Consider the following 57,671-nt stretch of genomic DNA (forward strand, 5'->3'; position numbering starts at 1 on the left):
TAGTTTCAATGGCTTGGGCTTTGTTGTTGCCCTCTTTGCCGGCCTGATCCGGCGTGGCTGTGCCGCTCTGCTGTGCCAATACCGGGTTGTGAGTACCTGCCAGCAACATAAAAATACAAAGGGCTAACGGCTGGACTTTAAATGACGGTCTAAATGACTGATTTAATGCTTGTTGCTGAGGGTTGTTTGACGCTGCGCGGCTGGATTTGTTTGTTATAAACATCACTCTCTCCGATTTTTTTAATTGTTATACCTGCAGGGCCGGATCCTGAAACTGGTTCTGATGTTTTGCTGCTGTTCAGAGAGGGTCCTGGTCGCCTTGATAGTAACAATGCAACAGGCTAAAGAAAGCCAACTGGACAATTTTGCACACTTTTCGGTTTGAACCTTGGCGGCTGAAAAAGCAAGCTAGCCCTATGTTCCACAGCAAGAGCAGCACCCGCTGAAGCCTGATGCTTAAAACAAAAAACGTGCAAATTTCAGCCATTTTATTGTTTTTATTCAATATAAATGCAGCATCTGCCACAACGGCCGCCAGCTGTGATGCCTGTCATGCCACTGCTGCTCGCCAGGCAACCAAAGCGCCCCAACTGGCAGGACAATCAGCGTCCTACCTGCAAAAGCAGCTTGTTCAGTTTCAGCACGGCGAGCGGGGCGCAGCAGCAGGAGATGTGGCTGGTCAACAAATGGCGGCCATGGCAAAAACCCTCACTGCAGCCCAGATAGAGGAACTCAGCCAATTTTACAGCAGCCAAAAAGCTGACAGCGCCAGCACAAACAACGGCACATCAACCAGGCTGGATGCCAACCAACTTGATCAGGGCCGGCGTTTATATATCGGCTCTTGTGGTGCCTGTCATGGTGCCAAAGCTGAAGGCAATACGGCTTTAAATGCACCGGCTTTGTTTTTGCTCGATAACAGCTATCTGCAATTGCAGTTAACCCATTTTCGCGACGGTGTACGAGGCACCACTAAAACAGACAAACCGGGCCGGCAAATGGCGTTAATGAGCCGCCAGCTTAGCGACGCTGAAATTCAGGCTGTTGCTGCTTATATCAGTGTTGGGGCGCAATAATGCTGCCGCTGCTGTTGGCACTGGCGGTGACCGGGCAAAACACCACAGCCATAGAACTAAAAAACAGCTGCCCACCCAGCTTTGAGCTCAGCAATAACAACACCTGTCTGTTGGTCAGCCGTTATGATTTGTACGATTCGCTGCACGATAAAGGCGTAGGCGGCACCCAAACTTCTTTGCCCAAAGCCCGGGATGGTTTTAGCCCACAACAAATTGATTTGGGCCGTTATCTGTTTTTTGACCCATTGCTGTCCGGCAATCACCGCCAGGCTTGTGCCAGCTGTCATCAACCCGATAAAGGTTTTACCGATGGCAAAGCCTTAAGCACTGGCACGCACGGCGATGTCGGTAACCGCAGTGCGCCCAGTTTGTGGAATGTGACGTTTTTAAAAAAACTGTTTTGGGATGCCCGCGCCGACTCACTGGAGCAACAAGCCTTAATTCCACTTTTTGCTGCCCATGAAATGGCCAATAGCGCCGAGCAGTTATTGGCCGATTTATCGACCAATAAAATTTATCCGGCCTTGTTTAAACAGGCGTTTCCACAAGCAGCGCAACTGGAGTTATCGCAGGTAGCCACTGCACTTGCGGCTTTTCAGAGTTCGCTTATTTCACTGAACAGCAGATATGACCAATATGCCCATGGGTATCATGAGGCGCTGGATACTGACGAAATCAAAGGGCTGAACGTGTTCCGCTCTTTTGTCGCGCGCTGCGCCGAATGCCACACACCACCGCTTTTTACCAATCAACAGATTGCCGTGATAGGCACACCAGAACCAGACGGTATGCCCTTTGATCAAGGCGCCGGCAACAGCAGCGATAAAAAGAAATTACGCGGAGCCTTTAAAGTGCCAAGTCTGCGTAATATCGCCAAAACCGCGCCTTATATGCATTCCGGCCGTTTTGCCACGTTAGAAGAAGCGGCTGAGTTTTACACCAAGGGCCGGGGCCATGCAGTGCAGGAACAAAAACTGCTGCTGCACTGGCATATCTGGGAGCCCAAATTAACGCCGGAAGAAATCAGCCAGATCAGCAAGTTTTTACACACTTTAACCGACGAGAGCCTGATGCCTGAGCTGCCCACAGCGCTGCCATCCGGCTTACCACTGCCGGCGGAGCTGCAACACAACACAACAACAGCAGCGGCCGAAGCAACCCCATCCATTGCACCCTCCAGCGAACAAGGGACACAACCATGAAAAAAACCACCATCACATTGGTGTTATTGCTGCCCGCGGCATTTTTTGCCGGCCAGTTTTTCAGCAAAAATACCCCGGTAGCGCCAACCTATGCGCCTGAAGTCAGCTACAACGCCGGCAGCGCAGCCAAAAGCAGCAATGCCAAAAAATCGGTGATTAACCCGGCGCCCACCGGCACTATCCATCAGGTCAAAGACGGCCAGCTGATTATGGACGCGGTCAAAGCTGCCCAGCCCGGTGATGTGATTCAGGTATGGCCCGGCACTTATACCGAAACTGTCTATATCGACAAAAATAATATCCGCTTAAGCGGTGTGATAGTGGAAGGCAAAAGACCCAAACTTTTTGGTGACGGCCATTTAAACGACGCCATTTTGTATTCGGGCAACAACGTGGTGGTGGAAAATTTCCTGATCACCAAATACAAAGGCAATGGCATTATGGGCCAGGCCGGTAACAACTTTGAGATCCGCAATAACATTATTGAAGACACAGGCGTATACGGCATTTTCCCGCAACTGGGCGAAAACGGCATTGTGGAGCATAACGTGGTGTCGGGTATTGAAGACGCTGCCATTTATATTGGCATGAGTGATTATATTCACGTCGCCAACAACGAAGTGTTTGACAGTGTGGCCGGTATTGAAATTGAAAACAGCCGTCACGCCGTGGTGGAAAACAACTTTGTGCACAACAACACCGGCGGCATTCTGGCTTTTGTCACACCGGGTTTACCGATTAAAGACACTGTCGATGTCATTATCCGCAACAACTGGATAAGCCACAACAACACCAAAAACTTTGGCGCTGTCGGCAGCATGGTGGCTGGCATTCCGGCCGGCACCGGCATTCTGATTATGGCGGCCGACAAAGTGGTGATTGAAGACAACCTGATTTTGAATAACAAAACCGCCGGCATTATTATCACTGACCATCAGAATGCACCAAACACCACTTTGGATCCAGAATCAGACCCCACACCAGATGAAATCATGGTGCTGAATAATCTGATGTATAACAACGGCTTTGATACCATTCCTGAAGCCAAAGTACTGATGACCACTGAGCTCAAACAAGGCAATCCGGACATAGTGCGGGTGGGTAACAGCAACAACAGCTGCATTAATAATGCCCAGCAATATGTCACAGTGGGCGTCAGCAGCTGGCCGGCCTGTAGTTTCAGCAACACAGACTCAGTAGTGAGTTATTTGCTGGACACGCCAGCGGCACCCCGTTCAGTGGCTGCTGCCGATAAAGGCAAATATGCTTATTTAGGGATTTGTACCGGTTGCCACGCTTACACCGGCCGGCTGATTGGCCCACCTGTGCAGGTGATTCAATCTTTGTATATGGACGACCCGCAGGCGCTGGCTGATTACATCGCCAACCCGGTGAAAAAACGCGAAGATTATCCGCTGATGCCAAAACAGGATTACCTGGATGCCGAAACCCGGCTGGCGGTGGCTGAATATTTGTTGTCGGTGCAAAAATAAATAAAAAACAGTGGGTTGCCTGCAAAAATGCAACCCACTGTTCGTTTTACCTGAAAGATTACTCCCCGACTTATTTGCCAGATGAGTTCGCCAGCTTTTGCAGATTTTCGTTAATTTTAAAGCTGTATCAACAGCTCAGACCCAATGCAGGACGCGATAGCCCCCAGCAAAATGCTAAACCCTTAAACCGCCCCCCTCCGGGTTTTCCTGGGCTGAACAGCGACAAAGCTGAATAAAAACAACTACTTCCACTTTATTGCAACAATGGCAAGATGAACTTTGGCCAACACGGAACTGCAGCGACACCAGGCATAACCCCGGTTTATTCAGCGAAGGCTGGTCGTTCAGCACAGTGAATAACAGCAACAAGGCCTGCACACAAACTTGCCGGGCTGGCAAAAGCGTGAAATATTAAGTCTTTATATCTGCCTTTTGCCGGGCTTCTCCGGGCTCCCTGTTGATAAGGAAAATTACATGGCACATCAATGGCGTTTTTTCCGCTCCGGCGGTTTTGATCAGGTCAAACTGGATAAAATTGCCGACTGGCAGCAGTTAGACCAACTGGATCCAAAACTCTGGGCTGCACTCAGTTGTCCGGTACAGGGGCTGGAGTTTGACCATCGCACCCTGAGTTATCTGGATACAGACCACGACGGCCGGGTGCGGATTGATGAAGTGAAAGCAGCCGTGAACTGGGCTTTGTCGGTATTGCAGCAGCAGGACGTATTGCTGACAGGGGAAGCACTGCCGCTGAGTGCCATCAACAGCAGCCATGAAGAAGGGCAAAAGTTATTGGCTTCTGCCAAACGGATGCTGCAAAACCTCGGCAAAGCTGATGCCGGCAGCCTGACAGTGGCCGACACCGCCGATATGGCACTGATATTTCCGGCCAATCAACTGAACGGCGATGGTGTAATCACCGCAGAACTGGCTCAGGAGCCGGAAGTACAACAACTGATCAACACACTGCTGGGTCTGGAAATCTCGACCATGGATCGCAGCGGTGTGCCGGGCATTGATAAAACACAACTGGAACAATTTGTCGCCGATGGCCGTTTGTATACACAATGGCTGCAACAAGGCCAGAACATCAGCACTATTTTTGCCGAAAATACTGAGCCGCTGTATCAGCTGGTGCAAAAACTCGACGCCAAAATCACCGACTATTTTACCCGTTGCCAGCTGGCTGCTTACGACGAAAGCGCTGCAGTGCCGCTCAATGGTGCCGCTGAAGACTATGCCGCACTGTCACGACAACTATTGTCAGAAGCCAGCTCAGACACCAATTATCTGCCTTTGGCTCATGTGAGTGCAAAGGGCCTGTTGTCACTGCATCAGGGCGTGCATCCGCACTGGGCTGCCGACCTTGCCCATCTGGCAACCCTGGCACAGCCGCTGTGGTGCAATACAGATCAAATTAAGCTGGCACAATGGCAACAATTAAAAACTGCACTGGCCACTTATAACGAATGGAAAGCACAACAACCCAATAGCAATGCCGCCACACTGGACGCTGACCAGCTGGCCGCTTGCCTGAATGAACAAACGTTAACAGCCGCTTATGCGCTGATGGACGCGGATTTAGCGCAGCAGGCCGAAGCTGAGTCTGTGCTGGATGTCGACAAACTGGTGCGTTATCAGCGTTATTTACGCGATTTATTGCGTAACTTTGTCAATTTCGAGAATTTTTACAGCCTGGAACAACCGGCTATTTTCCAGAATGGCCGTTTGTATATTGATGGTCGCAGCTGTGATTTATGCCTGAATGTGAACGATGCCGGCAAACATGGCAAAATTGCCGGTTTAAGCGGCACTTATCTGTTGTATATCGACTGTGTGCGCAGTGCCACCGGCGAAAAACGCTCAGTGGTCGCCGCCATGACGGCTGGCGATGCCGGTAATTTAATGGTCGGCCGTAACGGTGTGTTTTACGACAGAGCAGGCCGGGACTGGGACGCCACTGTCACTCAGATTGTCAGCAATCCTATCAGTATCCGCGAAGCCTTTTTTACCCCTTACCAGCGCATTGGCCGGATGATTTCTGATCAGGTACAGAAATTTGCCGCCGCCAAAGACAAAGAAATTGAAGCCAAAAGTGCTGCCAGCGTCGGCGACGCCGCCAAAGTAGCCGAAGCACCGGCGCCAGCCAAACCGGCCGCACCTTTTGATGTGGCCAAATTTGCCGGTATTTTCGCCGCCATAGGTTTAGCCATTGGTGCTATAGGCACAGCGCTGGCCGCTGTGGTGACTGGTTTCCTTGGTTTATTGTGGTGGCAAATGCCTTTGGCAATTCTTGGTATAGTGTTGTTTATCTCAGGCCCATCGATGCTGCTGGCCTGGTTTAAATTACGCGCCCGTAATCTAGCACCGCTGCTGGACGCCAATGGCTGGGCGGTGAATACCAATGCCAAACTCAGCATTAAATTTGGTACCCGCTTAACGGCACTGGCAGCTATTCCGGCCGGCGCCAGCCGCTCGCTGATTGACCCTTACGAGAAAAAAAGCAAAGCCGGTTTATGGCTGATTCTGCTGGTGGTTGTGGTGGCGAGCTGGGTATTGTGGCGCCAGGGCATTTTTGAATTTTTGCTGAAATAAGCCCAAAGCAGCACCGGCTGCTGCAGCTTAACCCGCGAAACGGCCAGGCAATAACAATTGCCTGGCCTGTTCTTTAAAAGCTTCACCAATTTTTATCACCCGCTGATTACTGAGCCTCAGCTGCTGGCTGTCACGGCTGACCACATGCGCCGCAGCCACCAGAAACGACTTATGCACCTGCACAAAAGCTGTGACAGGTAACTGCTGGCAAAGCTGCTTTAAAGTGCTGCTGACCAGCGTCATCTGCTCACCCTGCCAGACTTTGACGTAGTTACCATAAGCTTCAAAACAACACACCGTATCCAGCTGAAAACGGCGCAATTCTCTGTCTACTTTTAATACAATAAAATCAGTAGTTTGCGCTAAGTGATTGCCGCTATTGTTGTGTGTGTTCACAAGGGGGAGTTCTGGTGCAGAGCGCACCATATGGTTACGCCGGACTTTCTCCAGCGCCTGAGCCAAACGTTCTGCGCTGATCGGCTTTAACAGATAATCGGTTACATCCAGTGCAAAACCTTCCAGCGCATAGTCGGCATAAGCGCTGGTAATAATCACCTGCGGCGGTTTGGCCAGCAATTTCAGCATCTCAAGGCCGGTGAGCACCGGCAGCTGAATATCCAGCAACATCAGGTCAATCTGCTGCTGCGCCAGCACCGCCAGCGCTTCTGCCGCATGATAACTTTGCGCCACCACCTGCATATCAGGGTGCGCCGCCAGATGATGCAATAACACCTGATGGGCTAAAGGTTCATCATCAACCAGCAGCAATTTCAGCATCTGTGGCTCCTGTGGAAAATTCCAGTGGCAACTCTAATTCTGCCAGCCAGCTTAACTGCTTTGTGCTGTGATGTTGAGCGGCGCTACTCAGATAAAAATTGTCACCATAATAAAGTTGCAGCCGCCGGCGTAAATTCTCCAGCCCAAGGCCGGTGGTTGTGTTGCTGCCCACAGCGCCGGCATGACCGCCTTTGTGTTCGTAACTATTAACGCAACTAAAATACAGCCGCTGTTGTTTTATACTGACGATGATTTCCACCTGGCAAGCGTCAGCAGAGGGCTCCACCCCATGTTTATAAGCGTTTTCCACCAGCATAATTAACAATAACGGCGGTAACTGGTGCTGGCTGGCGTTCTGTGGCAATTGCAGCTTTAAGCTGGTTTTATTGCTGACCCTGAGTTGCTGCAGCGTCAGATAATGCTGCAGATAATCCAGCTCCTGTTGCAAAGTCACCAGGTTTTGCTGGCCCTGATACACCACATATCTTAATAAATCAGCCAGTTGCAGTATCAGTTTCGGTGCATCATCCGATTTGATTAAACAAAGGGCATACAGATTATTTAAGGTATTAAATAAAAAATGCGGATTAATCTGCTGTTGCAGCAGCTGCAATTCGGTTTGAATTTTTTGATGCTGAATTTGCGCTAAGTTGGTTTCCTGCTGCTGCCGGTCAAAAGCCAAAATCAGTGGCGTGGTAAATAACCACTGCAATAACATAAAGTTAAAGTTGTACCAGTCAAAAGGGTTATGGCTGCCAGCTGGTACTGCCGGCACAGCAACCTGATTCATCGGCAGTTGTAATAACAGTAGCGCCAACGGCACATAACTCAGCAGCATCAACACCAGGCTCAGCATCACAAAAGGCAACAAGCCGTGCCGTGCCAGAATACGCCGTACCAGCCAATAGCGGTTAAACCAATAACAACCATACATCAGCGCGGCTAACACACTGAATTGCCATAAATAATAAAGCGTAAGCAGCGGGTTTTGCAGGATGCGCTGCCAATCAAACTGCACCGGTATTGGCTGCTGCGCCAAACCAGGCGCATGCGACACCAATAACAAAGCCCAGCCGACAGTCCAGCACAGCAATAACAGCGCCAGCACCCCGTCCAGCGACCAAAGCCATTGCCAGCGCCTGGCATGTTGCAACTTGTGCTGATAACAAAAATGCAGCCAGTACAGCAAACTGAAGCCAAAGGCCAATACCCGCTGTTCCAGGCTAAGGATGTTAAGTGCAGCAGGATAGCCCAACATCACAACCAGCCAAAACAACAGCAGCAGTGTCATTTTGAAGGTTAAGCTTGCCGGTTGCGGCTGCCCCCCCTGTTGTTGCCCCTCTATAAAACGGCGGGCAAAAAATTGCGCCGCCGCCTGAGCCAACAACAAAGGAAAAAACTGCAACAGCAACCAACCGGCTTGTGGCCATAACAACAACCAGTCCGTCTGTTCCAGCGTCATGGCGGGACGCAGTGCTGCCAATAACCAGGCCAGCAGCACCGGCAATAACGCAAATACATCTCCAGGCTTCAATGGTGCAAGTCGCTTCATTATTGGCATATTCAGGAACATCAATGCCGTTATGCTGCCTGTGTTCGATGGCCTTGTCATCTGTCGGCGGACAAAGACGGCTTTTGGCCTGACAAAACCGCGGCAGCAGCGTCGATTGCGGCCATCGGGCTGTTGGTCATTGAAACTGCACCTTTGGTCATTGCCCGCTTGAGCCCTTTATTGCGGGCGCCTTAGCCTTGAGCACAGAACCCGGCACCACAAGGCTCATTCCATGCTGCACATCGAACAACTCAATAAAACTTACCCGGACGGTACTATGGCGCTGCGGGGTTTAAACCTGCGCGCCGGCCGTGGCATTTTTGGTTTATTGGGTCCCAATGGTGCCGGTAAATCCAGTTTGCTGCGCACCATTGCCACTTTGCAGCAGCCCGACAGCGGCCAAATTCACTTTAACGCTCTGGATGTGCTGCAACAGCCACAACAATTGCGCTGCCAGTTAGGCTATTTGCCACAGGAATTTGGCGTTTATCCCCATCTGTCCTGCCTTGTTTTGCTCGAACATATTGCAGTGCTCAAAGGTTTGACCGATAAAACCACCAGGCAACAACAAATCACCGAATTGCTGGAGCTGACTAACTTAACCAAAGTGGCGCATAAAACAGTGGCGAATTTTTCCGGTGGTATGCGCCAGCGTTTTGGCATAGCGCAGGCACTGCTTGGCGACCCGAAGTTATTGATCCTCGATGAACCCAGCGCCGGCCTTGATCCGCTCGAGCGGCAACAACTGCATAATTTACTGGCACAAATCAGCAGCGACCGGCTGGTGTTGTTGTCGAGCCATATTGTCGACGATATAGAACAACTATGTGCCGAGGTGGCCATTATGCAACAGGGTCAAATCCTGTTGCAGGGTGACACCGACGCTTTAATAACACCGCTCTGGGGTAAAATCTGGTTGTATCAGGGCGAACTTCCCGCTTTATCTCCCAAAATACAGCTGTTGCAGCAAAGTTATCTACGTGGTGTACCACAACACAGAGTGTATGCCGACCTTTGCCCCGGCGATGGTTTTAGCGCCGCAACAGCCTCTTTGCAGGATCGTTACTTTCTAACCCTGGCCGTTGCGCCCACACAGGAGCAGCTTTGATGTTAACCCCCTTCGCTGCTGTTGATTCGAAACGGCAAAAAACTTCGCAAAACACCCTATATCAGCCGCAGTTATTGGCGCTGCTGGCCAACGAATGGCGCTTTTACCGGGCGCAACCCTGGTTCTGGCTGGTGTTGTTATTGGCTTTGGCTTTTGCAGTGTTGGCCACTATCGGCAACCCACCACAAAGCGCGCAGCCGGATAAAGAGTTGCTGATTAGCCACACAAAATTGCTGATGATGTTACAACCACTGTTGATTGGTGCCTTGGCACCTTTGGCTTTTTTACGCGACCAACAAGCTGGCATGGCCGAACTGACCGGCGTGACGCCAGTTAGCCAACAACAATGGTGTTTCAGCCGGGCTGGTGCTTTATTGCTGTTAGCGCTTGGTTTTCAGCTGCTGCTGTTAATTTTGGCGGCGACTGCTGTCTGGGGGGGGATCCAGCCGGCACAGAGCCATTTTAGCCTGGGCAGCCTGGCTGGCATTTCCATCCTGTTGTTTTTACTGCAACAAGTACCGGCGCTATTGTTGTTAGTGGCTTTGCAGCTCTGGTGCAGCCGTCACATCCCTCAAATTGCGTTGTTATATCTGCTAACCGCCTGCTGTTTTATTGCTTACATGCTGCTCGCTGCAGCTACCGGCTCCCCTGTCATGGCACAAAGTGGTGAAATAGCCCCCTGGTTGTCACAGCTGATGTTGTATCTGGACCCTTATGCCTTGACGCCCTGGCTGGTACAACTGCAAAACAGCGGTTCCATAACACCAGGCGCCACCCTGCTGTTAAACCGGGCTTTGATTGTCGCACTGAGTCTGTTGTTGTGCTGGCGTGCCCTGGCCGCTGTTCCATCCGCAAAAGGACCAAAATTAACAGCAGAACCCGCTGCAACCTTGTTGAACCAACAGGTAGCCAGCCACAGCAGGGGCTTTTTCAGTCGTATTCAACCTGACATCTCTGCTCTGCAGAGTTTTATCAGCCTTTGCAAACTGCAGGGGCTTCAGCTGTTACATCAGCGCAGCACAATATTGGCGTTGCTGGTGCTCTCTGGTTTGGTTTTTAGCGAAGTTTTTAACGGTTTGGGTTATGCCGAAGCACTGAGTCAGTTGCAACCAAACAGCCGTGATGCACTCAACAGAATCAACTGGGACCTGTTGCCAAGGTTTGGCCTGGTGTTGCTGGCACTCTGGGCCAGTCAGCTCAGCTGGCTGAACCGACAGCTGCGCTGTGACGGCCTGATTGCTGCCACCCCGGTTTCTGGTGCAATGCTGCTTTGCAGTCAGCTTGTGGTGTTATGGCTGATGACCCTGCTGTTGCTGCTGCTTGGTTTTGCTGCAGTGGCAGTTGCAGAACTCTGCCAGCAACTACAGATTCAGCCCTTCGAATACCTGCAACAGGGCTTTTTCACACTACTGCCGCTGCTGGTCTGGGCCATGTTATTACTGGCTTGTCATGCCTTATTACGCTCGGCGTTGCAGGCTAACCTGGTGGTATTTGCCCTGTTGTTATTGGCACTGTCACCACTGCCCGCCATGCTGGAACTTCAGCACCCGCTGTGGCGTATTGGCCAAAGCCAATTGCAAATGCCGGACGCGCTCTTGGCTTATCAGGCTTCAGCGGGCGCTGGTAGTTTTGGTGGTGGCTGGAGCCTGGGTGGTTTTTGGCCTTATTGGTTGTTCTGGGCTTTAGTTGCCCTGGTGTTCTGGCTGCTGGCACTGACTTGTTACCACCGCGGCACCGGGCACAGCAGGCCGCTGTTGCGCTTCGGCCATCCGGCATTTAGTGTTGCTGCTGTTGTGATGTTGTTAGCGCTGACGCAGGGGCTGCATCTCCATCAGCAGTTAAGCCAGGCCGGAGTGTTACAACACAGCACAGAGCGCGCGGCCGAACGCGCCGCTTACGAGCGGCAATATCAGCACTTTTTGCAGCAAAACCAGCCGCTGGTCAGCCAGGTGAAATTGCAGCTTGAACTGCTACCCTCGGCACAACAAGCCCGTATTGATGCCAGGCTCAGCCTGAAAAATGCCGGCACCAGCCCCATCAGCGAGTTGCTACTGACAATACCGGGTGGCCTGCGTGAACAGCGGGCCATTCAGCAGATCCGTCTGGCAGGAGCCAAAGTGCAGGCAAAGCCGGCCACGGGCCAGACTTTTGATGAAAAGCAGCCAAGCGCGCTGCAGCTGCCACATCTGCTGTATCATTTTGACCGGCCATTAGCGCCTGGTGCCACAGCCGAGCTGCAACTTCAGCTGCTGGTGCAACAACAGGCCATCAGCCCGGCGCCGGATCATCAGCTACTCAGGCCCGGTTTTAGTTATCTGCGTTTATTACAGCTGCTGCCCCAACCGGGTTTTATGCCACAGCTGCGGCTTAGAGACGAGCGGCTGCGTGCTGACTATGGTTTAGCGCCCTTACCTGCCAGCGAAATTCAGCCGTCGTTGCTGGCAGCACAGGCCACCCCCACCAGCGCCCGTTACCACTGGGCCATGCTGGACATGACCTTCAAAGTACCGCTGGGTTATCAGGCCATTGCCGCCGGCACTTTAAAGTGGCAGTGGCAGCAAGACAACAGCAGTTATTTTCATTACCAGACCAGCGCGCCGGTACACAATATGCCTGCGGTGCTGGTGGTGCCCTGGCAGCCACAACAGCAGCTATGGCAGGGCATACCACTGGAAATTTACAGCCCCTATTACAACGAAGCGACAACACTGACCATGCAGGCGATACAACAGACAATGCAGTGGTTCAATAGTCAGATTGGCCCATACCCAGGTGATGCACTAAGGCTGGTGATGATGCCGGACACAGGCCCAACCGGTTACGCTCTGCCTCAGCTGGTGCTGATCAATCATAGAGTTGGCCTGCGGGCACAAGCCGCAGCTGATGCCGGTTTTAGTCAGATCTACCGGCGTACCGTGCATGAAGTGGCCCATCAGTGGTTTGGCCATGGGGTCGGCAACGGTGTACCGGGGGATGGTGCTTTTCTGGTGGAGTCGCTGGCCAAATATGCCGAGCTGGTGCTGATAGAACAACATTTTGGCCAGCAAGCGATGCAGGCGCTGGTGGATTATGAACAACAGCGTTATCAAAACGCGCTGGCCGGTAGTGTGGCCGAAGCCAAAAGCCTGGTCGACGCTGACGAAAGTTATGATCAGTATTCCAGGGCCACCCTGGTGTTTGCCAGGTTGCGGGCGGAGCTTGGGGATCCGTTGATTTGTCAGGCGTTACGCCAGTTATGGCAACAACACCGTTACCCGGCAAAACCTGCCAGCGCCATGGATTTTGTCCGGCAGTTACAGGCGCTCAGTCCGGCTGACAAACAGCCGTTGATCCGCCAGTTATTGCTGGAAGCCAAAAGCCCGTTGGCGACAGTAAAGGGCGGTTAATGACAGAGCCTAAGGCTGGGTTTTTAATAACGCCAGTAAACGGGCACTTTCAATAATTTTGGCATTATTAAGCTGGCGATAATCAAAAAAGGGCGTGACTAACACCCGCTGTTTGATATCAATGGCAAATTCGTCGTTCAGCCAGTGTAGCTCTGCACCAAGACCTGCTGCCAGCAGCTGTTTGGCGTGGGTGCGGCCGGCAATCAGATGAATTTGTTGGGGTTTATCAGGCAACAGCTGTGGCGGGCTAAACAACAACGCGGTATTACTGTGCTGCTGCAACAAAAGCTCATCTCTGAACTGCTGCCAACTGTGCGCTGTTGCAGCATAAGGAAATAGATTTTTATCAAGGGCAAACAACAGCTTGGCGTACACATTAAAAATTTTACGCCAGCCGTTGCCACAGTGGCGGTAAATCAGGTCGATATCACCGGGCAGCAATGCCTGCACCGAGCCCAGCTGCTGATACTCAGGCATAGGCGGGCTATTGGCGACATAAACACAAAATTGTGCTGTGGCATCTCCTAAACCTGCGTTTTGCACTGCTGCACTCCCGGTATTGTTCAGGCCGTTACCGGCACTAAAAACAAAGGCCGGTTTCCCGGCCTGTTCAGCGCTGGCAGCCCAACATCATCTGCCCAGACCCGCTGTTATTTGCTTTCAGCTTTAATCATGTTGATTTTGCTGACCACATCTTTATCAAAAGACAATTCAATCGCTTTTGGCGCCTGTGGATACTGCGCTAACAAAGCCGGTAATGCCGGGTAAGTTTGCTGCAGTTTAGACAGGTCATAACTCCAGACTTCTTTTTGCTGTTTTAAGGTTTTGCTGACCGGCTCACCCAGCTTTTCCAGCACATAGCTGCTACTGGTTTTACCCTGAGTTAAACCTAATGCAGACTGCACTGCGCTGTCATAAGCGGCGTCTTTGGCGCTATCGGCACTTTGTTTCACCGAATCTGTCACGCTGCCTTTAACTGAATCTGTGGCTGCTTTTAACCAGTCGGCTTGTGCCGCAGTTGAAGCCAGTACCAGAGAGGTGATTAAAGCGAATTTAAATTTCATGATGGGTTCTTTCCTTTGCTCATCAACAACAAGCCGGCAGAGTGCATCCCTTGCCGGGCGGCGCGCATGATAAAGTAAAAAAGCGCGGAACAAAACCCAAAACTGCAACAAGCTGTTCACTTGTCGCCGTCACGGCCGTTATAAATGCGGCCACCGGAACTGGCATATAAATCCAGCACAGCTTTAGCCTCGCGCTGCATAAAACTGCGCACTACCTCGATGCCGGCGTTTTGCAGATATTGATAAGACTCGTTAAACACTGGCCCTTCATCAAAACCTATAGCCCGTGCGTCGGCCGCAGTACCGGCGCACACCAGCCGGTTCACACCGCTCCAGAGCACAGCGCCCAGACACATGGCACAGGGTTCACAAGAAGTAAAAAGTTCACGGCCGGCATCGGATGCCAGGGTAAAAGTGCCAAGCCGCTGTTCTGCCAGCATAATGGCCACTGTTTCACCATGTAAGGTGGAGTTATTCAGCGGTAACACGCGATTGACGCCAACTGCCAGTAACAGATGGCTGTTGCGGTCAAAAATGGCAGTACCAAAAGGGCCGCCGCTTTGCTTTAACACATTTTGCCGAGAAAGCTCTATCGCCAGCGCCATTTTGGCGTTGTCGTCGGGGTAGGGTTGTTGCCAGTTCACAACTTGTGCCACCCAGTCGGGCAGTTTCACCAGCGCCTGTTGCGCCGGCGCAGACCATGGCTGCATCTCAAAGCTCCTGTTATCAGCTTGCTGCAGTTAAATCTAGCGGCAAGGCTGCGGGCAAACAAGCACAGGCTCAGCGCTTTTTCAGCCAGAACAGCAAGATACAACAGCAATAGCAAAAAAACGGGGCCAACAGGCCCCGGATCATTCACCTTTATCAGCCATTGATGCTGATAAGGCGTTAGTTTTTATAAGGTCTAGCTTTTATAAGGCTCAGCTCTTATACGGCATTGGGCCCAGATAGTCTTTTTTACCTACATCCACACCGTTGTGGCGCAAAATGGCGTAAGCGGTAGTGATATGGAAATAAATATTTGGCACAGCGTGCTGCACCGCAAACTCAAAACCTGTCAGGTACTTACCTTCCCAACGTGGCTGGCTGATCTGACGTTCAGCCGCCTCAACAAAATCAGCTGGCGTAAAAGTTTTTAAATAAGCCAGAGTTTCAGCAATACGGGTTTTTAACTCAGGCAAAGTGCTTTCAGTGTCGGCATGTTTAGGCGCACTGTCGGCCACACCAGCTAAGCGAGCCACACCTAACTTGGCGGTATCACAGGCAATTTGCACCTGACGGATAAAATTAAACTGGTCCGGCGCTAAACGGGCGTTGAGTAACACCGCAACATCATATTTTTTCGCACTGGCCGCCTGTTCTGCTTTATCCAGAATGGCATCGAGGTTGTTCAGCATTTTGCTAAATTGCACTACGGTCAAATCATAAAGCATGGTGATTTCCTAATCGGCTTAAGGGCAAGCTCTGAGATGGGGTGGGTTGGTGCTGAATTCAACAGCAGGTTGGTTTTATCCGGGCGGATATGGGCGCTTTGTTGTTGCAGCAATGGATTTGCCAGATGCCTGCGGCATGGCGCGTATGCCGGGTTTCGCCCCGGCAGGCGGGTCTCTTTCTTTGTCAGCAATGAGAGAGACACAAAGACAAAATCGCAAAGCGATTTTGGACAGCTTTAGCTGGCCCCGAAGGGGTGAGAAACTTTGTTGCGAACAAATCACCCCGAGAACGTTCGAAAGCCCGTTGTTTAGACTCGCTTTTGAGGCGCCGCCTGCTTTTAAAACCACGGGGCGGCGGCGGCTACCGTCGCTCGCCTCAAACAGTTGTCGGCTTAAAACCTCAAAACCGGCCAAAACCACGGCTCACTTTACGGGGCCGAGAGCGCTGGAATGGTGATTTGTTTTTTCTAAGTACAAAACGCGCTTTAAAAGACCTGGCCCTGAAGCGGTTTCGCATGCTGCGGGTCTGTGATAAAGCGGGGGATTAGGGTGGTTTTAGCCGTACCTGGCTTTGAGCTGGGCCAGCGAGCCGATGACCAATTGCCCGAGGACTGTGATGTCTATGTCTGCGAGCCTCTTAATGTACAGACAAGACTTGCCCATCTTGTGCTTGCCAAGTCGTTTCAGCAACGCCTGTTGCTCAGCACCTTCAGCAACAAGATAGACAACCAACTCCTTACCCCGGATTGCAAAGCCGGTTCTGCACATTTCACCAGTTCTGCCACTCTCATAGGTGTATTGGTAGAGGCCATAGCCAACGATACTGGGTCCCCACATCTGAGGCTCTTCCCGGGTCACCCGTGTTAATAAAGCCATCAGGGTCTTACAGTCGGCCTGCTGCTCTTCATTCGCCCTTGAGCCGATGTATTCATCAATGCTTGCACCGGTCGGCCTGGTCTTCAGTTCTGCCATAACAACGAGCTCCTGCAGTGATTGTTGCGTCTAACACCCAAATTTAGCGCGGAAAACCGCGCAGCGGATTGGATTTATGTCGCAGCCCATGTGCAGCCTGGGCGATTAACATTTGCTTGTGAGCCATATCAACCAAGCTCCAGCATTTGTTGCCAGCATCAGCAACGGGCCGGTTGAAGGGCAGAAAAACACCTTGGATCATTGCTAATGTGCCGCAGCCACCCCATCGCGACGGGAATCAGAACCTGCGACATATCCGTTGGACGTTTTTATCACACCTTGTCCGCCGCCAAAGACCAGCCCCGGGTTATTGCCATGAAAAAAGCCTTGTGCGGTAGCCATCACAGGGTTTTGCGGCGCATGTCCGAGTGAATACAGCTCATCCACTGTACTCTGAGGGATGCCTTGTTCAAAGCTCACGCTATTTCCTTCCCAATGGCGAAACCTTGGCGCGTCAATAGCTTCTTGTACATCCATACCAAACACCACCATATTCAACAGCATTTGCACATGTGCCTGAGGCTGCTGCGGACCACCGACAATACCAAAACTCAACCAGGGTTGTTGCTTACCCTGAGCATCGGCTTTAGTGACAAAACCAGGAATAATGGTATGAAATGGCTTTCTACCCGGGGCAACTGTATTGGCGCGATCTGGTTGCAGCGACAAACCCACACCGCGATTTTGTAACGCAAAACCGGTGCCCGGCACAACAACGCCAGAGCCAAAAGGCCCTGCGACGCTGTTAATAAAAGACACCATATTGCCGTTTTTGTCAGCCACGCTTAAATAGGTGGTGTCGCTGGTATGTAACGACGCTTCCGGATCAACCTGCTGCATGGCTTGATCCGGTTTGATCAAAGCGCGCCGCCTGGCGATAAAAGAGTCGTCTAATAACTGTTCCGCTTTTATCTGCATAAATTTGGGGTCACCGACAAAATGTTCGAGGTCGGCATAAGCCAACTTTTTGGCTTCAATAAGATGGTGTAAATAAGTGGGTGAATTATGCTGCATTGTTTTTAAATCATAGGGTTCGAGGATTTTCAGCATTTCAAGCGCAGCAATACCCTGCCCATTCGGCGGTAACTCCCATAAACGGTATTCTTTATAGGACACTGACATCGGCTCCACCCACTCAGCCTGATAATTGGCAAAGTCGCCAGGGGTTAAAAAGCCACCTAACTCTTGTACTCTTGCCGCAATTTTTTCACCCAGTTCACCACCATAAAACACCTGCGGGCCTTGTGCTGCAATCAGTTTCAGTGTTTTGGCATAGTCTGGATTGACAAACCTGTCACCGGCAACAGGCGTCCGGCTGCCATCAAGCAAAAAAGTGCTTCTTGCCCCTGGGTCATAATTGATTTTACTTTCAAAAAGGCCCCACTCTTCTGCCGTTGATTTGGAGATTGGGAAACCTTGTTCTGCCAATTCAATAGCCGGAGCAAGCGCTTGTGCCAGGCTGATTGTGCCATGAGCTTCCAATAACATGGCCCAGCCACTGAGCGCTCCGGGCAAGGTAATAGATTGAGCGCCCTCGTCTGGTACACGATTGCGACCCGCAAATTTGTCTAGCGTCATCAGCGCACCGGCATAGCCACTGCCATTGATACCGATCAGGCGCTGCTCAGGCTCCAACCAAACCATCGCAAACATATCGCCGCCAATACCGGTCATATAAGGTTCCACTACACTCAACACGGCTGCGGCTGTCACTGCGGCATCCACGGCGTTGCCACCATTTTGCAGCACGGCCAAACCAGCCTGACTGGCTAAAGGCTGGCTGGTAGCCACTACACCATGCGGTGCATACACTGCTTTTTCTTTGAACTCTGTGGTTGGCGTACCTAACCCAGAGCGAAACGACAACCCCGCCACAAGCGATGCAATGCCAATCACTAAAATGACGGCGAATGCCCATTTCAAAAACCGGATAATTCCATTCATAAATGCCTGCTACTCCTGTAACTTGATTGTCGACGGTACTTTAGGTTTTATAGATAAAGTATTCTCATAAGATAAAAGCGCACTAACGATTAAGCTAACGGGCGGCCAAAAGCGCAGCTTTTGGACGTCCAGCGAACGAAGTGAGCGGCAGTTGAGCGCATTGTTAGGCGTTCCCGGTTTCGTGGCACTTCTGCCAAAAAGAAATCTGATAGTCGGAGAAGTTTTCTCGATCTTTAGGGATGTATAGTTCGACTATGCAGGGGTGCTCTGGGAACTGCCACTTGAGCTTTGCCTCATAAATTTCTTTGAGCGTATTTCCCAAGATGATGAGTTTGTCTTGGGATATGTCTTCACATCCAAGGTAATGAATACTGTCAAGGTGAAGGTGATTCATTACCCATTCGACGGTTTTTCGGTTGCCTGCATTCTGTTGCTCAAAGCCTCTTAGCGAAGACTCTGAGAAATCTGCTCGAAGGATGTAGCCGTCAAAGTGTGTGAATTCTGGCCAGAATAAGGTTGCATAACCAACTGCCAGGGAGAAATTTCCAGAGCAGCCTATCCATGACTCTAAGTCTATACCGTTGCCATTATTCCACTCTTGAAGGCTGGATTTCATGCTCTCGGGGATTTCCATTCCTATTTCCGCCTAACGCCCGCCACACAGGCGAGCAACTTGTTGCGAGTCCAGCGCCGCAGGCGCAGTGTGCTGGCGTTTGTTATATGCCGTTAATCATTTAACCGTACGTCACCATCGGGGCTGACTATTATGAGATTAAAATGCTCCAAACTTTCATATTCGAAACCTAATTCGCAACCATCTAAAACATAAGGCTCTGATTTCAGAAACTCCAAAGGCCAACCTGACTTTTGGACATATACTTTAGCTCTATTGAAATAGTCAACTTCTGAAATATTACAGTTGGCTTCAACTATGTAATCACTAATAACAGAGAAACAAAAAACGACAAGAATTAAACCTGAAGGTATTAAATGCGCTTTTTCTCGATGCTCGTCTTTATAATATAACCAGATGTTGTGAATTACAGATGTGCATGCTCCAAACGCGACTCCAAGCGCAATAAAAATTGCGCTAGCACCGCCCGGACCGGCTCCCGCCGAAGCTAAAAAGAAACCTGCAATGAAGCCGAATACTATCCATTTAATAGTAAGTTTTGTCGATTGCCACATAAGTCCACTTAGGCATATAACGCCCCGCGCATGCGCGCGAACTTGTGAGCGTCGCAGGGGCCGCAGGCCCCGAATGACGCGGATTGTTATGTTGTAATGAACTCTGAACGGAGCAAACCAAAACATTTGAGATCATGAAACTTATTCTTCCAATATCCGCACTCACGCCGAAGCCCCTCCTCTTTAAACCCAAGCCGACGGAGCAATGATTCAGATGCTCTATTGCCGGGAACTGTATCTGCCTGAACTCGATGCAATTCCCCACAAGGCAAAGAACCCAAAAATCCAGCAGTAATAATGGCGCGCACAGCTTCTGAGGAATAACCTTGTCGCCAAAACTCAGGATGCAGGTCATAACCAATAACGGCATTACGCATTTTGCTGTTCCACGAGTTAAAGCCGCAGGTGCCTATCAATCGACCAGATGACTTTAACCGAATGGCCCACCTGATACCCTGCCGCTCCTCATATCTGGATTTAAAAAGACTAATCAAATTAGCCGCTTGGCTATACTCGCGAAACACATCTAAATCGTAGTATTTGACCACAGATGGATTGGAAAACAAATTGAACAGACCAGCTTCATCATCAACACGAAGTTCTGTAAGTAATAGACGCTCAGTTTCTAGTGATGGAAATACCATCTAAATTCCTTTTTCAACATAACTATCGCCTAAACGGCGAGCAACTTGTTGCGAGTCCTGCGGACGAAGGCCGCGATGTTTAAGGCGCTTGTTATAAGCATCACTTAACAACTCTTTTCGGCCCCTCTAAAAACCACATAATAAATGTACATTTTTTACAAATAAGAACTGATGCACTTCTATTTGCCCAATCCAAATTTATAAATGTGAGGCCCGCGGTATTTAACTGCGCTTCTCCAGTTTCAAAATGCTGATGTCCGCAATGGATGCACTTTGCGTTTACATCATTGACTGTATATTGATCAACATTTAAAGCCGCCGCAGCTCCTTTTAAACCTTTGCCTAGAGTCTTCAAAAATGACATCGGTACTCCTCTAGCTTATAACTATGCGCGCACGCGCGTGAACCTTGGTGAGCGTCGCGGCGGCCGAAGGCCGCAAAGTGCCGCGCCTTGTTAGCCATAATTAACTTACTCTTAGCCAGCGGCATACTTTTGCTTTGCATAGAAAAAGTACACCAGAGGCAATGAAGAAAAAATAAGAAACGAGACTAAAAACGATACAAGCCCTGTACCAGCGAAATAAACTAGACAGCCAGACAAGGCAACCAGCACGCCGGATACAATGAGGCCATTACCAAATGTTCGGCAAAATTTAGTTACGTCAGAAATTTTGCTGAAGTCTACGCCATTGATGAGATTTGACTTGTTTTTATAACCAATAAGAAAGCCAAGCAGAATAAATACCACACCGGTAATAAAACAAATCAGAAAGATAAATAAACTTGTACTCATAGTTACTCCTGTAAGTGGCTAACGCTTGCAGCAGCGGAGAGCAACGCGAGTCCGCTGCCTGCACTTGTTAGGTTTTTATTTACGTTCAAATTTAACAATTTTATTTTTCTTAATATCGTAGTAAATAACACCATTTTTATATGACTCATCAATTTCGTTTTTACTTATGCGGTATGTCGAGGAGTGCTTTATATAAAAACGGTATAAGCCAGTTGTTACGTCCAAATAATTTTCAGCTAGGTAGTACTTGTTTAGATCTTCATTCTGATTTTTCAAATATGCTTTTGCAGCTTCAAATGCCTTAATTTCCAACTCGGTCTTAGCATTGAATGACCAAAACGCGGTCATTCCATCTGGAATTGGAACAACTCTGTCTGACCTTACTGGACCGGCCAACAAAATTAGCACGATTGCGAGGTATTTCATTTTTAACCTAACGCTGAGCGCACGCGCGGAAAACTGCATCGCAGTTTGACGTCGCTGCGGCCGCAGGCCGCAAGTGCCGCGATTTGTTAGGGCGTAGTTGCTGACAAAACAAAGATATATACCCCCAATAAAATGGCCAATACAGGAACGATAAATAGCAAACCTTTTGACAACTTGCGCTGCATTGGAAACAAGCGCACTGAACAAAAAACGATGGCACCGACTAGAAAAAAAGGCACCATTGCGTAAAAAGCTAATTTACTTTGTGTTAAGGGTTGGCAGTTTGGAACTGGATTTAACTCGCCACAGCCAATGGCTGCTGCATATGGCAACATTTGATATATGAAAATTGACGCTGTTATTGCCAACGCAATATTAATCAAAATCAAAACTTGCTTAGTCATAAAGCCCTAACTATCAAAGCAGCGGCGCGCGTTAGCGCGTCCAGCCCGCAGGGCGATGCTGCCTTTGCTTGTTAGCGGTTTTTGACAAATAGCTCGCATTTATAGCCGCCTCCCTCACTTTCCAAGTTTTCACTTACATAGAGGGTATATTTCCCAGGCTTAGAAAATATCGTCTCATTACCGCCTTTGTTATCCCACCGATACCCAGTTGTGGTTGAGGCTATTTCAATTTGCTTTACGTTTTCAAACCGTTGAGAAGACATTAAAGGCTTCATGGTTGATGGCGGTGAGCTAACTACCAAAAATAGCCATAAACTTTCGTCATGCCTGTACAAGGCAAGCTCTTTACCGTGGCTCCCACTAAGATTAACTCGAAGGACATCGCCACGGCTTAACTCGCGTGGGGTGCAAGAAACCATCTCATCTGATTCTAACCAAATAGTTTCTGGAGCATCTGATTCCTCAGCGATCCCATGCGAGCTCATAAAAGCAAAGATAAAAAATAGGACTCGATTCATCATTGACCACTAACGCTTTGCTAATTGGCTGCCGCAGCCTAGCGGAGGCAGTCCAGTGGAGGCCACGCTTTTTGTGGCCGGAACGAAATTAAGCAACTTGTTAGCTGCTTACCACATGATTTTGCAAGTAACTAATCCGTGTTTTACGCTAGTACGGATAAAAGATTAAACTAGTAGTGCTGTAACTTACCCAGTTACCGTCCTCAAATGCTTCCAAGACCCATTTATATTCTGTCTTGCCTTTAATAAAGACCTTTAATCGACACTTTTCACTGAGGCCAAAAGCAAAGCAATTTAAGGCTTCATTTTTATCTGAAAATTCTTCGTGCCAACCGTTGTAGCCTACAGTACAACCTTGCTCTGATTCAGCAAGCCAAACTGTGAACCCATTCTCTGGTGATACTGATATAGTTGAGCCGTCCAGTTCCCATTTGAGATCGGGATATTTCTCAAGTCTTTCTTTAATTTGGTTGATGCAATCCATACTCATACCAACAGCTAACGATGCCCGCAGCGGCGAGCGTAGCGAGTCCAGCAGCCGAAGGCTGCGTGCTGCCGGGCCTTGTTATGCACTTTTATTGTTAATTTCATTGATAATTTTCTTAATAAACTCAACGCCTAAAGTTTGATTAAACCAGATTTTATATTTGCCGTTTTCTGACTTATTTGCATGACTCACAGCTATAATCTCTAAGTCATATTGCTCAACGAAAAAATCCTCTAGCTCGTCGTAATCATTAAAGTCAGCAACTTCGACAAAAATACCAAAACTGTCTTCTTCGACTCGAACATCGTATTTCGGCATATCCTGGCTCATAACTGCTCACGCATAACGCTTTGCTAATTGGCTGCCGCAGCGCAGCGTAGGCAGTCCAGTGGAGGCCACGCTTTTTGTGGCCGGAACGAAATTAAGCAACTTGTTATAAAGTCGATTTGCATAGATGGTAAATGTAATCATCAACAAGTTGCCCCTTAATTAGGGTATTTTTCCTTAAGCACGCTTCTCGAACAAACCCCAGCTTTTCCAGCACTTTAAAAGAACCAATATTACTGACCGAGCATGTTGCAACTAACTTATTTAAACCCAGCTCGGTTAACGCAAAATCTCGAACTAACTTCAAAGCTTCAGCAGCGAAGCCTTTACCTTGAGCTTCTAGCTTAATCATAAAGCCGACTTCAGCGATTTTTGCTTCATGGTCCACTATTTTAAGTCCAATATTTCCAAGCTTTTCGGTTGACGATAAGTCAGATATACCAAAGGAAAGCCATCCAGCGCCATTACTGTCCCAGGGCTGAGCTTTGACTTCAAAAGCGGCTATTGCCTCTTCATATGTACAAGGTTCATATACATGAGCCATCATTTTCGGACACATTGATATTCGAATAAACAGCTCTCTATCAGAAGTATCGAGTGGTGACAGCATTATCCTATGGCCTATGAGATGCACAATATTTCCTAGACTTTATAACGTCGTGCGCACGGGTGGCAAACCGCTCGCGGTTTGGCATCCCTGCGGCCGCAGGCCGCGAGTGCCGCACATTGTTAGCGAACCGTGCAACAATTAATGCCAGCCGTGCAATTTAAATACATTATTTATTTTTTATATTTTGAATAGTAATCGCCGAATACCCTTTCACCGTTTTCACTTTTGAAAAAATAGTAATATGACAACGGGGACAAAACCAAATAGGATAACGCTAACAACCAAACATGAGGGCTATCATCTAACATAAAAACCCGTCGATACAATATAGAAATCATAAAAACACTAGCTATCGTTATCAAAGTCATTCTAGCCCAGCGATCATTCCATATATGAATAAGCAGATTAATATTTTTTACGCTAATAAAAGCTACTATGGCTAGAATTATAACTAACGACTCATACCTTCCATTTAACGCATGGTTAGCTGCAAAAAATGGAATGAAAAAATAAATGAACAATGATTTTGAATATTCTTCTTTGGCTTTCTTTTTCTTGAATGCGTCGGGATTAATGTGCTTTTCAATATCCTCTGAACCAGCATTTGCAGGGCAACCACAAAACGCACATTTATCTAAGTTTGGTTCGTTGCCAGCCTGACATGCTTGGCATCTCCATCTATATCCAACCATTTTTCACAGTACTCAATCGAAAAAGCTAACTATCGCCTAAACGGCGAGCAACTTGTTGCGAGTCCTGCGGCCGCAGGCCGCATTGTTTAAGGCGCTTGTTATGAGTTGTTTTGCAGCAGGATTGTTTCACTGAAATCACTCTTGAATGCATCCAACTCATAAGGCTCGCCTGCTTTATCAAGGTACAACGAAAAAAGCACTGATTTTCCATCATCATCGATCAGTTCAAACTCTGCGCAAGCTGAACCAAAGCTACGCTCACAATGATTGATTCCGATCTTTAAACTACCCATCCTGCCATCATCCATTGATTCCACTAATAATGATTTTGCTTCGTACGCTAGTTCTGCTCGCGCAAATAGTTCATTTAGGATTCGAGCTTCGACGGTCGTTGGGGTTCGCATATTCAAAACTCATAACACCAAGCGCACGGGCGACGAACCGCTTGCGGTTTGGCGTCCTAGCGGCCGCAGGCCGCGAGTGCCGCGCATTGTTAGCCGTATACTTTATATACACTACTTTATGCCATTTATATTAAACGTGACTGGTCCAAAAAATGAAAATATCACCATTAAACAAACAGGCAGCGAAATCAAGAAGCAAATAGTTATGGTTGATAACTTCAAAAATGAAAAAGGCTTAAAGCGCAATGCTTTAATTGATAGAAATGCAAAAGGGTAAGTAAATATCAAAACAAAAAAAGTATTTAAATCACTAAAAAAACCAAGAGTGCCAATAATAAAAGGAGAGTAAGCAAATGCGCGACTCCAATTTGAGCTTGTACTTGGTAATCTGACCGATGTTCCGTTTACTTTAACCTTTGGCTGCTCTTCGAATAATTCATTTTCTATTTCAACATTTACAATTTGTCCATTGCCGTTTTTCACATGATATAACTCACTCCCTTTAGATACCTGTTCAATTTTCCAATCATTAACATAAACTTTAGGCTTACCAAAAAAGCTATCAGCCTCAACTTCAACATTGACACTTTCTAATAAGGGATGATTAATTTTATTTCTCATTTGATCTCAAACCTAGCAGGCTAACTACCGCCACACAGGCGAGCAACTTGTTGCGAGTCCAGCGCCGCAGGCGCGGTGTGCTGGCGTTTGTTATGAATACCGGACTTCGATGTCGTGGTTTTCGGTAATAAAACTACCTAAGTCCTCAGTACTACAATCTGTTTGTTTAATTACAAACTCGACTGGTAATTCTCCTGGGGTTCTTACTTTCATAAGTTGATCATGCTCAGTAACAAACAGGCATGTAATCTTCTTTGCCTTTGATAAGTCGACTGTTTTTTTCATCAGTAGACCAGTATTAATTGTCAACAAATCCCCCTGTTTATATGCCAATGGCCTAATTCGGGTCAGAGTCCTGTAGATGTAGCCAAGAGTTCCCAAAGTAAGTAGGACAGCAAAAATCAACACATCGGTGACAAGGTTGTCATAGCCGACCTTTAAATGAAGCCACTTAACTAGACCAATAGCCATTGCGAGCGGTATTAGAAAAATCCCTGAATTTTTCAATAGAATTGTTGATGTTTTATCTCTGTCGAACTTTCCGTTTCTATAAATTTTTTGGTTCACAAATGAACTCTCCTTTACTCATAACAATTTAATAGAAGGCGGAGCGCTCGCAAGTCGGACATTTTCCTGCCTTCTTTTATGATTTTACTCATATCAAGCTAAAGCCTAAGTTACTATTTTTCAACTTATTTTTCTAAATTCGATAAATGCTGACATCACAAAATCCATACATCCAGTACGCAAGTTGTTCTGAAAAAAACTCATGGCTAACTACTGGCTATTTTCTCAGCGGTTATATGATGTTTTAGCCTGAAAAGAACGACGCAACGTAGAGTAGCTTTTGTTCACTTTTAACACCTTAGAAAAAATCAAATCTCTGCTCCAGCGCTTTTGCTTCCCCTTTAAGCCGAGCCGATAAAAATTGAAAGTTTGAGGTTTTAAGACGCCAACTGTTTGAAGCGAGCGACGGTAGCGCTCGCTGAGTTTTGGCGGCGCCTCAAACTTTTGATTTTTAGCGGGCTTTCGAAGGCTTACCGGGGTCGTTTTTTCCGTCACTTTTTGTCGACACAAAAAGTGACTCGCCCGCGGGGGCGAGACCCCGCATTCGCGCCATGTCGCAGGCATCAGAAAAGCCCTAACTGTCAGTGGCTTACAGAAAATACTTCAGCGAATACTTCCGCATCGGGTCTCGTCATTTGCCTGAGGCTTTTTGTAGTGCTTTTGACATAACAGTCACAAACCGTCGCAGCCTTCCGCCGGCACATCACCAGCCAGCAAAACAAAAAGCCCGGTGTTGCATCACAACACCGGGCTTTGGCAAAAACTTGAACAACGCCGTTTAGAAACGGTATTGAATACCGGCCGCCAGACGGGTGACATGGTAGTCGGCTTTGACGTCGCCCATACCCTGAAACACCGAAATTTCTTCAGCAGCTTTGCTGCTAAAAGGCGCCAGGTCCAGATCCAGTGTGAAAGCCAGTTGTTCGGTAAAATGGTATTGGGCAAATACACCGGCCAATAAACCTACACCACTGTCGCTGCCGGTTTCACTAAAACTTTCGCCGATCATAAATCTCAGTTGTGAATTTGACACCGAAGTAATAGTGTCGGTCAGGGTAAATTCTTGTTTCCAGAAGGCTGCGCCAAGACGGGCACCAACAGACCATTGTTGTACCAACTGCTCGGTTTGGTATTGAGCTGTTAAACCCAGCCAACTGGCTGAACTCTTCAGATCACGGTCAAAGCCCACCCAAACACCTGAATCATAATCGTAACTTTCACCACTTAACACAGTAAATTCACCCAGATCGGTGTACTGCAAACGGGCTGACCAGTTTTGATTAATCTGATAGGCCAGAGCCAAAGATGGCGCAAAAGCGCTACCAGACTCATCTTCGTCATCAGTGCCAATGTTATGGCGGGCTGAACCTAAATCAGCCTGTACCGAGAAAGCAGAGTATGTGGTGTCTTGTGCCATAGCGGCAGCAGAAGTCAGCAGCGTGAAAGCTGCAACTGTGGTTTTTAACATGGGATACGTCCCTGAAAAAGTGAATGCGTCAGTGCGGGCGCTACTCTAACAAAAAAATCCCAAAACAAAATACAAATGTGAAATTATGTAACTCATTTGCTTAATTAATGTTCACAGTCAGGAATTTTGCTGAACCTTTAAGGAAGGAGCTGTCGGCACTACCTGGTCATCTTCTTCACAAACACCACCACAAACAGCGCTATGGTAAAACTGCCGGTAAAAGCTTCCACCGCCGCCACCAGCCGGGACAAACCCACAGGGGTAATGTCGCCATAACCCAGGGTGGTAAAGGTCACCACCGAATAATACAAACAGGTGCCAAAAAGCTGCAGCTGCTCGAGCAACGAGGCTTGCGGATTAAACTGCAGCACTGCACCTGCACTGACCACGCCCAGAAAAAAATAGGCAATGGCACAACAAAAAATCAGCAATAACGAAAACAGCACCACCCGGACGGGCTCTTCACCATAACCACAAAACACATCAATTAATTTCGATAACAACCTTTTCTGGCTAAATTTAGGGTACTGAAAACGCCGCATGCGCAGCTCTTGCTGGATATACAAACCCGACAACACAAACAAACCTTCATGTTCGGCGGCTTTACGTAAGTCGCGGTAAATTTCTTCCGATTGTTCAAAATAATCCTGCGCCAACGCCTGATCTCCGGCCTTTACCGCCTGTTGCGCTATTGCTTCCTGCCGTAGCGTTTTACCAAGCTGCATATTTTCCAGCCGGGCGCCGGCCCATTTAACGCCCAGCAAATTGGCCTGCTCGGCCTTTACCCAATGCACATTGGCATCGCGCAAATCGGCTTTCATTAAATTGGCCTGGGTTAAATTTACTTTATATAAATGGGCGCCCTGTAAGTTGGCGCGATATAAGTCGCTGAAACTTAAATCAAAACCACTCTGGCCCGGCGCTGCCGCTAAATTCAGCCCGGCCAGCTGAGCTTTTTTTAACGCTAAACCCCGCATTTGCCCGCCAGCACGGGCATATTGCTCCAGCGCGGCTTTATCTTCGGCTTTGTCTTTGCAAATAGTGGGATCGTGCCAATAACACAAACCGGAAGGGCCGGCCGGTGCATGGCAACAATGCTGAGGGTCGTCTTCCTGATAACAACAGCGAAGTTCGGCTGACATAACAATTAGCTGCGCTGAGAACTGAAGGTTTAACAAGTGTAGTCAGGGCTTAGCCAGAATTCCGCGCCAGAGCAACAACAGCTTTTACCCGCAAAATCTACAAAGCAAAACGCAAGGCCGCTGCCAATAAAAATGCCAGTCGGCTGACTGGCATTTTTGTACGCTAAAAGCTGTTTGCTGTTTACAGATGTTTTTGCAGGAAACTTAAATAAGCCTGCTGTGCTGTGATGCGGTTGGCTTTTTTGACAAAACCATGGCCTTCATCCGGGAACAACACATATTCCACCGGCACACCGTTTTTCTTAATGGCCGCCACCATTTCGTCACTTTCAACCTGCAGCACCCGCGGGTCGTTGGCGCCTTGCACCACCAGCACAGGTTTTTTCACTTTGTCGCCATGGAATACCGGCGAAATGCGTTTTAAGCGTTCGGCGTCTTTGGCCGGGTCGCCCAGCTCAGCATATAACGACTCGCGGAATGACTCCCACCAAGGCGGAATACTTTCCAGCGTGCGTAGCCAGTTGGTGACACCAAAAATATTAATGCCCACTTTAAATTCGTCGGTAAAGGCCATGGCCGCCATGGTTAAATAACCACCATAACTGCCGCCCATCACACCAATACGCTCGCCGGCTACCCAGTTCAGCGACTGCAGATATTTTTTACCAAATACAATGTCCTGCAGATCGTCTTCACCATGTTTTAAATCGTCAAGATGGTAAAAGGTTTTGCCATAACCGCTGGAACCACGGTTATTCACCGACAGCACGGCATAACCCTGATTCACCAGATGCTGAATGGTCGGGTTATAACCAGTGCGCGACTGGCCGCCAGGGCCACCGTGGATCCAAATCAGCGCCGGCACTTTGGCACTGTCGCTGGCTTGTTTTGGTTTGTATAACAAAGCCGGAATTTGCAAGCCGTCAAAACTGGCGTAACGCACCACTTCACTCATCACCAGATTGTTTTCGTCAATAGCTTTGTCTAAGGCCTGAGTCAGGCGTTTTGCTTGTGGCTCACCCACTTTCCAGACATATAAATTGGACGGGCTGTTGTCGGCATTCACATAAAAGCTCAGGTACTGGCTGTCTTTGGAAAAATGAATGCCGCGCAAATCCCCCACCGGCAACGGCGGTAACTTCAGCTCTTGCCCTGTGTTCTGGTCGATGATCTGAATTTTGGTGGACGCATCGGCATTCACCCCAACCACTTTGTATTTATTGTCTTTGCTAAAATCGATAAAACTGACGTCCCAGTCAGCTTGCTGATACAAACTGCTGCTGTTGGCGGCAATGTCATACTGCTGCGCCTGGCTGAACTCAGAGTTTTGATCTGAACCATAAATCAGCGTTTTGCTGTCGCGGCTAAAACCATGAATGGCAAAAGTGATATTGCCTTCATGCGGTGTGATATGCAGCGGCTTTTGCTCTTTGCTTTGTAAGTCAATGATATAGAGGTTGTTGTCGGCATTGGTGCGCTCTTTGCTGAGCGCCAGATAACGGCCGTCGGGGCTCACCGCATCTACAGTTAAACCGTCGTTATTCTGATACACCAAAGTACGCTGATAGGTTTTTGCGTCGTATTTATATAAATCAAAAAACTTCGGGTCACGCTCATTGCTGGCCACCCAAAATGCATCTGTACCATGCCAGTCTAAAAACATCGCCTTGAGTTTGTCGCCTGGCGTCAGATCGGTCACAGTGCCGTCTTCTGCCAGTACATACAAATGATGCAGCTCATTGCCACCCTGATCGGCGGTATACAGTACTCTGTCATCCTGCGGGAACCAGTCCAGCGGCATGATGGCGTCTGTAGTGGATTTAGTCAGCGCCTGCCAGCTGCTGCCATCCAGGCTAACCCGATACAGGTTAAACACACCGGTTTCGTCTGACGCTACCAATAACGACTGACCATTGTGGTTAATTTTGTTGCCCATATAAGATTTAGTGGCGTAAAACTGCTCTGCCGTATAAGAAGGCAAAGCGGCAGCGACCGCAGTTTTGCTGCTGTCTGCCACTGCAGCAGGTGCCTGAACTTGTGGCGTTTCTGGCGCTTTATTACAGGCAACCAGCATACTCAGGCTGGCAACCGCCAGCAGCAAGGCGGGTTTGCTGATACTTCCGTGGTGATCTTTCATACTCATTCCTTCTGAAATCGCGTGCACAACATAACAAATGCAGCCACTACAACCCGACTGCCCGGACAAATCCCAACCTCAATCTATGGGAAATCTGGCGAAAATTCAATCAGCTATCTAAAGGCTTCTGGTTCAGAAACTGACTAAAATCCGGCCGGCGTAACCGGCCGCTGATGCGGTAACAAAACACCACCCCAATACAAAGCAAAAAACTGCCAAAATACAGTGCCGGGCCGCCCAGCCAGTCCAGCACCAGGCCACCAATCAGCGGCGACAAGGAAAAACCTACCGCATATAAACTGGCGGCACCAAAATAACTGCCCCTAAGTGCAGGCGGTGCCAGCTGATCCAGATGCACGTTCATATTGGCAAATAAAATAGCTTCGCCCAGACTCAACACCAAAGTGGCGCCCAGCCAGCCCCAGTACCACAAAATGGGGTTTAGCGCATACCAAAGCTGCGACAGCGCCAGCAGCACAATACCCAGATAAATACGTTTCACCACGGGCCAGCCCGATAGCAGCCGTAATAATGGAAACTGACAAGTCACAATCACCAGCGAATTTAAAATGCCCAGCGCTGCAATCAGGCTGACCAGTTCTGGGAAATTGGCGCGGGTCAGATATTGGATCAGGCTGGAGTCGGCATGGGCATAAATAAAATTGATCAGGATATTGGCCACTATCACCAGTAAAAACAGCTGATCCAGCCGCAGGATTTGTAACGTCAGCTTTAAATTCAGCCCTTTGGTGTGATGCGGACGCTGTTGCTGTGGCGTAAAACGGTATAACCACAGAATACCGCAGCCCAAACAAGCATAAGAAAAGGCCGTCAGAAAAAAGGCGTGCTGATTGCCGCTGACACCGGCCCAAATGCCAAACAAAGGCCCAATAGCAGCACCGGCGTTCACCATAAAATACAAACCCTGCAACGCCAGCTCGCGGTCTTTGCTGTCAGGTAACAAGTCACCAAGCCAGGCTTTGCTGGGCGAGTCCCACAAAGCGCGTGGCAAGGTCGATAAAAAAATACAGACAATCACCGCTATTTTGCTTTGTGCCAGTGCAAAAGCACTAAAGGCCAGCACCCCCACCAGCGCAGCTACCAGCAATAAAGGTTTTCGGCCAAATTTGTCTGACAAATAACCGGCATAAAAACCACTGACGACCGCCAGCAAAGCGGCACAGGTCAGCCAGAGCCCAACTTCAGCGGCAGATAACTGAAACTTGCGGTACAGCAATACCGCAATAAAAGGCCACACCATGTAATAACTGCCGCGGACAAAAAAATTGCCAAACAACAACATCCAGACCGGGCCCGGCAGGTTTTTTAACCGCGCAAAACTAACAAGATCCGACACCTGCACTCCTTTAATGGCCGGCATGACCAGGATCAGATTCCGGGTTCAGGCTCTGCTCCCACCCGGTTTAATAAAACGGCAAATCGCCGCAATCCAGGTTGCCCCAGCAGCTTGGTCATCAGCCGCCACTATGGAAAATTCCGTGTGTATTCTGCTTCAGACTGATTATTCCGGTTATTGCGCAAACTAAGGATTGAACTGATGAAATATACGGCAGTATCGCCATTTTATCTGTGGCTGCACAACATAAATCCCTTTGATTTTTATTATTTAATTGGCGATTTCTGTAACAAAACCTGACTGGCTATCAGAAATTAACTGATGCTTACAAAAAAACATCAATTTTTTCCCCAGCCTGCTTCAGAAAAACAAAATTTGTACTATAGATAAATGGCCGCTTCCGGGCGCAAAACAACAAAAATATCAGGTGAATAAAAGGATTATTATGAACACTACCCAACATAAACTCAGTTATTGTGCGCTAACCGTTGCTGCTGTGCTGTGCAGCCCGCAAGTATGGGCTCAGCAATCTCAGGCAGAGACAAAAAACGATAAGTCTGTTGAACGTATTCAGGTCACAGGTTCCCACATTAAAAGAACCGATATTGAAGGTGCGCTGCCGGTCACCATTATCGACCGCAATATGATTGATAAATCGGGTTTTGATAACCTGCAACAACTGCTGGAACGTATGCCAGTGACAGGGGCAGGTACTTTCTCCACACGAGGTAACAGCCAGGACTCCACCGCCAATGGTGCAGCAGCCATCAGTTTGCGCGGTTTTGGTGCTGACGCCACTCTGGTGCTGATCAACGGCCGCCGTGTTGCCACCAGCGCTTTTGCCGAAGGCATAGTGAACTCTTTTGTCGACATCAACAGTATTCCGGTGGCTGCTATTGAGCGTATTGATATCCTCAAAGACGGTGCTTCCGCTATTTATGGTTCAGACGCTGTGGCAGGTGTGGTGAACATTGTGCTGCGCAAAGACTACACCGGCACTGAAGTCTCGCTGGGTTATGGTTCGACCACAGGGCCAAGCTACGATGAAAAAACCTTCAGCACCGTCTGGGGCACTGGCGATGACAAGAGCAACGCCACCTTAATTCTGGATTATTTTAACAACGGTCAAATTGACAACTCTGAACTGGGTCGTTTTGGTACTGCCAACCAAACCCCTTATGGTGGTGAAGATTTCCGCTCCTCCCGCGGTTATCCGGGCCGTTTTATTGTGGATGGCGTGACATTACGCGACCCGGGTTGCCCAACTGGCAGCATTGCCGGCCAAACCTGTTTGTATGACTATGGCCCGCATTCTATTGCATTGCCTGCTGCAGAACGGCTGGGTGCCATGCTGACCATGAGCCGCGAGCTGAACGACAATATCGAGTTTTTCTCGGAAATGGCGGTGCAACATAACACCTCCACTGCAGGGGGCGCCGCCACGCCGCTGGATGAAGGTGCTGGTTTAACAGTGCCAGGCAGCCATCCGAATAACCCATGGAAAAAAGACATTAAAATTGGCCGTTACCGCACTGTAGATGCAGGCAACAGACGCTGGGATATCACCTCAGACACTCTGCGTTTACTGGCTGGGGTGCGGGGCGTGGTGAATAACTGGGAATGGGAAGCCGCAGCGCAAAAAGGCCGCAGTGCCGCCACCCAAACCGGTGAGCGGGATCAGGGCTGGGTGCGCACGGATTTCCTGCAAAACGAAATTAACGCCGGCCGTTACAACCCATTTGGTGGTGTGACAAATCCGCAGTCGGTGATTGATGCTATTACCACCAGCCTGGTGCGTCGTGGTAAATCCCATCTGACGTCAGTCGATGGCCATATCAGCGGTGAGCTGATGCAAATTACCCATGGCGCTATTGGTCTGGCAGCAGGTGTGGAATACCGCAAAGAAGATGCCCGCGATACACCGGACGATCAGTTCACCCGCGGTTTGATTTTTGGTACAGAGTCGGTATCTGCGGCTGCAGGCCGTTCACAAAAAGCTGCTTATATTGAGCTGTCAGTGCCTGTACTGGAAAACCTCGAACTGCAACTGGCTGAGCGTTATGACCACTACAGCGATTTTGGCGGCACCACCAATCCCAAAGTGGCCTTCCATTACACCCCATCTGACACAGTGACAGTACGTGGCTCCTGGAGTCAGGGTTTCCGCGCTCCTTCATTGGCGCAGATTGGCCTTGGCCCATCTCAGGAATCGCAATTTTTTGTTGATACCTTTTTATGCCCAACCAACAATCCGGCCAACCCGGCTTGTGCCTCCACCGACTACACCATTATTTTTGCCGGTAACCCAAACCTGAAAGCCGAAGAATCGGAAAGCTGGAACCTGGGGGCTGTCTGGCAAGTGAATGATGCTTTGGATTTCAGTGTGGACTTATGGAGCATCACACAAGACAACAAAATTGATGAAGTGCCTTTTGGTGAGGTGTATCAGGCCGAATGTGGTAAACAAAACAGCACCATTTGTATCCGTTTTGCACCATTACCAGGCCAGACTTTAGGTACATTGGACCGTATTAATAACGGTTATTTTAACGTCAGTTCCCAGGCGGCCAGAGGCCTGGATTTATCGGCTAACTACAAACTGGATCTGGCACAAAACGGTGTCGTCAAACTGAATCTGGAATGGACTTACCTGGACGAGTTTGAAAAAGACAAAGTTTCTTATGCCGGTGAATACCGGTATCCACAATATCGCTGGGTGGCAGGTGCCGACTGGAACCTGAATGACTGGGGGGTGGCGGGTTCGTTATCTTATATCGGTGAATTTGAAGATACACCGGATATCAATTTTGACGGTACCCTGGACTTTGACGTTGAAACTTCAAGAATGGTTGATTCACAACTGACAGTTGATACCCAGCTGTACTACAACTGGGATGCCAGCACCAAACTGATGTTGGGTGTCAGCAACCTGCTGGATGAAGAACCGCCATTTGCCGCCGGCGACGGTGATGGTGACTTATATGGTTATGTCACCAGCATTTACAGCCCACGTGGCCGTTATGTGTACGCCAAGGTCAGCTACAAGTTCTGATTTTAACCCGGCTGGGCAGGCGAAAGCCTGCTCAGCTGTTTTTATTGTCCCCGTCTTTATTAATCCATTCACTGAGCACCATATGGGTGGTGATCCGCACCACTGCAGGTTCGGCGTCCAGTAACTCCCTTATCTGATGCAACCTGGCCACAGAGGGCGCCTCCACAAACACCATTAAATCGGTTTCGCCACTGATGCCATGACAACGGCGGATCTCCGGGATTTGCTGTAATTTGGGGATAATGTCGGCGCAACGGGCGCTGTTATGCTCAATGGCAAAATAAGCTGACACCAAAGGAGTTACCGCCGGTTGCAACAACACCTGATAACCACGGATCACACCACTTTGTTCCAGCCGCTTTAACCGCTCTGACACAGCACTACGCGATAAATGAATACTGCTGGCGATTGCCGAAACACTCTGGCGGGCATCCTGCTGTAATGCAGCGATGATCTGCTGGTCAAACTTATCCAAACCGGTGTGCATGCTCAGTCTCCCGCCTTGTGATGCAATAAAGTTATTTTGCCGGTGAAAACCACGTTTTGTCGCCTGGTTCCGTCATCTTGCTGGCGCGCGCTAAGTTATCATATTGGTCATCACTACAGAGGATGGCAGCAGCATCGCATGCAAAAAAATTCTTCCAAAACCACAGCAAAACAACAGGGCATTGGCCTTTGGCAAGGCGCGGCCTTATTAGCCACCACTTTATTGGGCACTGGTGTGTTTATTTTGCCGCAGCTCAGCATTCAGTTTGCCGGTGCCAGCGCTTTGCCGGCCTGGCTGCTGCTGACGCTGTTGTCGGTCCCTATTACCATTGTTTTTGCCAAATTAGCCAGTGTGTTACCCCATGCCGCCGGCCCGGCGCACTTTGTTGCTGAAGCCTTTGGCACCCTAGCCGGCCGGCTGACCGGATTGTTATTTATGCTGGTGGTGCCGCTTGGCGCTTCGGCCGCCATGATGATGACGTTTTCTTTTATTGCGCCCTGGTTGGGTACCCAGCTGGCACTGCCGGTTGAACTTGGCTTATTGCTACTGTTATGGCTGTTAAACCGCCGCGGTTTTCAGCTCTCTGCCAGACTGCAGCTGGCGCTAACCTTAGCCATAGTGGCGGTGGTGCTGCTGATGCTGGCTGGTTTTGTGTATTTCACACCATCCTCAACCCAGCCGCTGCAGATGTGGCCACAACAAGCCCAACTGACTGGCTTCTCGGCGGCACTTGCTATTGGTTTCTGGAGTTTTCTCGGGGTAGAAGCCATGACCCATTTAGCCCAGGATTTTCGCGACCCCAAACGGCATTTATTACCGGCGCTGCTGCTGGGGTTATTGCTGGTAGGGCTGATTTATCTTGGCTGCAGTTATTTATTGCTGGTGCTGGCAGCGCCGGGGGAAAACCTCAGCATGGCACAGGGCTTTGACCGGCTCTTTGGTGCTGGTGGCACTTTATTAATTGGCGTTTTGGGTTTGTGTAGTGGCCTTGCCACAGTGAATGTGTATACCGCCAGTGTGGCCCGGCTGTGCCAGAGTTTTAGCGCCGCCGGCGTGTTGCCGGCCCTGTTAGCACCGCTGAATCGTTATCAGATGCCACAGCGCGCCTTAAGTTTTATGTTAAGCCTGATGGCAATGGTGCTGCTGGGCTCAGCCTGGTTTGGCGCAGGCCTGGAAGATTTAATTGGCTGGGTGAACGGCGTTTTTGTACTGATTTATTTGGCCAGTATGGCGGCGGCTTTACGTTTGTTGTCACGCCGTTACCAGCCACTGGCCTGGATCAGCCTTGTTGTCTGTGCGGCAGTAGCCTGGATTTTAGGCATGGCGATGATATACGCGCTGCTGATTGTAATGCTGGGCTGGCCACTGTTGTATTGGCAACAACAATGGCAACAACGCCAGCTGCAGACAGAAATTCCACAATAGCAGCAGCTGTTGCGGCAGGGTCAGCTTGTTAGCCGCTGAGCCGGGTTCAACCTGACGATAAAAAAAGGAGCTGATGACAGCTCCTTTTTCACATCACAACAACAAATTTATTGACCAGCGCTGGTGGCCGGTGCTGCTGCAGCAGCCTGTGCTTTGGCACTGACCTGCATCTGTGACTGCAGTACAAAACCCTGGTTGTTAACATTCACGCTCATCTGCATTTTCATGTCGCTGTTGGCAAAAGTCTGGAAGTCAGCCGGAACTTCTTCACCTGTAGCAGCCATGGCCTGCTGCATGGTTTTGAAGAAACTACCGTAGTCCAGACCAAAACTTAATAAACCGTTTTTGCTTAAGCTTTCTTTGCCAATCTCAGCAGACTGCGCCTTGGCTTTGTTACCGACGTACAACAACAAATGGCTGTCGGTCATCGCCAGCTTTGGCTGTACGCCCAACACCGCAACTTCGGGCACTACGGTAGCCACATCCAGCTCTTCACCGGCAGCAGGCAGCGCAACAGCAGCCAATGGCGGATAAAAGGCTTTGATACCTTCAACAAAAGCGCGGGCATTAGTGGCAGAAATGGTTAATAACGCATCGGCATTTTTTGGGCTGCCGTTGGTTAAATCCAGCTCCACGTCATGCAGCGTGACCGAAATACCCTGTAAACCACTGGCCATACCGGCCATCGCCAGCGCCGCCAGCGGGTTATTTTGTTTGGCTTGCTGCTGCATTTGCGCCAGAGGTTCACAGCTGTACGCAGGCTCAGTCAGACCAGTCCAGAGTTTGCCCAAAGTTGGCGCCAACTGTGCCACATCCAGGCCCACAGCCGTATGCAGCATGGCGCTGTTGGCCGGGTCTTGCAGTTGTGCCGGAATAAAACCACGCAGGGCGGATAACTGGGCCACAGTGTCGGCATTTTCCGTTGGCACTAACAACCGGCCTGACACTTTAATTTTGCTGGCATCTTTCAGGTCAAACTGACTGTCCATATACAGACCAGGCCAGCTTTTGCTGATAGCTGCCACATCGGCCACACAAGCAGGATTACGCCATGCCGCCAGCGCTACCCCCAGCTCCTGACCAAACACCGCATTCACGTCTTTGGCCAGACGGTTGCCATCAGTGCTGGTAACAAACTTCAGCAGCTGCTCAGAGCTTAGAAAACCAACAGAGTCTTTATTTAACTGGTATTTTTTCTGCACATCGGCCAGCAGGCTGGTATTGGCCAGATTTTGCTCAGGCTGAGCCGCCTGCACCACAATAGCCAGATGCTGCGCATCAAATTTGTCTGAGCTTAAAGCCAGGGTGGCAAAACCATTTTTTACCGACACCAGAAAATCCAGCGCCACTTGTTCTTTCACCAGCCGGTACTGACGGTATTTCACATCATTAATTTGCTGGGCTACATGGCTGAAACCACTGCTTTTTTCGGCTTCATCAAATAAACGCCAGAAGGAGGCTTCATCACCCAGCTCAATCCGCATCACCGGAGACATGCCCACCAGATACACCAGGCTGCGCATCTGCGGTTTGACCCCGGTGCTGGCGCTCAGATTGGCCGGATCCGACAAAGCTTTCATATAAGTTTGCAGCAGCGCCAGCACAAATTTGTTTTGTGCTTCGTTGCTTTCATTCAGCATGTCACCAAATGCCTGCTGCATATTGGCGTCGTAATATTGTGGGCCCATGCCGAGGCTGGTCAGGTAACTGCCTAAATCAATAGGGGTAAACTGGCCGGAAAATAACGCTGTATCGGCCGGTACATAAGCCAGCTCCGCCAGCTCAGGGACTGCACCACTTTTACCGGCAAACTGGTAATAAGCCAAAGCGCCGGCGGCGACAACGGCAACTGCAATAAGGGTCTTACGCATTTTTTCCACTCCTGTTGGTCATTGCAAGACCTGAGTCTTTGCAGTGCAAGCTTAGGGTGACAACACCCTGTTTGTTATCAAATATTTACGTCATATTAACCAGCATCAGACGCCAGAACAAGCGCCTGTCACACCAGGGCTTCACTGCCTTGTTGTGTCATCGACAGCGCAACAGCTTCCGCCACTTTAATACCGTCGATGCCGGCCGATAAAATACCGCCGGCATAACCCGCGCCTTCACCGGCCGGATACAAACCTTTGATATTGATACTCTGGAAATCCGCGCCTCTTTTAATACAAATTGGCGACGAAGTTCGGGTTTCTACCCCAGTTAATAATCCTTCAGGCCGGGCAAAACCTTTGATCTGTTTATCAAAAGCCGGAATGGCTTCGCGGATAGCGGCTATCACATAATCCGGTAACACCCGGGATAAATCGGTCAGTTTTACACCAGGGGTATAAGAAGGCTCGACATCACCCAGTTCAGCCGAGGCTTTACCAGCCAGAAAATCGCCAATCAGCTGCGCCGGCGCATCATAATTACGGCCGCCCAACTCAAAAGCCTGGGCTTCCAGTTTGCGCTGCAGCTCAATACCGGCCAGCGGATGGCCGGGGTAATCGCGCTCAGGGTCTATGCCAACCACAATGGCGCTGTTGGCGTTGCGCTCATTGCGTGAATATTGACTCATGCCATTGGTCACCACCCGGCCTTCTTCAGAAGCCGCAGCCACCACAGTGCCGCCAGGACACATACAAAAACTGTATACAGTGCGGCCATTGTCGCAGTGATGCACCAGCTTGTAGTCGGCCGCACCTAAAATGGGGTTACCGGCATTAGGGCCAAAGCGGCACTCGTCAATCATCGACTGTTTGTGCTCAATGCGAAAACCTACCGAGAAGGGCTTGGCTTCGATATACACACCACGTTTAAACAACATTTCAAAGGTGTCACGGGCACTGTGTCCCACCGCCAGCACCACATGTTTGCTGTGCAGGGTTTCGCCATTGGACAACTTCAGGCCGGTTAACTGGCCATCTTCAATCAGCACATCGTCAACCCGGGTGCTAAAGCGGATTTCACCACCCAGTTCAATAATACGGGCGCGCATTTTTTCCACCATAGTCACCAGTTTAAAGGTGCCGATATGGGGTTTGCTGACATACATAATTTCGTCCGGCGCACCGGCCTCGACAAATTCGGTCAGCACTTTGCGGCCATAATGTTTTGGATCTTTCACCTGGCTGTATAACTTGCCATCGGAAAAAGTACCGGCGCCACCTTCACCAAACTGCACGTTAGATTCGGTATTCAGTGGTTTTTTCCGCCAAAAACCAAAGGTGTCTTTGGTGCGTTCCCGCACTTCTTTACCACGTTCGAGAATAATGGGTTTAAAGCCCATTTGCGCCAGCAACAAACCGGCAAATAAACCACAAGGCCCAAGGCCAACCACCACAGGTCTTTCATTGAGGACGGCGGGCGCCTTGGCAACAAATTTGTAGCTGGTGTCGGGGGATGGTTTGACATGGGGATCTTTGGCAAATTTTTGCAGTAATTTTGCTTCCTGCTCCACCTCAACATCCAGCGTGTAAATCAGCTGAATATCAGTTTTTTTCCGGGCATCATAACCCCGTTTAAACATGCTGAAACTTTTTAATTGGGCAGGCAAAATGCCTAATTTGCTGACAATAGCGGCGGGTAAAGCGGCTTCATCGTGGTTCAGCGGTAATTTAATTTCGGTTAAACGGATCATGACGGTTTCCTATCGGTGTCTTAGCCGCTGCAGGCAGGGCTCACAAGATGGTATTGGCCAGCCATTTTACGTGAATTTAACGACAGCCGCGCGACAAATTGCCATTGCACAAAAAATCCACGCTATCTTGTAATTTCAGTGTTGTTGCGTAAAATCCGCGACTTATTTTCACCAGCCACCACCACGGAGCAACGCATGGCCTTTGTAGTCACAGACAACTGCATCAAATGCAAATACACCGACTGTGTGGCTGTGTGTCCGGCCGATGCATTTTATGAAGGGCCAAACTTTCTGGTGATTAGCCCAACCGATTGTATTGACTGCGGTTTGTGTGAACCAGAGTGCCCGGCAAATGCCATTTATCAGCAAGACGCTTTAAACGAAGCGCAAATTCCCTTTATTGAGCTTAATGCCGAGCTGGCCAAAGTCTGGCCCAATATCACCGAAGTCAAGCCGGCGCCGGCCGACGCCGATGCGTGGAACGGCGTGCCGGACAAGCTGCAATATCTGCAAACCGACGAATAACCTGCGCTGGCTTTAGCCATTGACCACACTGAATAATTGCTGCTCCAGAGAACGGCCCAGCGTTAACTGGCGGTACGGCAAACCTTCTGCGCGCAGCAACGCCAGCACAGTCAGATCCAGATCAGGGCAAAGCTCGCGGTCATAACAAAGACCAAATTCGTTTTTCTGCAGCAATTCCACTTTTTGCACGCCGGGCAACTGGCTCAGCAGCAACTGTACCCTTTGGTTGTCACCTTGTTCGAGCTGAACTGTCAGATAACCGGCAACACCTTGCTGATGGGTTGGCTGTTGTTGTTGCAAGCGACCGTTTTCCAGATACAACACTGTGCCGCATAACCGTTCCAGCTCAAAAATATTGTGGGAGCTGATAATAAAAGTGGCTTCTTTGGACAATGAGGCAATGAGTTTACGCACCTGCATTGCATTCACCGGATCCAGACCCGCAGTCGGCTCATCCAGCATCACTAACTCGGGCTGTCCCAACAAAGCCTGGGCAATAGCGACTCTTTTGCGCATGCCATGGCTCAGTGCCGTGGCTTTTTGTTTGCCGTTTTCCGCCAAATCCACCAGCGCCAGCACCCGTGCTGTTTCGGCTTTGGCCGTGGCCGGGTTCATGCCTTGCAGCCGGCCGTAAAATTCCAGCTGGGTTTGCACCGAAAAATTCGGGTCCAGCTGCGCGTCCTGTGGCAGGGCGCTGACCCGGCCAAATAAACTGCTGCTACCGGGCTTATGGCCGAGAATTTCCAGCTGACCGGCGCTTGGGCTGATATAACCACAAAGCAAACTAAACAAAGTGGTTTTACCGGCGCCGTTCGGGCCTATCAGCGCAATGGGGTCACCGGCTTCCAGGCTAAAATTCAGATTGTCTAAAACTGTTTTACTACCAAATTTTTTTGATAAGGCTTGTGCCCGGATCAACGCTGTCATAATGCTTTTCCTTTCATCACTAACCAGGCCAGAGTTAACAACACTGCAGTTTGTGCCAGCGGTAAACCCGCATATTGCAGGGTGTTCCAACCCTGTTCACCAAGTAGCAACGGCAGCTGCGCACCTGGCAGATATTCCAGTAACCAGAGAAAATCAGGCCAATACCAAATCAGGGTGCTGAGCAGCCCCATCAACAGGCCAGAGCCCACAATAGCCAGGCTAATCGCCAGTTTGGACGAGCGCACCAGCGCCGAACAGAGCGCCATCAGCGCGGTAAAAGGAGCCAGTACAATCAGCAGGTTTATCCAGACTATCAGCGCATGCTCAAAGGCCGCCAGCGGCAGTGAACCTAACCGCCAGCCCGCCAGCACTAAAGTAGCCAGCAAAGACAACAACACCAGCAGCGCCTGCACCAGCATCTGACCGGCAAATCGCCCCAGCACTATGGCGCTGCGGCTGGTTCTTAAGGTCAGAAAACGTAAAGTGCCGCGCGAGCGGTCGCTGGCGGTTTGGTCCGCACTGGTGAGCACGGCCACCAGCGGCAATAACAATAAAGTGATGAGCCAATACACACTGAGTTCCGGTAATGGCCAATTTAATAAATTATGTAAACCCACCATGCCAAAGACCCGGCCCAGCATGCCCTGAACCTCAGGTTGTTGCAGCTGGACACTGGCTTCAAAAATGGGGTAACGCAGCAGGAAATACCAAATCACACTAAAAGCGCCCAGTGCAAACCAGCCACGGGGGCTGCCGACCAGACGATAAAGCTCAAAACGCGCCAGTAAAGCGCAATGGCTGACAAAAGCGGGGAAGTTGGTCATCAGATTGTCCTTTTCACTATGAATAGGTCAAAAAGAGCAAATCTGATGCCACTTAATAAAAACTATAAAATCAATAACTTAATAAAACAAGCAAAAATGACTGCGGTGAATTTGACTAATAATTGGTGAAGTTTTCCTCAGCATTAAGCCGATAACGCTTTTTAAGCCAAAAATAACTGAACCAGGAGCAGCACAAACAAATACAGCTCCAGCAAAATCTTTGTTTCAGATTCAGATCAACCCGACTGAGGATCAATAACAAAGGGGCATACCAAAAATACAACACCCCAACCACCAGCAATATAGTGTTTAAATCTGGCAATAGTTCCATTTTGCCCTTGCTCCATTCCAATTGTTCAAACTGGGCGCATGGTAGGCAAGAAAGCGGCGAATTTCAACATTAAACCACACAACAAATAAACAATTTAAAAACAAATTTACCTAATATTGCTTAGAACCAACGATCCTGCCATTTACCGTAATGGAAGTAACCCCATTGACCCAAGCGGCGTAGTGCCGGTAGCGGAAACTTCGGCAGCGCAGTTTGATATAAAGGCAGCTCTGGTAAAGCCAATCCCATCACCCGCTCGGCCAGCCTTTTCCCGGCCTGCACCGAAAAAGACAAACCACTGCCACAATAACCCATGCTGTACAGCACATCACCGCGCTCATCGGCTTGATAAATATGTGGAATATCATCGAGCGCCATACAAACCCAGCCCGCCCATTTATATTGATAACGGATAGGTTGCAGCGCCGGAAAGCTCAGTTTCAGCACCTGCAACAAACGTTCGGCGTAATAAGGGTTTTCGGCATCTTTGCCGGTAATAGCACCGCGGCCACCAAACAGCAGCCTGTTGTCAGGCAATTTACGGTAATAATATTTTAGTGCCCTGGTGTCCATCACCACATGACTGGTCAGAAAGTTACAAGCCTGTAGCTGAGCTTCCGTCAGCGGCTCAGTCACAATAATTTGTGACAGCACAGGTAAAGTGCGCGCCTGAATACCAGGATGGAAGTTTTTGGCGGTATAACCATTGGTGGCTATCACTACTTTTTTGGCAGTCACTATGCCCTGAGGAGTGTGTAGTTGCTGTTTGCCACCCACAGCCTGCATGCTGAGCACAGGCGAGCCGGTATAAATACGGGCGCCGGCTTCACGCGCCAGTCGTTGATAACCCCAGGCCAGTTTTAGCGGATTCACGCCAAAACCATCGGCATAACGCAAGGCCCCAAAAGCTTGCTGGTCGTCCACATATTGCTGACGCACCTGCTGTTGACTCAGTACTTCTACCTGATAACCAAACATCTGTTGCTGCAACGCCGCCTGGGCAGCTATCACTTTCACCATGGCCGGTTTATGCGCCATGCGCAGGTAACCCGGCGCCTGCACTTCACAGTCAATGCCTTTACTGATCAGCGCCTTGACCGTATCCACCCCGGCACAAAACTCCTGGTAAATGCCGCGCATCACCGCATCGCCCCATTGTTTTTGCATCTGGGCATAAGGTTTACGGCCACTGGATTTGAGCACAAAACCGGCATTGCGGCCGCTGCAGCCCCAGGCTGTCTGGTTGGCTTCGAGCACCACAGCTTTGACTCCATGTTCAACTGCCAGATGATATGCGGTGGATAAGCCGGTGTAACCGGCACCAATAATGACAACGTCAAGATCCAGATCGCGGTTTAATACCCCGTCAGCAGCGGGAGCTGGGCCTGAATGTTGCGCCCAGTAACTATCCGGATAGGGTTCAGCCTGACCGGCAAAGGTATGGTGCAGCGGATCGTACATAACAAACCTCATCAAAAACCATCAGCCAGCTGCAACTGGCATTCTTTGGCAGCATCATGGCAAGATATGGCTTTATTGCCAAGCCATTCAGATCAGCTTATGACGTCAAACAATATCCAGTATTTCGAACTCCAACCAACTGATTTTGCAGAAGTGATTGCCCTGGGTAACAAGGTGCATGGTGACGGTTATTTAACGGCTGAACTACTCGATGCTTATTACCGGCAAGGCATCCACTGTGGCATCAATGCCGGGCGCATCGCACGCTGCGGCAATACCCTGGCCGGTTTCAGACTTGCCTTTGCCGCCGGACAATGGCAGCCGGATCAATGGTGCAGCCCGGCATTGTGGCAATTGCCGCCTGATGAGGTGGCTTATTTTAAATGCAATACTGTGGCGCCGCAGTTTCAGGGCCAGGGCATTGGTGGCCAGTTATTGCTGCAATCTATTCAGGCATTAAAACAACAAGGTGCCCGCGCCGGTGTTGCGCATTTATGGCAACAAAGCCCGGGCAATGCTGCGGTGAAATATTTTCGTCAGCACGGTGGTGTGCTGGTGCAAGAACATCCGGATAAATGGCGGCAGGACAGCCTGAATGGTTATGCCTGTGTGCGTTGTGGTTTTGACTGCCACTGTTCGGCAGCCGAGATGATTTTACGTTTTTAAAACCAGCCGCAACTGCCAACCGAGGATGACAAACGGCGGCAGTGCAGCTGTGGGAGAGGCAGCTTTATCCGGCCCTGTAACACACCGCCCCAGAGGCCACCACAGCCAGACGGTCAGGAGTCCACCCCTGCCTATTAAAGCCGGGTGGCGGATAAAGTTTCACGTGAAACCCTGTACTGACTGAAGGACTGACAAATCAACCAAAGACTAGCGCCAAATTTTTCCGTCAGCAGCAAAATGTAAGCGGTTTCATTAGCAATGATTGCACAGAATCTGTGCGGCCGCAAGTTGCGCTGTTGCCAGCAGCTCTAACCTCGCAATCCAAGCCAGTCAGAGCCAAACAACAAAGTGCGGCAACTTCTCTGTTGACCAGCAAAGCTCAAGCCGCAGCCACTATTCCCGGTTAAATTGTCGCCAAATTGGTGACTAAACACTCACTTAGCTATCTAAACGTCCATTTCTTGCCGATTTTTGTGCCTATCGCTGTTTTGTTTCTATAGAATGCGCCGCCCCGCCAGCCGGGGCTTTGATTCGCTTTTTATCCGACACCGATGACGCCAAAGGTTTTGCCTGTCGCGTCTGCATTTCGAGGTACAGATGTTTCGTCGTTCATTATTAACCCAGGCAGTCACCTTAAGTGTGCTCTCTGCCACCGCACTCAGCAGTTTTCAGTTACAGGCTCAACAACAAAACGCCGACAGCACAGCTGCTGTAGAACGTATTTCGGTGACCAGCTCGCGTATTCTGCGTGAAGGTGCCATAGCGCCGTCTCCTGTCACTTCAATCAGCGGTGCTGATCTCGTCGACACAGGCGCCACCAACATTGGTGAAGCCTTAAATGAACTGCCGGCGCTGGCGTCTACCTATTCTCTGGCCAACTCAGGTAACTCTATTGGCACCGCCGGTTTAAGCCTGCTCGACTTACGCGGTATGGGCAGCTCCCGCACCCTGGTTTTGGTGAACGGCAAACGCCATGTGGCCAGCAGCGCGGGCACAGCATCCGTTGATACCAACACCATTCCTACCGCCTGGGTAGAATCGGTGGAAATTATCACCGGCGGCGCTTCGGCCATTTACGGTGCTGACGCTGTGACAGGTGTGGTGAACTTCAAACTGAAAAAAGACATTCAGGGTCTGGAGTTAAGCGCCACGGCAGGTAAAGCCAACGACAACCCGCTGGCCAACCAGAAATACTCTTTCTCTTATGGTCAGGACATTGCCAATGGTGATGGTAACCTGGCTTTTGCCGCTGACTTTGCCACACAAAATGACATTAACGCCACTGAGCGCAGCCAAACCCGCACCTCTTATATGTCTTTGACCAACCCGGCCAGCAAAGATAAAAAAGATGCCAACGGCAACACTATTCATGACGGCATCGCCGACAAAATTACTTTTGGTAATGCCGGTTATTACGACAGCTCAATCAACGGCAACTTCCTGCTGAATAATGTCTGGTACACCTTTAATCCGGACGGTTCAGTACGACCACAAAACATGGGCACTTTGTTCCCGCTGGACGCCGCCTGTGTTGATTGTGAGTTTTTAAATCTGCGTGAATACAACGATTTACAGCCAGCCTTTGACCGTTACAGCTTTAATCTGAAAGGCGATTATGATCTGACGGCCGATCTGAACCTGGCAGCATCGGCCAAACATGTGGTCAGCAAAGCCGACTCTGTGAATCAGCCAAGCTTTTTTGAATATGGCAGCGCGTTACAAATTAAGCGTGACAACGCTTATATCACGCCAGGTCTGGCGGCTTTAATGGACAACAATGGCAAAAACAGCATTGCCATTCACCGTTTTAACAAAGACGCCGGTCGGCGGATGGAAGAAAACACCCGTACCACAGACCAATTTAACCTGAGCTTAAGCGGCCAGTTAACAGACGACTGGAGTTTCGAAACTTTTGCCACCCATGGCCGTACCCGGCTGGAGCAGATTAACCGTAACAACCTGATCCGCAAAAACTTTGCCCAGTCGATTGATGCAATCAAAGATGAGAATGGCAATATTGTCTGCCGTGATGCAGCAGCGCGCGCTGCCGGTTGCGTGCCAACCTCAGTGTTTGGTTATGGCGCAGTCAATCAGGCAGCCATCAACTGGTTTAATACCTCATCATTGTCCACCAGCGCTATTGAACAACAAGTGGCTGGCGGCAGTGTGTCCAACAGCGCTTTATTTGACGTACCAGCCGGTAGCGTAGGTGTGGCCGCAGGTGTGGAATACCGCCGTGAACAAAGTGACAGCACCCCTGACGCTTTTGCTGCCACAGGCGCCACTTTCCTCAATGCATTACAGGAAACGCACGGCAAATTTAACGTCAAAGAAGCTTTTGGTGAAGTTTCTATTCCGTTATTAACCGATATGTTGCTGATCCAGGACTTAGCTTTTGATGCAGCAGTGCGGGTTGCCGACTACAGCACTATTGGCAATGCCACCAGCTGGAAAACCGGCCTGGACTGGACCATCAATGACGAAATCCGTGTTCGCTCTACTTATTCAGTGGCGCTGCGTGCACCAAACATCAGTGAATTGTATCGTCCACTGAACCAGACCTATTTCTCACGGCTGCAAGACCCTTGTGATCTGCGTTATAAACAAAACGCCACCTGGGCTGCCAACTGTGCTGCGCTGGGCATTCCGGCTGACTTTGTGGCCAAGGCAACGGGCGCCAGCATTGAAGGCCGCGCTGGCGGTAATCCAGACTTACAAGCGGAAGAGTCAAACAGCCACACTGTAGGTTTTGTTTATCAGCCTGAATGGATTGAAGATTTCACCTTTACCCTAGACTACTGGTCTATTGAAATTGACGAAGCCATCAGCACCGTATCGGCCCAGGACATCCTGAACAAATGTGTGGATGCCACGACGGGTTTATCGGCGCAGTTCTGCAACCTGATTCAACGGGACCCTGTCAGCCACGAGCTGAAACTGATCACTTCAACTTCACAAAACGTGGCCGCCCAAACGGCGGAAGGTGTCGATTTTGAAGCTGGTTATGATCTGGATCTGTTAGGCGGCCGCTTAAAAACCAAACTGATTGGTACTTATTTAGGCTCACGAAAAACTTTCTCTTTCCAGAACAACCCGTCACAGTTTGAACAACGTGCCGGCACTGAAGGTGAAGCAGATTGGCAGGAAAACCTGTCGTTAAGCTACAGCTATGATGCCTGGACCGCCACCTGGAAAACCCGTCATATCAATGGCGTGAGCTTGTACACTGAACAGGAACTGGCGAAAAACCCGGATCCACGTGATTTGATGAGCTATGGCAGTTATGTGTTAACCGACATCAGCCTGGGTTACCAGTTTGAAAACGGCGTCAACTGGGCTGTGGGTATCGACAACCTGTTTGACCGTGGTTTACCTGGTGTCAGCACTGGCACCACCACAGCAGGCGCCAGTTATGACAACGTGGGTCAGTTCTTCTACACCACAGTGTCTTACAAAATGTAACACTGCGGCCCTTGCCGCTGTGCGTTAACAATACAAGCCCCGCGATAACAGCGGGGCTTTTTTATGCGGCAAAGCCTGTTTAAGCGCTTGTGCTAGTGCAACAACAGATGCAATCGCCGTGCTATCCGTTTGCGGTGGGTCGTCATCCGGCTTAGCACTACTTTGTGCCATACAGTATTTTTATCTATATCAGATCTGAATGTTGTAAGCGGATGTCTAAACATTCAGCATGCCAGAAGCGGTGCATAGCGGAAATTAATTTTAAAATTAAAATACAAATCAACAGGATAGGCTGAAATAGATCCACTTTATCGGCTATAAAACAACACAACCTGACAAGCAGCCAGACGGTTTTGACCTTTATGCCATTTAAAATAGAAAACGGCTAAAAATCCAGACATCCAGTTATAACCAAATCATCTGACCAAGAGCATTTCAGTCATTTTTTATGTTTTTTACTGCTGATTAAATGCGCACATTCGCGAAGCAGCGCACAGTAATACCGGAGTAAAAAATGAGCCAAGTACAACAATTGCAATTACCAGTTCTGGATTTAAGCCAGCTTAGCGGGAGTGCAGCACAGCAACAGCAGTTTTTTGCACAGCTGCGCGCCGCTGCCCGTGATGTTGGCTTTTTTTATCTGGTGGGTCATGGCATCAGTGAAAGCCGCCAGACGCAAATTTTGCAATTAGCCCGTGAGTTTTTTGCTTTACCGGCCAGCGCCAAACAACAAATTCAGATGATTCACTCCCCGCATTTTCGTGGTTATACCGGCGTTGCCGGTGAACTGACTTTGGGCCAGCCGGATCAGCGTGAACAGTTTGACATTATGCGTGAAGATGTCGCCACAGGTTTGCCTACAGTCAAAGAGCCATGGCGCCGCTTAATAGGCCCAAACCAGTGGCCAGCCGCTATGCCGCAGCTGAAAACTGAATTATTAAGCTGGCAACAGCAGCTGTCTGATCTGACAGAAACTTTGCTCAGTGCTTTTATGCAGGCGTTAGAACTGCCTGCCGATGCGCTGCAAAGCACCATTGCGGATGGCCCTTATCAGCATATGAAACTGATTCGTTATCCGGGTCAAAGCGCCGGCGATAGCAAACAAGGGGTGGGTGCCCATAAAGATCCGGGTTATCTGACTTTGGTGCTGCAGGGTGAGCAGTCAGGTCTGGAAGTACTCACCGACGATGGCTGGGTCAGCGCTGAACCCTTGCCAGGCTCTTTTGTGGTGAATATTGGTGAGCTGCTGGAACTGGCCTCCAACGGTTACCTGAAAGCTACCTTGCACCGTGTGGTGAGCCCCAAAGCCGGTATTGAACGCTTTTCCTGTGCCTTTTTTATGGCAGCGCAGCTGGACGCCACAGTACCTTTATTAAAGTTACCGCCGCATCTGGCACAGGAGGCCAAAGGCCCGGCTTCAGATCCACTGAACCCGCTGTTTTATCAGGTGGGTGACAACGTACTAAAAGGCCGCTTACGTTCACACAAAGATGTGGCCGCCAGCCATTATGCTGATTTAGCCGACCTGGCAGTAGCCAGCTAACCGCTGTTTTTACCGGCAAAGCGGCTGTAATTCAGGCCACAGCACGCCATAACGCTGAGCGTCCGGAAGGCTCTGTTTTTCCGGCGCAAAGCGCTACTCTTTTCCGATATTGTTTAGCACTGGCGCTGCCTGCAGCGCTTTATTAACAGGTATTCTGATGAAATTTCGTACTTTAGCCATTCATGCCGGCCAGGCGCCGGACGCCGGTACTGGCGCGTTAAACACGCCGGTGTATCTGACCAGCACTTTTAGTTATGGCACTGCCGCTGAAGGCCAGGCCCGTTTTGCCGGCCAGAACCCGGGCTTTATTTACAGCCGCTTTGGCAACCCAACCTCAACGGCGCTGGAGCAAAAGCTGGCGGCGATGGAAGGTGCTGACGAAGCTGTGGTGGTGGCCAGCGGTATGGCGGCCATCAGCAGTATTGTGTACGCCTTAACCCAGCAGGGTGACGAAGTGGCTTTTATCGACCCGGTGTACGGTGGTACAGACGCCTTTTTACGCAATACCCTGGTGCGCGCCGGTGTCACTGTTAAAAGCTACAGCAGTGACGATGATTTTGTTGCCAATCACAACCCAAACACCCGGCTGGTGCTGTGGGAACCTATTACCAACCCAACGTTAAAAGTGATCGACAGTCGCAAAATAGTAGAAGTAGCACGACAGATTGGCGCTATCACCGTCTGTGATAATACCTTTTTAACCCCTTATTTATTCCAGCCACTTTCTATTGGCGTGGATGTGGTGATGCACAGCGGCACCAAATACCTCTGCGGTCACGGTGACATTATTGCCGGTGTGGTTGCTGGCAATGGCCCGCTGATTCAGCGCATCCGTACTATAGCGCTGAAACATATTGGCGCCCCTATGGGCCCGCAGGAAGCGTATTTATTACAGCGTGGTGTTAAAACCCTGCCACTTCGGATGGACGCGCATTTAACTGCAGCGCAGAAAGTGGCGGAATTTTTAGCATCACATCCCAAAGTAGAAAAAGTATTTTTCCCTGGTTTAACCTCTCACCCTGGTCATCAGGTGATTAAAGAAACCGCTGCCGGTTTTGGTGGCATGGTGGCGCTGGAATTGGCCGGTGGCTTTGCTGCTTGCGCTAAGTTCTTAGATAACCTGACGTTATTTGCCCAGGCCGTGAGCTTAGGCGATTTAGAAAGCTTGGCTTGTCATCCGGCGTCCACCACACACGCAGCCATGACAGCAGCAGACCGCGCCAAAGCCGGTGTCACCGACAAACTGGTACGTTTAAGTGTGGGTGTGGAAGATGCCGATGATTTAATTGCCGATTTAGCTCAGGCATTGGAATTTATCTAAGCAGATGAGCACTCATCTGATTTGCAAATCCGTTACAAGCTGACAATACTAGCCGGGCATTGTGAAGTGCAGCCAATATCCACTGCACTTCACACCTTACAACCATAACAATGCCCGGAACCTCAGATGAAACCTCAATTTAAACCAACTTTACTGGCAACTCTGATTGCCGGTGGCTTTTTGCTGAGCGCCTGCCAGCCAGCCGCCGAAAAACCTGCAGAACCTCAAGCCGCAGCAGTGAGCGCGCCGACAGCTGAAGAAGCCACAGCTTTTGTGAAAAAAGCATCAGATGAAATGGCCACTTTATTGCTGGAAGTCAACCGCGCCGACTGGATCGCCAGCAACTTTATTACCGAAGATACCGAAGCCCTTTCCGCAGCTGCAGGTCAGAAGATGACCGAAACTGTGGTACGGCTGGCCAATGAAGCCGCCCGTTTTAATCAGACCACAGTAGACGCTGACACCAGACGTCAGCTGGATAAATTAAAACTGGCACTGACGCTGGCGGCACCACAAGACAAAGCCAAAACAGCCGAGCTGGCCGAATTAGTGGCCAAACTCAATGCCATGTACGGCAAAGGCAAATATTGCAAAGCCGAAGGCCAGTGCATGGACTTAGGTGAAATGTCGTCGGTGATGGCAAGTTCACGCGACTACAACGAACAGCTGGAAATGTGGAAAGGCTGGCATGACACTGCAGCGCCAATGCGGCCTTTGTATCAGCGTCAGGTGGAACTTGCCAACGAAGGTGCCCGTGAGCTGGGTTATGCCGACACCGGCGCTATGTGGCGTTCTAAATACGATATGGATGCCAACGCCTTTGCCACTGAGCTGGATAAACAGTGGAGTGCAGTGAAACCTTTGTATGAAGCGTTACATTGCCATGTAAGAGCGAAATTGTCAGAAAAATACGGCGCCGACAAAGTGCCGCTGGATAAACCTATTCCGGCACATTTGCTTGGCAATATGTGGGCGCAGGGCTGGGGCAATATTTACGATTTAGTGGCACCGGAAAATTCAGATCCGGGTTATGACGTGACTAAACTGCTCGCCGACAAAGGCTACGACGAATTAAAAATGGTGAAGGGCGCTGAAGGCTTTTTTACCTCTTTAGGTTTTGCACCGCTGCCAGAAACATTCTGGAGCCGCTCATTGTTTGTCAAACCCCGTGACAGAGACGTAGTGTGCCACGCCTCCGCCTGGGATTTAGACAGCAAAGACGACTTGCGCATTAAAATGTGTATTCAGAAAACCGGTGAAGAATTTGCGGTTATTCACCACGAACTGGGACACAACTTCTACCAGCGCGCGTATAAAAACCAGCCGGTGTTTTATCAGGACAGCGCCAACGACGGTTTCCATGAAGCCATTGGCGACACCATCGCTTTATCGGTAACCCCAAAATACCTGCAACAAATTGGTTTGCTGGAGCAAGTGCCGGACGAATCGAAAGACATTGGTTTATTAATGAAAATGGCGTTGGAAAAAGTGGCGTTCCTGCCCTTTGGCTTATTGGTTGACCAATGGCGTTGGCAGGTATTTTCCGGTCAGGTGACGCCTGAGCAATATAACCAGGCCTGGTGGCAACTGCGGGAAAAATATCAGGGTGTAGCGGCGCCAGTCGCCCGCACTGAAAATGACTTTGATGCCGGCGCTAAATACCATGTGCCAGGCAACACACCTTATACCCGCTATTTCCTGGCGCATATTCTGCAGTTCCAGTTCCACAAAGCTTTGTGTGAAATTGCCAAAGACAATGGCCCAATTCACCGCTGTTCAATTTACAACAGCAAAGAAGCAGGCGCTGCGCTTAACAGCATGCTGGAAATGGGTGCCAGCCAGCCATGGCAAAATGCCTTGCAAAAAATCACCGGCAAACCGGAAATGGATTCATCGGCCATTCTGGATTATTTTGCGCCGCTGAAAACTTATCTGGATGAACAAAACAAAGGCCGCACCTGCGGCTGGTAACTTGATTCTGCATATAAGTTAATGTTTTAAAATGCAAAAACGCCGCTATTTAGCGGCGTTTTTTTATTTGCTGTAGTTAAAGTTCACCTCTGTGATGCCCGGACGCCCTGACAACACTCAACGCACTCTACGCCGCATTTGCCGGTATCTGTTGCCGGTGCCAAGCCACAATGCACAAAACAATTGCGCCAGAGCCACCCCCACCACATCAGCAAAAGCGTCCCATAAATCAAAGTTGCGGGTGCTGAGAAAATATTGGCTACCTTCTTCCAGCAATGCGGCAATCAGCACCAGTACCACACCAACAAACAAACGCTGACCGCCAATACGCCATTGCCGGAACCGGGTAGCGACTGTCACCAACAGCGCCAGGCCACCATACAACATAGCGTGACCTATTTTGTCACCGTAAACATATTGATCGGCAAAGCGGATAAACACATTCGGAATACCGCGGTCGGCCTGATAAATCATCCAGCCAGCCAGGGCCATCAGCATTAAACTGGGTAACCAACGTAACATCTGTATCTGTCCTTATGACGGGCCAAACCGCCGTTACTCACAACAACACTACCGTTTATCACAAAAGTCGCAGTACTTTGACAAACTTGGTTAAACTTTTTTGCAACTGGTTACGACTTAATGTTCAAACCAGCCACCACGGAGCACAACCATGAAACACAACGAGCACAACGACCTGATTATATTGCCGGACTTAGCCCAGCTCGGCAAAACCCTGTGCTGGTTTTTGCTGGCCATGGTGCTGACGCATATTTTATTGCTGGTGCTGGAAAGCCAGGTTGGCCTGCTGAGTTACTATTACCCTGAGCAACTCAGCCAACTGCCGTTGTTAAGCAAACTGCTGAGCTAACCACCTTGTTGATAGGCTGGCGACAAGCTGATTTGTCCCGGCGTCAGCTGCAACTGCAGCGGTATATTTAACAACATCCGATGACTGAGTTTGTTTGGATCCAGCCGGTACAGCGGCATCTGCGTCAGCTGTTGTTGTAATAATCTGGCGACATCCGCCGACAGCGGCTTTAACTTACCCTGCATACCGCCAGCGGCCATTTCTGAATTTAACAGCTGAAAACGGCGTAAATACACCGCCTGCCGTTGCTGATCAAAATAAGGTTCGGCACTAAGCGACAATTTCAGCTGCACCGGCAATTGCACCACGGCCAACTGCACTAAAGCTGCGGTATCCAAAGTCAGCTGAACATCCGGTTTGCCTTGTGGTGCTATCTGCACATCCAGTTGCTTCACCTGCAATTTAAGCGGTAAACCTGCCACTGTGGCTTTTTGTGCCAGCTGCTGCAGTTGTTGTGAAAGCTGCTGATTGAGCTCAGCCTGGCTCAGCCGATACAACGCCAGCTGATTGGTCTGACTGCAGGACGTCAGCAGCAATACCAGACAAAATAACCAACAATAACGCTGCAGTGCCAACATCATCTCACCCTGAATAACAGGCCGCCATTACAGCGGCTTAACCTCAAAACCGGCCTGCTGTAACAGCACCAGTAAACCATCTTCTCCCGGCAAATGACCGGCCCCCACCAGCACCAGTTCTTTGTCGGTATTGCCAAACATCTGGCGGATTTGCCCCAGCCAGCGCTGATTGCGCGCAGTGAACATTTGCTGAAATAGCTTAGGGTCTTCTGCTCTGGCGTCTTTTAATAACAGTTCATCAATTTTTGCCAGGTCACCCAGGCGCCAGGCTTTAATCGACTGATGCATTAAAGGCCCTAGTTCAGCGGTATTTGCCAGATTTTGTTTGATAAATTCGCTTTCATAACCTTCGCCCATGCCGGCAATCAGCTGAAGTTGAAAATCCAATGTTTCCAGGAACTGCACCGGTTTATTCTGTTTTTTGGCCTTGCTGGCAAAATAGGTGTCAACTCCCTCACCGGAAATGCCGGTCGCACTCATCTCCAGTAAACTCAGCTGCACAGCAACAAAACCAGGCTTAAAGCTATCCAGTGCCTCCACATCGGTACCAAACTTTTTGAAATAGGCCGCCAGCTGCTGATACACATCCGCCGACAACTTTTGTTTTAAACCTGTGCCAGCTGGGTATTGCAGCTGCTGCATCATGGCCTGCATGGCTTGTTGATCGGTCGGCTCAGGCACAGGCGCTTCGAGAAATAACACCGAACTTTGAGCAAAAGCGGTTTCAAATTCTGCCGGCAGTGGAAACTCAGCGGCGGGTAATAAATGCACTGTGCCACCAAGCAGCACCACATCTTCCCCTTTTTTGACCTGCCACATTGAGGTTTTGGCTTGCAGCAGAGGATGCCAGCACAACAATAACAGCAGGCTGAATTTTAGTAATCTCATCACGCTTCTCCTTGTGAGCTTCCCGTTTGGTCCTTGTGAACTTCCCGTTTGGCAATAAAAATGCCGCGCTGAGCCACAACCCTATGGTCTCAGGCGGCTTTTAATCCGCAAAACCCGTCGCCAGGCCGCCGGATTTAGTCTGACTTTTTCTGTTTAACAGGTCTTTGCCAGCCAGTGATATGACGTTGTTTGCTGCGGGCCACCACCAATTCATGGGCCGCTACACTGCTGGTTACCACAGAACCTGCACCAACAGTGCTGTTTTCGCCCAAAGTTAAAGGTGCCACCAGCGAGCTGTTGGAACCAACAAACACACCATCTTCAATGGTGGTCTGGAATTTATTGGCGCCGTCGTAATTACAAGTAATAGTACCTGCACCCACATTCACTTTGCTGCCAATCACCGCATCGCCTAAATAGGTTAAGTGGTTGGCTTTAGAGCCTTTGCCAAGTTTGGTTTTTTTCAGCTCGACAAAGTTGCCAACATGGCTGTCGTCTGCCAGCACTGAGTCTGGCCTGATACGGGCAAAAGGCCCGACTGAACAGTCAGCACCAACCACAGAGCTTTCCAGCATGGAGTTGGCTTTAATTTCGGTGTTATCGCCAATAGTGACATCTTTCAGGATGCAGTTAGCACCAATAACCACACCGTTGCCCAGCACCACTTTGCCTTCAAAAATCACGTTGACGTCGATCATCACATCGCTGCCAACTGTCACTTCGCCACGCACGTCAATGCGGGCCGGATCACGTAAATTGGCACCGTTTAACATCAGCTCTTCCGCTTTACGCAGCTGATAAGCCCGCTCCAGCTGTGCCAGTTGCACACGGTTGTTGGCGCCTTCAGTTTCAATAGGATTGGCCGGATGTGCGGTGGCAATCTCCACACCGTCCTGATGCGCCATGGCGATAATGTCAGTTAAATAAAACTCGCCCTGAGCATTATTGTTTTTCAGATTGGCCAGCCAGTGTTTCAGCTGCTTGCCCGGCACCGCCATAATGCCGCTGTTGACTTCCTGAATTTTTAACTGCTCAGGCGTGGCGTCTTTTTGCTCCACAATGCCCACCACCAGGCCATTTTCCCGCACAATACGGCCATAACCTGTTGGGTTGTCCAGCAGCACTGTCAGCACCGCCAAACCATGGGCAGGGCGAGCCGCCAGCAATTTTTCCAGCGTTTCTTTGCGGGTTAAAGGCACATCCCCGTACAAAATCAGCACAGTGTCGTCATCGGCCAGATGAGGGACTGCCTGTTGCACCGCATGGCCAGTACCCAGCTGTTCAGCCTGCAACACCCAGTGCAGCGGCTGATCACCTAAAGCGGCTTTGA

At 49.7% G+C, this 57,671-nt stretch carries 54 protein-coding genes (2 of these 54 cut by a window edge); 15 read left to right on the forward strand and 39 right to left on the reverse strand.

What is annotated here, in order from left to right:
- Nucleotides 1-223, reverse strand: the 5' end (the start) of a protein-coding gene (locus N3Z11_RS12375) for a TonB-dependent receptor (RefSeq protein ID WP_260657496.1). 2,393 nt of this gene lie to the left of the window's left edge; only the first 223 of its 2,616 coding nucleotides appear in the window; the start codon lies at nt 221-223; its stop codon lies off the left edge, out of view.
- Between the two features lie 229 nt (nt 224-452).
- Here N3Z11_RS12375 and N3Z11_RS12380 point away from each other — a divergent pair, with 229 nt between their 5' ends.
- The 4 genes from N3Z11_RS12380 (at nt 453) to N3Z11_RS12395 (ending at nt 6,366) form a co-directional block, all read left to right on the forward strand.
- Nucleotides 453-1,076, forward strand: coding sequence for a c-type cytochrome (locus tag N3Z11_RS12380; RefSeq protein WP_260657497.1), 624 nt, complete (start codon nt 453-455; stop codon nt 1,074-1,076).
- On the forward strand, nt 1,076-2,278 hold the full coding sequence (locus N3Z11_RS12385) for a cytochrome-c peroxidase (protein WP_260657498.1): 1,203 nt from the start codon (nt 1,076-1,078) through the stop codon (nt 2,276-2,278). The genes N3Z11_RS12380 and N3Z11_RS12385 overlap by 1 nt, the downstream gene beginning before the upstream one ends.
- Nucleotides 2,275-3,771: a parallel beta-helix domain-containing protein gene (locus N3Z11_RS12390; protein ID WP_260657499.1), complete on the forward strand. Its 1,497-nt coding sequence runs from the start codon at nt 2,275-2,277 to the stop codon at nt 3,769-3,771. Before N3Z11_RS12385 ends, N3Z11_RS12390 begins: the two co-directional genes overlap by 4 nt.
- A 474-nt stretch (nt 3,772-4,245) precedes the next feature.
- Nucleotides 4,246-6,366 carry a hypothetical protein gene (locus tag N3Z11_RS12395; RefSeq protein WP_260657500.1) on the forward strand — a complete coding sequence of 707 codons (2,121 nt, stop codon included), beginning with the start codon at nt 4,246-4,248 and terminating at the stop codon, nt 6,364-6,366.
- A gap of 27 nt (nt 6,367-6,393) precedes the next feature.
- Here the strand turns inward: N3Z11_RS12395 and N3Z11_RS12400 are convergent, their stop codons facing one another.
- A complete protein-coding gene (locus N3Z11_RS12400; protein ID WP_260657501.1) occupies nt 6,394-7,143 on the reverse strand; it encodes a LytR/AlgR family response regulator transcription factor in 750 nt (249 codons plus the stop codon).
- Nucleotides 7,121-8,695, reverse strand: coding sequence for a sensor histidine kinase (locus N3Z11_RS12405; protein WP_260657502.1), 1,575 nt, complete (start codon nt 8,693-8,695; stop codon nt 7,121-7,123). Before N3Z11_RS12405 ends, N3Z11_RS12400 begins: the two co-directional genes overlap by 23 nt.
- 232 nt (nt 8,696-8,927) lie before the next feature.
- On the opposite strand from N3Z11_RS12405, the gene N3Z11_RS12410 reads away from it, so the two are divergent.
- Both N3Z11_RS12410 and N3Z11_RS12415 read left to right on the forward strand, forming a co-directional pair.
- Nucleotides 8,928-9,803 carry an ABC transporter ATP-binding protein gene (locus N3Z11_RS12410; protein WP_260657503.1) on the forward strand — a complete coding sequence of 292 codons (876 nt, stop codon included), beginning with the start codon at nt 8,928-8,930 and terminating at the stop codon, nt 9,801-9,803.
- On the forward strand, nt 9,803-13,189 hold the full coding sequence (locus N3Z11_RS12415; RefSeq protein WP_260657504.1) for a M1 family aminopeptidase: 3,387 nt from the start codon (nt 9,803-9,805) through the stop codon (nt 13,187-13,189). The genes N3Z11_RS12410 and N3Z11_RS12415 overlap by 1 nt, the downstream gene beginning before the upstream one ends.
- 9 nt (nt 13,190-13,198) lie before the next feature.
- Here N3Z11_RS12415 and N3Z11_RS12420 read toward each other — a convergent pair whose 3' ends face one another.
- From N3Z11_RS12420 to N3Z11_RS12540, 25 genes are all read right to left on the reverse strand, one after another.
- A complete protein-coding gene (locus tag N3Z11_RS12420; protein ID WP_260657505.1) occupies nt 13,199-13,732 on the reverse strand; it encodes a DUF6942 family protein in 534 nt (177 codons plus the stop codon).
- Between the two features lie 107 nt (nt 13,733-13,839).
- On the reverse strand, nt 13,840-14,253 hold the full coding sequence (locus tag N3Z11_RS12425; protein WP_260657506.1) for a hypothetical protein: 414 nt from the start codon (nt 14,251-14,253) through the stop codon (nt 13,840-13,842).
- A gap of 116 nt (nt 14,254-14,369) precedes the next feature.
- Nucleotides 14,370-14,963: a nucleoside deaminase gene (locus N3Z11_RS12430; protein ID WP_260657507.1), complete on the reverse strand. Its 594-nt coding sequence runs from the start codon at nt 14,961-14,963 to the stop codon at nt 14,370-14,372.
- Nucleotides 14,964-15,173: 210 nt separating this feature from the next.
- Nucleotides 15,174-15,686, reverse strand: coding sequence for a DUF1993 family protein (locus tag N3Z11_RS12435; protein ID WP_260657508.1), 513 nt, complete (start codon nt 15,684-15,686; stop codon nt 15,174-15,176).
- A gap of 555 nt (nt 15,687-16,241) precedes the next feature.
- Nucleotides 16,242-16,658, reverse strand: a complete 417-nt coding sequence (locus tag N3Z11_RS12440) for a DUF1801 domain-containing protein (protein WP_260657509.1) — start codon at nt 16,656-16,658, stop codon at nt 16,242-16,244.
- 204 nt (nt 16,659-16,862) lie between these two features.
- A complete protein-coding gene (gene ggt / locus N3Z11_RS12445) occupies nt 16,863-18,602 on the reverse strand; it encodes a gamma-glutamyltransferase (protein WP_260657510.1) in 1,740 nt (579 codons plus the stop codon).
- 163 nt (nt 18,603-18,765) lie between these two features.
- Entirely contained in the window at nt 18,766-19,236 is a 471-nt protein-coding gene (locus N3Z11_RS12450) for a hypothetical protein (protein ID WP_260657511.1), read from the reverse strand.
- Nucleotides 19,237-19,328: 92 nt separating this feature from the next.
- Nucleotides 19,329-19,790 carry a hypothetical protein gene (locus N3Z11_RS12455; RefSeq protein WP_260657512.1) on the reverse strand — a complete coding sequence of 154 codons (462 nt, stop codon included), beginning with the start codon at nt 19,788-19,790 and terminating at the stop codon, nt 19,329-19,331.
- An 86-nt stretch (nt 19,791-19,876) separates the two neighbouring features.
- Nucleotides 19,877-20,434 carry a GNAT family N-acetyltransferase gene (locus N3Z11_RS12460; RefSeq protein ID WP_260657513.1) on the reverse strand — a complete coding sequence of 186 codons (558 nt, stop codon included), beginning with the start codon at nt 20,432-20,434 and terminating at the stop codon, nt 19,877-19,879.
- A 100-nt stretch (nt 20,435-20,534) separates the two neighbouring features.
- Entirely contained in the window at nt 20,535-20,798 is a 264-nt protein-coding gene (locus N3Z11_RS12465) for a zinc ribbon domain-containing protein (protein ID WP_260657514.1), read from the reverse strand.
- Between the two features lie 111 nt (nt 20,799-20,909).
- The gene (locus N3Z11_RS12470; protein WP_260657515.1) at nt 20,910-21,227 is read right to left on the reverse strand and encodes a DUF3784 domain-containing protein; all 318 of its coding nucleotides are present in this window, start codon (nt 21,225-21,227) and stop codon (nt 20,910-20,912) included.
- Between the two features lie 75 nt (nt 21,228-21,302).
- A complete protein-coding gene (locus tag N3Z11_RS12475; RefSeq protein ID WP_260657516.1) occupies nt 21,303-21,653 on the reverse strand; it encodes a hypothetical protein in 351 nt (116 codons plus the stop codon).
- Nucleotides 21,654-21,739: 86 nt separating this feature from the next.
- Entirely contained in the window at nt 21,740-22,057 is a 318-nt protein-coding gene (locus N3Z11_RS12480) for a hypothetical protein (protein ID WP_260657517.1), read from the reverse strand.
- A gap of 71 nt (nt 22,058-22,128) precedes the next feature.
- Entirely contained in the window at nt 22,129-22,578 is a 450-nt protein-coding gene (locus N3Z11_RS12485) for a hypothetical protein (protein ID WP_260657518.1), read from the reverse strand.
- Nucleotides 22,579-22,723: 145 nt separating this feature from the next.
- The gene (locus N3Z11_RS12490; protein WP_260657519.1) at nt 22,724-23,065 is read right to left on the reverse strand and encodes a hypothetical protein; all 342 of its coding nucleotides are present in this window, start codon (nt 23,063-23,065) and stop codon (nt 22,724-22,726) included.
- A gap of 75 nt (nt 23,066-23,140) precedes the next feature.
- Nucleotides 23,141-23,392 (reverse strand): hypothetical protein, encoded by a 252-nt coding sequence (locus N3Z11_RS12495; protein ID WP_260657520.1) that lies wholly within the window; start codon nt 23,390-23,392, stop codon nt 23,141-23,143.
- A gap of 103 nt (nt 23,393-23,495) precedes the next feature.
- On the reverse strand, nt 23,496-23,999 hold the full coding sequence (locus tag N3Z11_RS12500) for a GNAT family N-acetyltransferase (RefSeq protein ID WP_260657521.1): 504 nt from the start codon (nt 23,997-23,999) through the stop codon (nt 23,496-23,498).
- Nucleotides 24,000-24,169: 170 nt separating this feature from the next.
- Nucleotides 24,170-24,691, reverse strand: coding sequence for a hypothetical protein (locus N3Z11_RS12505; RefSeq protein ID WP_260657522.1), 522 nt, complete (start codon nt 24,689-24,691; stop codon nt 24,170-24,172).
- 98 nt (nt 24,692-24,789) lie between these two features.
- A complete protein-coding gene (locus N3Z11_RS12510) occupies nt 24,790-25,095 on the reverse strand; it encodes a DUF6984 family protein (RefSeq protein WP_409566870.1) in 306 nt (101 codons plus the stop codon).
- A gap of 111 nt (nt 25,096-25,206) precedes the next feature.
- Nucleotides 25,207-25,716, reverse strand: a complete 510-nt coding sequence (locus N3Z11_RS12515) for a hypothetical protein (RefSeq protein WP_260657524.1) — start codon at nt 25,714-25,716, stop codon at nt 25,207-25,209.
- Nucleotides 25,717-25,806: 90 nt separating this feature from the next.
- Entirely contained in the window at nt 25,807-26,283 is a 477-nt protein-coding gene (locus N3Z11_RS12520) for a hypothetical protein (RefSeq protein WP_260657525.1), read from the reverse strand.
- A gap of 778 nt (nt 26,284-27,061) precedes the next feature.
- Nucleotides 27,062-27,751, reverse strand: a complete 690-nt coding sequence (locus N3Z11_RS12525; protein ID WP_260657526.1) for an outer membrane beta-barrel protein — start codon at nt 27,749-27,751, stop codon at nt 27,062-27,064.
- Nucleotides 27,752-27,909: 158 nt separating this feature from the next.
- A complete protein-coding gene (locus N3Z11_RS12530; protein WP_260657527.1) occupies nt 27,910-28,893 on the reverse strand; it encodes an ion channel in 984 nt (327 codons plus the stop codon).
- Nucleotides 28,894-29,074: 181 nt separating this feature from the next.
- Nucleotides 29,075-31,030 (reverse strand): S9 family peptidase, encoded by a 1,956-nt coding sequence (locus N3Z11_RS12535; RefSeq protein WP_260657528.1) that lies wholly within the window; start codon nt 31,028-31,030, stop codon nt 29,075-29,077.
- A 109-nt stretch (nt 31,031-31,139) separates the two neighbouring features.
- Nucleotides 31,140-32,387, reverse strand: coding sequence for an MDR family MFS transporter (locus N3Z11_RS12540; protein ID WP_260657529.1), 1,248 nt, complete (start codon nt 32,385-32,387; stop codon nt 31,140-31,142).
- Between the two features lie 445 nt (nt 32,388-32,832).
- Here N3Z11_RS12540 and N3Z11_RS12545 point away from each other — a divergent pair, with 445 nt between their 5' ends.
- The gene (locus N3Z11_RS12545) at nt 32,833-35,439 is read left to right on the forward strand and encodes a TonB-dependent receptor (protein ID WP_260657530.1); all 2,607 of its coding nucleotides are present in this window, start codon (nt 32,833-32,835) and stop codon (nt 35,437-35,439) included.
- A 31-nt stretch (nt 35,440-35,470) separates the two neighbouring features.
- Here the strand turns inward: N3Z11_RS12545 and N3Z11_RS12550 are convergent, their stop codons facing one another.
- Nucleotides 35,471-35,926, reverse strand: a complete 456-nt coding sequence (locus tag N3Z11_RS12550) for an Lrp/AsnC family transcriptional regulator (protein WP_260657531.1) — start codon at nt 35,924-35,926, stop codon at nt 35,471-35,473.
- A 138-nt stretch (nt 35,927-36,064) separates the two neighbouring features.
- Between N3Z11_RS12550 and yjeH the strand changes: the two genes are divergently transcribed.
- Nucleotides 36,065-37,351 carry an L-methionine/branched-chain amino acid transporter gene (yjeH, locus tag N3Z11_RS12555; RefSeq protein WP_260657532.1) on the forward strand — a complete coding sequence of 429 codons (1,287 nt, stop codon included), beginning with the start codon at nt 36,065-36,067 and terminating at the stop codon, nt 37,349-37,351.
- Nucleotides 37,352-37,458: 107 nt separating this feature from the next.
- On the opposite strand, the gene N3Z11_RS12560 is transcribed toward yjeH, so the two are convergent.
- Both N3Z11_RS12560 and N3Z11_RS12565 read right to left on the reverse strand, forming a co-directional pair.
- Nucleotides 37,459-39,222, reverse strand: coding sequence for a hypothetical protein (locus N3Z11_RS12560; protein ID WP_260657533.1), 1,764 nt, complete (start codon nt 39,220-39,222; stop codon nt 37,459-37,461).
- Between the two features lie 128 nt (nt 39,223-39,350).
- Nucleotides 39,351-40,973 (reverse strand): NAD(P)/FAD-dependent oxidoreductase, encoded by a 1,623-nt coding sequence (locus N3Z11_RS12565; protein ID WP_260657534.1) that lies wholly within the window; start codon nt 40,971-40,973, stop codon nt 39,351-39,353.
- Nucleotides 40,974-41,168: 195 nt separating this feature from the next.
- On the opposite strand from N3Z11_RS12565, the gene fdxA reads away from it, so the two are divergent.
- Complete coding sequence (fdxA, locus tag N3Z11_RS12570; RefSeq protein WP_260657535.1) at nt 41,169-41,498, forward strand: ferredoxin FdxA; 330 nt, start codon at nt 41,169-41,171, stop codon at nt 41,496-41,498.
- A 12-nt stretch (nt 41,499-41,510) separates the two neighbouring features.
- On the opposite strand, the gene N3Z11_RS12575 is transcribed toward fdxA, so the two are convergent.
- The 4 genes from N3Z11_RS12575 to N3Z11_RS12590 all read right to left on the reverse strand — a co-directional run bounded on the left by N3Z11_RS12575 (nt 41,511) and on the right by N3Z11_RS12590 (nt 45,041).
- A complete protein-coding gene (locus N3Z11_RS12575) occupies nt 41,511-42,425 on the reverse strand; it encodes an ABC transporter ATP-binding protein (RefSeq protein WP_260657536.1) in 915 nt (304 codons plus the stop codon).
- A complete protein-coding gene (locus N3Z11_RS12580) occupies nt 42,422-43,249 on the reverse strand; it encodes an ABC transporter permease (RefSeq protein ID WP_260657537.1) in 828 nt (275 codons plus the stop codon). Before N3Z11_RS12580 ends, N3Z11_RS12575 begins: the two co-directional genes overlap by 4 nt.
- A 115-nt stretch (nt 43,250-43,364) precedes the next feature.
- On the reverse strand, nt 43,365-43,580 hold the full coding sequence (locus N3Z11_RS12585) for a hypothetical protein (protein ID WP_260657538.1): 216 nt from the start codon (nt 43,578-43,580) through the stop codon (nt 43,365-43,367).
- Between the two features lie 120 nt (nt 43,581-43,700).
- Nucleotides 43,701-45,041: an NAD(P)/FAD-dependent oxidoreductase gene (locus N3Z11_RS12590; RefSeq protein ID WP_260657539.1), complete on the reverse strand. Its 1,341-nt coding sequence runs from the start codon at nt 45,039-45,041 to the stop codon at nt 43,701-43,703.
- A 99-nt stretch (nt 45,042-45,140) separates the two neighbouring features.
- On the opposite strand from N3Z11_RS12590, the gene N3Z11_RS12595 reads away from it, so the two are divergent.
- From N3Z11_RS12595 to N3Z11_RS12615, 5 genes are all read left to right on the forward strand, one after another.
- A complete protein-coding gene (locus N3Z11_RS12595) occupies nt 45,141-45,707 on the forward strand; it encodes a GNAT family N-acetyltransferase (RefSeq protein ID WP_260657540.1) in 567 nt (188 codons plus the stop codon).
- Nucleotides 45,708-46,304: 597 nt separating this feature from the next.
- Complete coding sequence (locus N3Z11_RS12600) at nt 46,305-49,169, forward strand: TonB-dependent siderophore receptor (protein WP_260657541.1); 2,865 nt, start codon at nt 46,305-46,307, stop codon at nt 49,167-49,169.
- 514 nt (nt 49,170-49,683) lie between these two features.
- Nucleotides 49,684-50,712 carry an isopenicillin N synthase family dioxygenase gene (locus tag N3Z11_RS12605; RefSeq protein WP_260657542.1) on the forward strand — a complete coding sequence of 343 codons (1,029 nt, stop codon included), beginning with the start codon at nt 49,684-49,686 and terminating at the stop codon, nt 50,710-50,712.
- Between the two features lie 157 nt (nt 50,713-50,869).
- Nucleotides 50,870-52,033 carry a trans-sulfuration enzyme family protein gene (locus N3Z11_RS12610; protein WP_260657543.1) on the forward strand — a complete coding sequence of 388 codons (1,164 nt, stop codon included), beginning with the start codon at nt 50,870-50,872 and terminating at the stop codon, nt 52,031-52,033.
- 126 nt (nt 52,034-52,159) lie between these two features.
- Nucleotides 52,160-54,004: a M2 family metallopeptidase gene (locus N3Z11_RS12615; protein WP_260657544.1), complete on the forward strand. Its 1,845-nt coding sequence runs from the start codon at nt 52,160-52,162 to the stop codon at nt 54,002-54,004.
- Between the two features lie 117 nt (nt 54,005-54,121).
- Here N3Z11_RS12615 and N3Z11_RS12620 read toward each other — a convergent pair whose 3' ends face one another.
- Nucleotides 54,122-54,526: a VanZ family protein gene (locus tag N3Z11_RS12620; RefSeq protein ID WP_260657545.1), complete on the reverse strand. Its 405-nt coding sequence runs from the start codon at nt 54,524-54,526 to the stop codon at nt 54,122-54,124.
- 151 nt (nt 54,527-54,677) lie between these two features.
- On the opposite strand from N3Z11_RS12620, the gene N3Z11_RS12625 reads away from it, so the two are divergent.
- Nucleotides 54,678-54,875: a hypothetical protein gene (locus N3Z11_RS12625; RefSeq protein WP_260657546.1), complete on the forward strand. Its 198-nt coding sequence runs from the start codon at nt 54,678-54,680 to the stop codon at nt 54,873-54,875.
- Here N3Z11_RS12625 and N3Z11_RS12630 read toward each other — a convergent pair.
- The 3 genes from N3Z11_RS12630 to glmU all read right to left on the reverse strand — a co-directional run.
- Nucleotides 54,872-55,453 carry a DUF1439 domain-containing protein gene (locus N3Z11_RS12630; protein WP_260657547.1) on the reverse strand — a complete coding sequence of 194 codons (582 nt, stop codon included), beginning with the start codon at nt 55,451-55,453 and terminating at the stop codon, nt 54,872-54,874. The two genes, N3Z11_RS12625 and N3Z11_RS12630, sit on opposite strands and share 4 nt — an antisense overlap.
- 27 nt (nt 55,454-55,480) lie before the next feature.
- Complete coding sequence (locus tag N3Z11_RS12635) at nt 55,481-56,341, reverse strand: TraB/GumN family protein (RefSeq protein WP_260657548.1); 861 nt, start codon at nt 56,339-56,341, stop codon at nt 55,481-55,483.
- Between the two features lie 134 nt (nt 56,342-56,475).
- Nucleotides 56,476-57,671: the 3' portion of a bifunctional UDP-N-acetylglucosamine diphosphorylase/glucosamine-1-phosphate N-acetyltransferase GlmU gene (gene glmU, locus N3Z11_RS12640; protein ID WP_260657549.1), read on the reverse strand. It continues 175 nt past the right edge of the window; the window shows 1,196 of its 1,371 coding nt (coding positions 176-1,371); the start codon falls outside the window, past its right edge; it ends in the stop codon at nt 56,476-56,478.

Source organism: Rheinheimera sp. 4Y26 (assembly GCF_025245835.1).
Classification (GTDB): Bacteria; Pseudomonadota; Gammaproteobacteria; order Enterobacterales; family Alteromonadaceae; genus Pararheinheimera.

Bases quoted from the DNA above. Each gene is read 5' to 3' on its own strand.
- N3Z11_RS12380 (WP_260657497.1), top strand. From the start codon at position 453: ATGCTTAAAACAAAAAACGTGCAAATTTCAGCCATTTTATTGTTTTTA.
- N3Z11_RS12385 (WP_260657498.1), top strand. From the start codon at position 1,076: ATGCTGCCGCTGCTGTTGGCACTGGCGGTGACCGGGCAAAACACCACA.
- N3Z11_RS12390 (WP_260657499.1), top strand. From the start codon at position 2,275: ATGAAAAAAACCACCATCACATTGGTGTTATTGCTGCCCGCGGCATTT.
- N3Z11_RS12395 (WP_260657500.1), top strand. From the start codon at position 4,246: ATGGCACATCAATGGCGTTTTTTCCGCTCCGGCGGTTTTGATCAGGTC.
- N3Z11_RS12400 (WP_260657501.1), bottom strand. From the start codon at position 7,143: ATGCTGAAATTGCTGCTGGTTGATGATGAACCTTTAGCCCATCAGGTG.
- N3Z11_RS12405 (WP_260657502.1), bottom strand. From the start codon at position 8,695: ATGAAGCGACTTGCACCATTGAAGCCTGGAGATGTATTTGCGTTATTG.
- N3Z11_RS12410 (WP_260657503.1), top strand. From the start codon at position 8,928: ATGCTGCACATCGAACAACTCAATAAAACTTACCCGGACGGTACTATG.
- N3Z11_RS12415 (WP_260657504.1), top strand. From the start codon at position 9,803: ATGTTAACCCCCTTCGCTGCTGTTGATTCGAAACGGCAAAAAACTTCG.
- N3Z11_RS12425 (WP_260657506.1), bottom strand. From the start codon at position 14,253: ATGAAATTTAAATTCGCTTTAATCACCTCTCTGGTACTGGCTTCAACT.
- N3Z11_RS12430 (WP_260657507.1), bottom strand. From the start codon at position 14,963: ATGCAGCCATGGTCTGCGCCGGCGCAACAGGCGCTGGTGAAACTGCCC.
- N3Z11_RS12435 (WP_260657508.1), bottom strand. From the start codon at position 15,686: ATGCTTTATGATTTGACCGTAGTGCAATTTAGCAAAATGCTGAACAAC.
- N3Z11_RS12440 (WP_260657509.1), bottom strand. From the start codon at position 16,658: ATGGCAGAACTGAAGACCAGGCCGACCGGTGCAAGCATTGATGAATAC.
- ggt (WP_260657510.1), bottom strand. From the start codon at position 18,602: ATGAATGGAATTATCCGGTTTTTGAAATGGGCATTCGCCGTCATTTTA.
- N3Z11_RS12450 (WP_260657511.1), bottom strand. From the start codon at position 19,236: ATGGAAATCCCCGAGAGCATGAAATCCAGCCTTCAAGAGTGGAATAAT.
- N3Z11_RS12455 (WP_260657512.1), bottom strand. From the start codon at position 19,790: ATGTGGCAATCGACAAAACTTACTATTAAATGGATAGTATTCGGCTTC.
- N3Z11_RS12460 (WP_260657513.1), bottom strand. From the start codon at position 20,434: ATGGTATTTCCATCACTAGAAACTGAGCGTCTATTACTTACAGAACTT.
- N3Z11_RS12465 (WP_260657514.1), bottom strand. From the start codon at position 20,798: ATGTCATTTTTGAAGACTCTAGGCAAAGGTTTAAAAGGAGCTGCGGCG.
- N3Z11_RS12470 (WP_260657515.1), bottom strand. From the start codon at position 21,227: ATGAGTACAAGTTTATTTATCTTTCTGATTTGTTTTATTACCGGTGTG.
- N3Z11_RS12475 (WP_260657516.1), bottom strand. From the start codon at position 21,653: ATGAAATACCTCGCAATCGTGCTAATTTTGTTGGCCGGTCCAGTAAGG.
- N3Z11_RS12480 (WP_260657517.1), bottom strand. From the start codon at position 22,057: ATGACTAAGCAAGTTTTGATTTTGATTAATATTGCGTTGGCAATAACA.
- N3Z11_RS12485 (WP_260657518.1), bottom strand. From the start codon at position 22,578: ATGATGAATCGAGTCCTATTTTTTATCTTTGCTTTTATGAGCTCGCAT.
- N3Z11_RS12490 (WP_260657519.1), bottom strand. From the start codon at position 23,065: ATGAGTATGGATTGCATCAACCAAATTAAAGAAAGACTTGAGAAATAT.
- N3Z11_RS12495 (WP_260657520.1), bottom strand. From the start codon at position 23,392: ATGAGCCAGGATATGCCGAAATACGATGTTCGAGTCGAAGAAGACAGT.
- N3Z11_RS12500 (WP_260657521.1), bottom strand. From the start codon at position 23,999: ATGCTGTCACCACTCGATACTTCTGATAGAGAGCTGTTTATTCGAATA.
- N3Z11_RS12505 (WP_260657522.1), bottom strand. From the start codon at position 24,691: ATGGTTGGATATAGATGGAGATGCCAAGCATGTCAGGCTGGCAACGAA.
- N3Z11_RS12510 (WP_409566870.1), bottom strand. From the start codon at position 25,095: ATGCGAACCCCAACGACCGTCGAAGCTCGAATCCTAAATGAACTATTT.
- N3Z11_RS12515 (WP_260657524.1), bottom strand. From the start codon at position 25,716: ATGAGAAATAAAATTAATCATCCCTTATTAGAAAGTGTCAATGTTGAA.
- N3Z11_RS12525 (WP_260657526.1), bottom strand. From the start codon at position 27,751: ATGTTAAAAACCACAGTTGCAGCTTTCACGCTGCTGACTTCTGCTGCC.
- N3Z11_RS12530 (WP_260657527.1), bottom strand. From the start codon at position 28,893: ATGTCAGCCGAACTTCGCTGTTGTTATCAGGAAGACGACCCTCAGCAT.
- N3Z11_RS12535 (WP_260657528.1), bottom strand. From the start codon at position 31,030: ATGAAAGATCACCACGGAAGTATCAGCAAACCCGCCTTGCTGCTGGCG.
- N3Z11_RS12545 (WP_260657530.1), top strand. From the start codon at position 32,833: ATGAACACTACCCAACATAAACTCAGTTATTGTGCGCTAACCGTTGCT.
- N3Z11_RS12550 (WP_260657531.1), bottom strand. From the start codon at position 35,926: ATGCACACCGGTTTGGATAAGTTTGACCAGCAGATCATCGCTGCATTA.
- yjeH (WP_260657532.1), top strand. From the start codon at position 36,065: ATGCAAAAAAATTCTTCCAAAACCACAGCAAAACAACAGGGCATTGGC.
- N3Z11_RS12560 (WP_260657533.1), bottom strand. From the start codon at position 39,222: ATGCGTAAGACCCTTATTGCAGTTGCCGTTGTCGCCGCCGGCGCTTTG.
- N3Z11_RS12565 (WP_260657534.1), bottom strand. From the start codon at position 40,973: ATGATCCGTTTAACCGAAATTAAATTACCGCTGAACCACGATGAAGCC.
- fdxA (WP_260657535.1), top strand. From the start codon at position 41,169: ATGGCCTTTGTAGTCACAGACAACTGCATCAAATGCAAATACACCGAC.
- N3Z11_RS12575 (WP_260657536.1), bottom strand. From the start codon at position 42,425: ATGACAGCGTTGATCCGGGCACAAGCCTTATCAAAAAAATTTGGTAGT.
- N3Z11_RS12580 (WP_260657537.1), bottom strand. From the start codon at position 43,249: ATGACCAACTTCCCCGCTTTTGTCAGCCATTGCGCTTTACTGGCGCGT.
- N3Z11_RS12585 (WP_260657538.1), bottom strand. From the start codon at position 43,580: ATGGAACTATTGCCAGATTTAAACACTATATTGCTGGTGGTTGGGGTG.
- N3Z11_RS12590 (WP_260657539.1), bottom strand. From the start codon at position 45,041: ATGTACGATCCGCTGCACCATACCTTTGCCGGTCAGGCTGAACCCTAT.
- N3Z11_RS12595 (WP_260657540.1), top strand. From the start codon at position 45,141: ATGACGTCAAACAATATCCAGTATTTCGAACTCCAACCAACTGATTTT.
- N3Z11_RS12600 (WP_260657541.1), top strand. From the start codon at position 46,305: ATGTTTCGTCGTTCATTATTAACCCAGGCAGTCACCTTAAGTGTGCTC.
- N3Z11_RS12605 (WP_260657542.1), top strand. From the start codon at position 49,684: ATGAGCCAAGTACAACAATTGCAATTACCAGTTCTGGATTTAAGCCAG.
- N3Z11_RS12610 (WP_260657543.1), top strand. From the start codon at position 50,870: ATGAAATTTCGTACTTTAGCCATTCATGCCGGCCAGGCGCCGGACGCC.
- N3Z11_RS12615 (WP_260657544.1), top strand. From the start codon at position 52,160: ATGAAACCTCAATTTAAACCAACTTTACTGGCAACTCTGATTGCCGGT.
- N3Z11_RS12620 (WP_260657545.1), bottom strand. From the start codon at position 54,526: ATGTTACGTTGGTTACCCAGTTTAATGCTGATGGCCCTGGCTGGCTGG.
- N3Z11_RS12625 (WP_260657546.1), top strand. From the start codon at position 54,678: ATGAAACACAACGAGCACAACGACCTGATTATATTGCCGGACTTAGCC.
- N3Z11_RS12630 (WP_260657547.1), bottom strand. From the start codon at position 55,453: ATGTTGGCACTGCAGCGTTATTGTTGGTTATTTTGTCTGGTATTGCTG.
- N3Z11_RS12635 (WP_260657548.1), bottom strand. From the start codon at position 56,341: ATGAGATTACTAAAATTCAGCCTGCTGTTATTGTTGTGCTGGCATCCT.